Here is a 57,671-nt window from a genome sequence, read left to right on the forward strand (position 1 = left end):
TGGATAGAGTACCTGGCTACGAACCAGGCGGTCGGAGGTTCGAATCCTCCAGGACGCGCCACTCTTTAGGGTTTGATTTGATACAAATCGAAATCCTGATATTGACCCTGTTGATCAACAGGTTTGATAACGAAAACTGCGCGTCCTTAGCTCAGCTGGATAGAGTACCTGGCTACGAACCAGGCGGTCGGAGGTTCGAATCCTCCAGGATGCGCCACTTCCAACAAAAGCCTCGCTTATGCGGGGCTTTTTTGTATCTCGAGATTTCGAGTTTTTCACACCATTCATCTTCTCTCTTATAAGTTTATGTTTTAAGACTGCTCAAGTTATTAAAGCCAACATATTGCGAAATAAAGAAATCTAGCCTAATCGTATATAACTACCATTAAGAAAGGATGCTTTGATGTTAGGGAAAACTTTGATGGGCGTAACCCTTGGGACATTATTTTTCGCGCATAGTGTGTGGGCGGCTGAAGGTGATGACATCCCACAGCGCGCTCAAACGGTAGGCGACGTCATAGACCGCCCAGGCGTGCTCACACCCAAAGGAAGTTGGTCATTCGACTCCTCACTTAACTACAGCCAAAACTCTTCAAATAAGGTATCTGTCGTTGGTTATACCGTGCTACCCACATTGATTGTTGGTCGAATCGAAGTCAGTGATGCGGACAGAACAACGATGACTTTAGGTTTAACGACACGCTACGGCTTGACGAATGCTACCGAATTGGAAATTCGCCTGCCTTATGTTTACAGAAATGATCAAGTGTCGGTGCGTCCGATCCAAGATGGGTCTCCATCAGTCATCAATACAACCATCGATGGTGGTGGTTTAGGAGATGTGGAGTTTGCAGTACGTCACCAGTTTAACTTTGAGAGCGCACCATATTGGATTGGTGGTTTGAGAGTAAAGTCTGATACAGGTCGCTCTCCCTACGAGGTCTCTATTGATGAAGGAAGTAATTCATTCAGTGATGTGCCTACAGGATCGGGGTTCTGGAGTTTTGAGCCAAGTGTCACGATGATTTATCCGACTGATCCTGCCGTGTTATTCGCTAACTTAAGTTACATCTACAACTTAGAGAAATCCGTAACGGTGGGGGATAATAATGCTGATGTTGACTTAGGTGATACCATTGCTTTGTCGGGGGGAATGGGTTTTGCTGTTAATCCAAACTTGTCATTTTCACTTGGTTTGAGTCACAAGACGATTTTGAAAAGTAAGGTCGATGGGCGTTCTGCTGACGATGCGAAATTGCTCCAGTTGGACTCTCTGACTTTTGGTATCAATTATGCGTTTAGCAGGCGGACTTCAATTAATGTTAGTGCTCAAGCAGGCTTAACCGAAGATACACCAGATTTCCAATTAACCATTCGTGTGCCATTTAATCTCTGATAGTGTCTATCTCACCAGCCACATGAAATGTGTAGCTGCAGCTATTGAAGGTGATTTAATAATGCGTCTTCTAATTGCTGATTGGCTCGGATTTGCTGCATGACGCCGCTAACTTGCGCGTCAATATCGACGAGAGTGTTGAGACCTATTACGCTGTTGTCTGTGGTATTCTGAATGATGTTGATAATACTGGAATTGATAAGCTCAGAACTCACGACGTTCGGTCTTTGAGTTGGTGCCATATTAGGAGAGTTTAGAGTGTTGTCATCGACAATATTGCCTTCACCAAATTGAACGATATTGACAATCCCTTGGTCAAATTGAGCATGCTCCGGATTATTGGCATCATTAATTGCGTTGATGTTGGTCAAATTGCCATTCTCTATTACTAAATTGGCGATCGTAGTGTTGAGGAGGTTCTCACCGTTAATTGTCGTAGTGATACTGAGGCCGATGTTGATGATGTAGTCGTCAGTGACTTGAAAGCCACCCCGGTATTGTGACAAAGATTCGTGAGTAAGTGGTTTTACTCCTTCAATGCTAATAACGTCTGCTCGAGCAAATAGCGACAAGGTACAAATGCAAACAACGAGAAAAAGCCGGCTAAAAAACATGATAGTTACCTTAGTTTAATTCTCACCATCGACAGGGAGGGTAATGCTAAATACCCCTAGTGAATCTCTAGGTACACCGCTTTCTAGTGGTGACGCTTGATAAATGGCAAACTGATCATCGGTAATAAAGCTTGTACGCCCCATTTCAGCTTCGTTACGGACCAATAAGATAATGCCCTGATAATACTTTTGAAACTCTTCGTATTTCATGATCATCGTGCCTCGTGAGGGATCACCTAAGATCACCGAGTCTTTGTTCATCCCCCGAATAACAACAAAGTGCATATAGCCATCAAAATTGACCAAGGTAATACCTGGTACGCCGACTTTGCGAATTTTCTCTAGTCCGATTTTGAAGCCGTCAGAGTTAAGGCCAATGGAAGCGAGGTGCATTTTCATATCAAGGAGAGAGAAGCCTTTCTCTTTAATTTTTTCCTTATCACCATTGCGATACATGTTCTCAAAAATGTCTTGTTCTGATGATGGCGTTTCATAATGATAAGTAAGTAATGATGCCAACGCGGCTGAACCACAGCTAAAATCATATTGTTGACGAAAGACATCGCCAAAGACTATCTCCTTATAGCTTTTTACTGGCACTGAGTAGTGAGCTCGATGTGGAAGAAATTCTAAAGAGTTGGCTGATGCTGACATTGCCAGCATCAGCCAAGTTATGTTTCGAACAATTCTCATATTATTTACTTGAGTGTCAGGTTAACGACGGTTGAGTTCTGAATAAGAACGTTATTACCAGTATTCTGAATCACGCTCGATATCCCTGAACTGTCTGCGAACGCACCTGGTGATAAAATGTTATTTCCGCTAACGGTGTTATTGGCTACGTTATCTGACGATACCCCATAAACATCTGATTCTGCATAGACAAGGTCAAGATCGATATCGATATGTTGACCACCTCTCGCTTCACTCATGGTTTCGAGGCTAGCACTTTCGTCAGACAACGTTATCTCATCAGCATTGACGGAAACGGCAATTATCATACCCAAGGTACACAGTGCCAAACGCATCGCTTTCTCCTAATAATGCTCATTAGTCGCCGGTAAAGACACTCGCGTTGGTCGCTACAGATTGTTGAATCAGTGCGTTACCGCCAGCGCTTTGTGCCACTGTGGTAATACCCGAGGCACCATCCATACCACCAAGGTTATTTACGTTATCAACTCGAACAGTAGAGTCTTTTTCCATTGTTGAGTAATTTACTGATGTAGCGCTAACGGAACCCATGACTTCAGATGTCGCTACAACCGTATCCGAATCCATCTGTAAGGTGTTGTAGCTATCAGCTGTATTAATACTGCTGTCGCTGTTGTCGTTATAGCTATTGTTAGTACTCGAATTACTCTGGTCACGATTGTCAGAGTTGTTGTCTGCATAGCTTCGGCTGTCACTGTTGTCGTTGTAACTGTCATTGGTGCTAGAGTTACTGTTGTCATTGTTGCTACGAGTCGTCGTTGTACTCGAATCACTTTGGTTGCGACTGTCACTGTTGTCGTTGTAGCTGTCGTTGGTACTTGAGTTGCTGTTGTCATTTGCATAACTTCTGCTGTCACTCATATCACGACTGTCTGACTGATCTCGTGAGTCTGCTTGGTTACGATTGTCACTGTTATTGTTGTAACTTGAGTTTGTACTCGCATTCGAGTTATCACTGTTGTTACTGTTGTCATTTGCATAACTTCTGCTGTCACTCATATCACGACTGTCTGACTGATCTCGTGAGTCTGCTTGGTTACGATTGTCACTGTTATTGTTGTAACTTGAGTTTGTACTCGCATTCGAGTTATCACTGCTGTTACTGTTGTCATTAGCCGCAGTAGCGCTATTGTCGTTGTAACTGCTTGCAGTGTTCATACTCGAATCAGAGTTGTCGTTAGCATTACTTGTGCTGTTATCATTCGCATTGCTAGTACTGTTGTCGTTGTAACTCGAGTTAGTACTCGCATTAGAGTTGTCGCTGCTATTGCTGTTGTCATTAGCATTGCTAGTACTGTTGTTGCTATTGTCATTATTGCTATCAGTAAGACCCAACGACTGTGTGTTGCTGTTGTCGCTGTTGTCGCTGCTATTACTGTTGTCACTATTGTTACTGTTGTCATTCATACTATCAGCGGTAGAAAGTGTGTTGGCACTGTCGTCCCACTGATTATTACTTTTGCCATCATCGATGCCATTATTAGCTAATGCGTTACCACTCAATAAAATCGCAGACATTGCGATAGCAAGCCCTGTCTTGTTAAGCGTCATAATTGATCACTCCATTACCTTTGTTCCTGTTAAAAAAATGACTGCACGTTAACTTCTTGCTGCCTCTTTTGGCTTGGAAGCGCTGGAAGTATAGGTAAGAGATCACGAGTAAGATTCTCAAGGGTGAGAAAATTGGTCTTAGTAATAAGCGAAGTCTTAGAAGGGGCGTTTTAAGTGAAATGAAAGCGTTTTATAACCATCAAGTTAGGTGATGTTGTATGCGAGAGAGTGTTTCAAGTATGAGATTTTAGGGTAAAAAAGATTGAAAAAGTATGCAGAAAGTTACTTGGAATATTGGCATTTCAGAAAGAAACATCGTTGTTCATGAGAGTTTTAAATAAGAACTTTACTTAAGAACAACCAGTTAAAATAGTAGGGTATGAAGTCACTCTGCTTCTCGCTGAAATTTGACTAATCTTTTGGTGTATGTGGGGCAACAGCTTGTTAGGCATAAAGTCCGACTGAACTGCTATATTCTTGCTATCGATATTTCAATTACTCGTAGTTCCACGTACATGGAATCAGCACAGGTAGGGAGTGGTAAAGGTGTCGTAAAATGGAGGATAAATGAGAATAAAACATCTTCTCTTGCTTGCAGAGAGCAATCTTCAAACCAGTTTAATAGAGAGTCAACTTTCAACAATTAGCCACGTGAAAGTCATGATCTGTTCGCCGCAAGAAGCAGTATTTCGCAGTCATACTGTTAATATTGATCTTGTGTTTATTGATTACGATTACTTGGTGCAACTTGAGTCTTTAGGGTTATTACCTGACTTTGATTTACTTGGTTGGCCGTTGATGGTTCATAACGTGCCAAACAGCCAAGTTGATAATGAGTTGCTACGTTGGAAGTTTCTGAAAGGCATTTTACTGCGTAGTGCAGCCGTGACCCACATTAGTAAAAGTGTCGATTATATCTTTAAAGGTGGACTCTGGTTGCCAAGAGGATACTTGGAAAAGCTTATCAGTAACTACCGTCATTCTAACGTTGTGATGGAGTGTGAGTATGATGAGTTGACCAGTCGTGAACGACAAGTCCTAGAGTTGCTTGCTTATGGCAATTCAAACCAACAGATTGCATCTCAGTTGTTTTTATCCGAAAGCACAGTAAAGAGCCACATCTACCGATTATATAAGAAACTCGATGTGCACTCTCGTCACGATGCCATAAAGATGGTGCGTATGAATGGAGGGTTGGCTGATTAATGATATAAAAGTAAGCGCGCGTGATCTGGAAGGTTCATCAGTGACTAAATAGTCATATCTTGTCATTTCCATGTTTAGTTTGTCTCTCATGTCTCGGAAATCAGACCAATTTAGACCACAGGTGCACTTGATAGCGATAGGATAGAGAAATGTATCTGTTCTGTTGGTGTTAATAATTTGTTTAAAGTTTGTTTTTTTTGGCTAGAAGTCTGTTTTGATTTTACTTTCCTTAACATACACATTCTTTGTTTTTAAATCCCAATCGCAGTTTTTCTGCCTCCTATGATTTATTCTGCTTATATGTTGAACACCTCATTAGTTGATGAGTCGTTTCTATCGTTTTGTGATCGGTTTGGTGAATAAATAGTCATTTATTGAGGTTTTTTAAAACCTATCTTAAACAAAATTGACAAAATTTAACCAATCGAGATAATCGAACGGTCGGGATTTGACGTGATAAGAGTCCTGCGCATTGTCAGGATGACAAAGAAAGGAAGCAACATGACGAATATAGGAAGCCTGCTAGTCGATGCGGCCACTCTGATGTTAACAGGGATGGCGGTCGTATTTATTTTCCTCACAATTTTAGTTTATCTCGTTCGGCTACTGTCCAAATTGGTACCAGAAGAAGTGCCAGAGCCGATCGCAGCACTAAAAATAAATACCAACGTTCAATCAACCTCTTCAGCTGTTAGTCCACAAGTCGTGGTGGCGATCTCAGCTGCGATTCATCAACATCGCACCTCTATCGCGAAGTAGCCGAAATATAGGATTAAAAAGGAGTTTAAGAGCATGTCGAAACCACTAGCTATCACGGATGTGGTCCTTCGTGACGCCCATCAATCATTGTTTGCTACACGCATGCGTATCGAAGATATGCTGCCTATTGCAGCAGAGTTAGATAAGGTAGGGTATTGGTCGCTAGAGACCTGGGGGGGCGCGACGTTTGACTCGTGCATTCGTTTCCTTGGGGAGGACCCATGGGAACGCTTGCGTGAGCTGAAAAAAGCGATGCCGAACACGCCAATGCAAATGCTACTTCGTGGTCAAAACCTTCTGGGATACCGCCATTACGCTGATGACGTTGTAGAGAAGTTTGTTGAGCGTGCGCACGCAAATGGTATGGATGTGTTCCGTATCTTTGATGCGATGAATGACGTACGTAATTTTCAAACTGCAGTGAAAGCCGCAGTTGATGTTGGCGCTCATGCGCAAGGTACGTTGTCTTACACTACCAGCCCGGTCCACAACGCAGATACTTGGGTAGATTTAGCAAAACGTTTGGAAGATCTAGGCTGTCACTCTTTATGTATTAAAGACATGTCGGGTCTGCTTAAGCCATATGAGGCGGAAGAACTGATCACTCGAATCAAAGCCTCGTGTGATGTCCCATTGGCGCTTCACTGTCATGCAACCACTGGCCTTTCAACGGCGACAGCGGTGAAAGCAGTAGAGGCAGGTATTGATATTCTTGATACTGCAATCTCTTCGATGAGTTGTACTTATGGCCATACGCCAACAGAAACCGTTGTGGCGATGCTGCAAGGCACTGAGCGCGACACTAACCTTAAGCTTGAACAAATCGAGCCGATTGCTGCTTACTTCCGTGAAGTGCGTAAGAAGTATGCAAAATGGGAAGGTCAGCTGAAAGGCGTCGATTCTCGCATTCTGATTGCACAAGTTCCGGGTGGTATGCTGACCAATATGGAAGGCCAGCTAAAAGAGCAAGGCGCAGCGGATCGTATTGATGAAGTATTAGAAGAGATCCCTCGCGTACGTGAAGATCTAGGTTTTATTCCTCTCGTTACACCGACTTCTCAGATCGTTGGTACTCAAGCAGTGATCAACGTATTAACGGGTGAACGCTACAAGAGCATCACGAAAGAAACCGCTGGTGTCCTAAAAGGTGAGTATGGTGTAGCTCCCGCACCAGTGAATTCCGAACTACAAGCGAAAGTGCTTGATGGCAAAGAGGCGATCACGTGTCGCCCCGCAGATTTGCTTAAAGCTGAAATGAAAGCTCTAACGGTTGATTTGATGGAAAAAGCGCAATCTGAAGGCATTAAGCTAGCGAGTGAGCGTGTCGATGACGTGCTGACTTACGCGCTATTCCCTCAAGTTGGACTTAAGTTCCTGAAAAACCGTGGCAACCCAGATGCATTTGAACCAGCTCCAACGCTAGAAGCAGCGAAACCTGCTGTTGCGCCTACAGCACAGCCTACCGCTGGTGGCGTTGAAACTTACAGTGTTCGTGTTGATGGTCAAGTGTATGAAGTTGAAGTTGGTGCTCAAGGTCAATTAACGTCAGTGACGCCAAATGCAGCGGCAGCACCTGCTCAAACTACAGCACCAAGTGCACCTGCGAATAGTACCGCAGAAGCGGTTCCGGCTCCTCTTGCAGGCAACATCTTCAAAGTGAATGTCCAACTGGGCGCTGAAGTGGCAGAAGGTGACGTTCTTTTGATCCTTGAAGCCATGAAGATGGAAACGGAAGTTCGCGCAGCACGTGGTGGCGTGGTGCAAGAATTGAACGTTAAGGAAGGGGATGCCGTTACGGTTGGTTCGCCACTTCTGAGTCTGGGGTAAGGGAGTATCATGGACGGATTGATGACCCTATGGTCAGAAACAGGGATCGCTAACTTTGAGTTTGGCCAAATCTGCATGATGCTGGTTGGCTGTACCTTGCTGTTTTTAGCGATTCGAAAAGGCTTTGAACCATTACTTTTATTACCCATTGGTTTTGGTGCTATTTTAGCGAATATTCCGAATGCGGGTTTCACCGAGCCGGGTGGTCTGTTGTACTACGTTTACTACATCGGGATCGAGTCGGGCGTGTTCCCGCTATTGATCTTTATGGGCGTAGGTGCAATGACCGACTTTGGTGCTTTGATCGCAAACCCAAAAACACTTTGGTTGGGCGCGGCAGCGCAGTTTGGTATTTTCGCCACGCTATTTGGGGCAATCTTGCTTAACTATGTGCCGGGTATGGAGTTCTCGATGGCCGATGCGTCGTCTATTGCGATCATCGGGGGAGCCGATGGCCCAACGGCGATTTTCTTAGCGAGTAAGCTGTCTCCAGATCTGCTCGGAGCCATTGCGGTTGCCGCATACAGCTACATGGCGTTGGTGCCGATCATCCAACCACCAATCATGAAAGCACTGACAACCAAAGAAGAGCGCCAAATCAAAATGGCTCAGCTTCGCCATGTGGGTAAGTGGGAAAAAGTACTCTTCCCACTTGCTGTGCTACTGATGACGATTCTGTTCTTACCATCAGCCACACCTCTGGTGGGTATGTTCTGTTTGGGTAACTTGATGCGTGAAGCGGGAGTGGTGGATCGTCTATCGAAAACAGCACAAAATGAATTGATCAATATCGTGACTATCTTCTTAGGTCTTGGTGTTGGTTCTAAGCTACAAGCTGAACAGTTCTTAAACATAGAAACACTAGGTATCTTGGGACTGGGGGCGGTGGCATTCAGTATTGGTACAGGGGCCGGTGTGCTGATGGCGAAGTTGCTGAACAAGTTTTCAAAAGAAGACATCAACCCACTTATTGGGGCGGCGGGTGTATCAGCAGTACCAATGGCAGCGCGAGTTGTTAACAAAGTTGGTTTAGAAGCAAACCCGCAAAACTTCTTATTGATGCATGCGATGGGGCCAAACGTTGCAGGCGTATTAGGTTCGGCAGTTGCCGCAGGTATTCTGCTTGCCCTAGTGGGGTAGTCGATGTGCCTAGAGATCTTGGTTGGTGATTTGTGATATAGAATTATCAACCAATTTACACATTGGCGATTAACTTCAGCAAACAAAATAGTTTATAGTCAAAGGGATGCCGAGGCATCCCTTTTGTTTTCTCTCAGGGAATGGGTTATGGAACACAAACAGATAGTGATTACCGAATTTGGCGAGGCAGACGTTCTCGCGGTCCAAAATGCATCAACACCATCACCTCAAACTGGTGAGGTTCTCATTAAAGTTGCCTATGCTGGCGTCAATCCCATTGACGTAAAAACGCGAGCAGGACTTGGCTGGGCAGCGGCACAAAACAAAGACAATCTACCTTGGGTTCCGGGCTACGATATCTCTGGTAAGGTGGTGTCATGCGGTGATAACACCTCACGTTTTAAGGTGGGTGATGAGGTGGCAGGTTTCATTGGCTTTCCAATTCGTGGTGGTGGCTACAGTCAATATGTTTGCGTGCCAGAGTCTGAGCTCTGCCATGTTCCAAGTACCGTGACGCTTGAAGCTGCGGCAGTACTGCCCCTGGCAGGGCAAACTGCAGTTCAAGCGCTCAGTAAAGCGAATGTTACTGAAGGCGATCGTGTATTGATTCTGGCGGGTGCTGGTGGTGTTGGGCATTTAGCGGTGCAGATAGCAGTGGCGACTAAAGCGGAAGTGTTTACCACTTGCAGTGAGCGGAACTTAGACTACCTCGCCACATTAGGGGCGCACGCAGTGAACTATCAATTTGCTCCAGTGTCTGAACGTGTTGAAGATGTGGATGTTTTGATTGATCTTGTCGGTGGCGATGCGGCATTAGATGCGCTCAAGTGTCTTACTGATAATGCAAGAGTCATTACCCTTCCAACCATCACCGCTGAGCTGATTTGTGAGAAAGCAAAGCTACTTGGTTTTGAAGCCAGTGGAATGTTGGTCGAACCTGATCGCGAGCAACTCGACACTTTACTTTATATGGTGGGCGTCGGGTTACTGAAAACTGAAGTTCAACAAGTCTATCCGATGAGTGAGGTTGTGGATGCCCACAGGCAAGTTGAATCCGGACGGACGCGAGGCAAGATATTGCTTGATATGACATGTTAGAGGCATTTAATGCTGCCTTTGAAAACTTAGCGTTATGGTTCTCTGATTCTGCATTATGGGTGTTGTTCATGACGGGATTTCTCAGTGCCACCTTGTTACCGGGTGGCTCAGAAGCAGGATTGATCGCCACTCTTTCATTAAATCAGTATTCCGTATCTTCTATCATTACCGTTGCCACAATTGGTAATACCCTCGGCGGTCTCACCAATTACTGGCTTGGGCTCTGGATCCCCAATAAAACCCAAGATGAAAAACATGGCCACACGGCATTGAAGTGGTTGGCAAAGTACGGTTACTGGGGATTGTTTTTTAGCTGGTTGCCAGTGATTGGCGACCCGCTATGTTTAGCTGCAGGGTGGTTAAGGATGAAATTTCTGCCGTGTATGGTTGTTATATTTTTAGGTAAAGCGGCAAGGTACAGTCTACTAGCCGCTATCTATTTCGGTTTATTTTAAGGAAAGCGCATGAGAATGTTTTGGGTTAGCACGTGTTCACTGCTGGTGATCACGGGCTGTGCATCAAACGCCCCGGTTTCACTGCCTGATGGAGTGACTTTCGTTGAGTCGTCGAAAACAGAAGCTGGCAAGGTCAAAATTCCATACCAGAAATATCAACTTGATAATGGTCTGACGGTGATCCTTGCTCCGGAAGATTCAGACCCACTGGTGCATGTTGATGTGACTTATCACGTTGGCTCAGCACGTGAAGATATCGGTAAATCTGGCTTTGCTCACTTCTTCGAGCACATGATGTTCCAAGGCTCAGAAAACGTGGGTGATCAACAGCACTTTAAAATCATCACCGAAGCGGGTGGTACGTTAAATGGTACAACTAACCGCGATCGCACGAACTATTTTGAAACTGTCCCGGCGAATCAACTCGAGAAAATGTTGTGGTTAGAATCCGATCGTATGGGCTTTTTATTGGATGCGGTGTCACAAGAGAAATTCGAAATTCAGCGTTCAACGGTAAAAAATGAGCGTGCTCAGCGTTATGACAACCGCCCTTATGGTTTGATCTGGGAACGTATGGCGGAAGCGCTATACCCTGAAGGTCACCCATATTCATGGCAAACGATCGGCTATGTGGAAGATTTAGACCGTGTTGATGTTAACGATCTGAAAGCCTTTTTCCTTCGCTGGTATGGCCCGAACAATGCGGTCATTACCATTGGTGGCGATATTGATGTTGAGCAAACCCTAGCGTGGGTTAACAAGTACTTTGGCTCAATTCCTCGTGGTCCAGAAGTCGATAACGCGCCGAAGCAACCTGCGAAGCTTGAAGAGAATAAATTCATTACATTGGAAGATCGTATTCAACAACCAATGGTCATGATCGCCTGGCCAACCACTTACAGTGGTGAAGCCAACCAAGCGTCACTCGATACTTTATCTAGTGTGCTAGGTAGCGGTACCAATAGCCTTCTTTACCAAGACTTGGTGAAGACTCAAAAAGCGGTGGATGCAGGCTCATTCCATGATTGTGCTGAGTTGTCGTGTAACTTCTATGTCTACGCGATGGGCGATTCTGGAGAGAAAGGCGACTTGTCTAAACTTTATGATGAACTGATGCAGTCACTGAATAAGTTCAGTAAAGAGGGCGTAACGAAAGATCGTCTTGACCAATTGAAAGGGCAAGCGGAAGCAGACGCGATCTTTGCCCTGGAAAGCGTGAAAGGCAAAGTGACTCAATTGGCTTCAAATCAAACCTTCTTCGGTCAGCCAGATTTGATTGAAAAACAGCTCGAGCAGATCCGTGCGGTGAGGCCAGAGTCAGTGGAAAAAGCGTACAGTGACTTTATCCAAGGCAAGAATAAAGTGACGTTGAGCGTGGTACCGAAAGGTAAAGTAGATCTTGCAGTGAAACCTGCAACGTTCGTCACGCCAAAACGCACGCTTCCAGAATATCAAAAGATAACTGATGATCAATTAGCTTACCGTCGTGCAACAGATAACTTTGAACGCTCGGTTCAGCCACCTGCGGGGGCTCCGGTTGAAGCAACCATGCCAAAATTGTACGGCATTCATTTCGACAACGGTTCTGAATTGTTAGGGACAGTGAGTACTGAAACGCCAACCGTGATGATGCAATTTAGTCTACCTGCGGGAACACGCTTCGTTGATAAAGGTAAAGAAGGTCTTGCGCAATTGACGGCTGCAATGTTGCAAGAAGGTACCACTAAGCGCAGCGTCGAAGATATTCAAGCTGAACTGGATAAGCTAGGTAGCATGATTTCGGTGGAAGCATCAGGCTACACGACCAACATCAGTGTTTCATCGTTAGCAAAAAATCTAGCGCCAACCTTAAAGATTGTTGAAGAGATGCTTTTATCTCCTGCTTTCAAAGAGGAAGACTTTGAGCGTGTGAAAGTGCAAGCGTTAGAGGGGTTGGTATATGAGCAACAAAACCCGAGCTGGATGGCGTCACAAGCAAGCCGGCAAGTACTTTATGGGGATTCCGTATTTGCCCGTCCGAAAGATGGCACGCAAGCAGGCTTGAATGCCCTAACATTGAACGATGTACGAGATTTCTATACCAAGCATTATACGCCGCAAAGTGCACAGATTGTGGTGGTTGGTGATATCTCCAAGCAAGATATCCAAAAGCAACTGGCGTTTTGGTCAAGCTGGGAAGATGAGGCCGCGCCGCTTTATGCTCCACAGAGCATCTTGCCGTTAGGTGAGCAAAAAATTCATCTCGTGGATAAGCCTGGAGCACCGCAAAGTGTGGTGATGTTGGTTCGTCAAGGCATGCCTTATGATGCGACGGGTGACTTCTATTTAAGCCAACTTGCGAACTTTAACTTATCAGGTAATTTCAATAGCCGCATTAACCAAAACTTACGTGAAGATAAAGGCTACACTTATGGGGCATTCGGTTACTTCTCAGGTAATGTAGAAACGGGCTCGGTTGTATTTACAGCACAAGTGCGTGCAGACTCGACGGTGGCATCTATCGTTGAAATGGAAAATGAGCTGAATGAATACTCTCAAGCCGGCATGACTGATGATGAGATGACATTTATGCGCCAAGCGGTCGGTCAAAAAGATGCACTGAAATATGAAACACCAACACAAAAAGGCAAACTCATCAGTGATATTTTGAAGTACAACTTAGACAAAGATTACTTACAACAACGTAATGCTATTGTTGATACCGTGGACAAACGAACACTCGATGCGTTAGCGCAAAAATGGTTTGATCCGAATGATTATCAAATCGTCGTCGTCGGGGATGCAAAATCCCTTCGTCCTCAACTAGAAAAGTTGGGGAAAGACGTGGAAGAGCTTGAAATCATTCGATAGAGTACACATTTAATAGCGGAGAGGAGACTCTCCGCTATTCGTTTCTAACTAGATAAATGACTTTTTGATGGGTTATTTATCTAGATGGATTATATATCAATAATTTAGCTTTCACTTACTCGTCTTGGTAAGTGACCTGCTCCCAATATAAGCGAACCTCATTTTGACTGATTTTGCTGCGCGACTAAAACAAGTTGCATCAAACCCAGAAGTATTTACGCAGTTTGGACGTGGTGTTGAGCGAGAAACTTTGCGTTATCGTCAGGATGGACGCCTTGCAACCACTCCTCACCCAGAGGGCTTGGGCTCAGCATTCACAAACAAGTGGATCACCACAGACTTTTCTGAATCTCTGTTGGAGTTTATTACTCCAGTTTCCCATGAGGTTTCTGAATTGATGGGGCAGTTGAAAGACATTCACCACTTTACACAAACCAAAATGGGTGAAGAGAAAATGTGGCCACTTTCAATGCCATGTTACGTAGGCAGTGAAGATGACATTCAATTGGCTCAGTATGGTTCATCCAATGCAGCAAAAATGAAAACGCTTTACCGTGAAGGCCTGAAGCGCCGTTACGGCAGTTTAATGCAGATTATTTCTGGCGTGCATTTTAATTTTTCATTCCCGGAATCATTCTGGGATGCGCTGTATGGCGAACAAGATGAGCAGGCGCGTCAAAACACCAAATCCGCGGCTTACTTTGCTCTGATCCGTAACTACTATCGCTTTGGTTGGATGATCCCTTATTTCTTTGGTGCTTCTCCTGCCTTATGTGGCTCTTTTATCCAAGGTCGTGAAACCGATCTGCCATTTGAGAAAATTGGTGGCACGTTATTCTTGCCAAAAGCGACATCGCTACGCCTAAGTGATCTCGGTTACACCAACAGCGCGCAAAGTGTACTTAAGATTGGCTTTAACAGCATTGAACAGTATCTTGATGGTTTGAGTGATGCGATTCGTCATCCATCAGAAGAGTTTGCTCAGATTGGCGTGAAGGTCGATGGCGAATATCGTCAGCTGAACTCGAATATTCTGCAGATTGAAAATGAACTTTATGCCCCAATTCGTCCTAAACGAGTGACGAAGAGCGGTGAGAAACCATCAGAAGCACTTAATCGTGCCGGTGTAGAGTACATTGAAGTTCGTTCGCTGGATGTAAACCCATTTAGCGCGGTAGGGGTAAGTGAAGAGCAAGTTCGCTTCCTCGACCTATTCCTCACTTGGGCGGCGCTTTCTGATTCTGAACCGATGGACAATTGCGAGCTTGCATGCTGGCGTGACAACTGGAACAAGGTGATTGTTTCTGGTCGTGAAAAAGGGCTGATGTTACAAATTGGCTGCCAAGGTGAGCGTTTATCTCTACAAGACTGGGCTCATCGTGTATTCGCTGAACTTCGTCAAATCGCGTTTGAAATGGACACGGTTGTGGGTGGCAATGCTTATCAAGCGGTATGTGATAAGTTAGAAGAATGGATTGATGATCCAGAGTTGACGATTTCAGGTCAGCTGCTTGAACTGACCAAAGAGCACGGTGGATTAGGCAAAGTGGGCTGTGCATTAGGCATGAAGTTCCGTGAAGAAAATCTTGCTCATCGTTACGAGCAGTACTCAGAAACTATTATGGAAACGGAAGTGACCACTTCAGTTGGGAAACAACAACAAGCAGAGCAAAGCGACACCTTGTCGTTTGATGACTTTTTAGAAGACTACTTTGCTTATCTAAAACAATAATACCAATGCTTATCTAAATAAGCATAAAGTAGTAAGGGCAGGGATTGAACATTAAGCCATTAGTGGTCTCGGTGTTCGGGAGTGTATTGTTAGCCGGTTGTGCGACTGCGCCCCCAAAGCAGCAAGATAACCTATGTGAAATTTTCCGAGAAAAATCTGGTTGGTATGAAGATGCCAAGGACATGGAAGAGGAATGGGGGACGCCAATCAATGTCGCGATGGCTATTATTAAGCAAGAAAGTAGTTTTCGTCATGATGCAAAGCCTCCGAAAAATTATATTCTAGGCTTTATTCCATGGGGACGAGTGAGCAGTGCTTACGGTTATGCTCAAGCCCAGGACCCTGCCTGGAAAGATTTTCAGAAAGCAACGGGACAAGGTGGGTCACGTACTAGCTTTGATGACTCAATGATGTTTGTTGGTTGGTACACTCATGAGACTCGTCGACAATTAGGCACCTCATTATGGGATCCATATAACCAATATCTTGCTTACCATGAGGGGCGTGGTGGTTATAAGCGAGGTACTTATAAGAGTAAGCCGAACTTGATTAAGGTCGCAAGACGCGTCGAGCAAACAGCTAAAACGTATGGCTGGCAGCTGAAGCAATGTCGTCAGGAACTGGAAGACAACAGCGGCTGGTTCTTTTAGTCCCCGAATGATTGTCTTTTTGGGGGAATAAATAGAAATCAATACCAATACCTTCGGTGTTGGTGGTTACAATCAGGAGAGATGTAATGCCTTTATTAGATAGCTTTACCGTTGATCACACTCGCATGCATGCGCCAGCGGTGCGCGTGGCAAAAACTATGCAGACCCCGAAAGGGGATACCATCACGGTATTCGACTTACGTTTTACTGCACCCAACAAAGATATTCTTTCTGAGCGAGGCATTCATACGCTTGAGCATCTATATGCGGGCTTTATGCGTAACCATCTCAATGGTGACAGTGTTGAAATCATCGATATCTCACCAATGGGTTGCCGCACTGGCTTCTACATGAGCTTGATTGGTACGCCTTCAGAGCAGCAAGTAGCAGACGCTTGGATTGCTTCTATGGAAGACGTATTGAAGGTGGAAAGCCAAAATAAGATCCCAGAGCTGAACGAATACCAATGTGGCACGGCAGCAATGCACTCACTAGGAGAAGCGCAGCAAATTGCGAAAAATATTCTCGATGCTGGTGTGTCTGTAAATAAGAATGATGAGTTGGCACTGCCAGAGTCCATGCTAAAAGAACTACGCATCGACTAACCATAAGCATTCTAATGAACAAGAGCCTGATGATATCAGGCTCTTTTTTTGTTCACAGGAATAGGAACATCAGCTGCTCTTTTTTAGCTTCGGGTACACTTTCACAAGTTTGATGCGATTCTCTTCAATGTTGACGATTTCCATCGGGTGCCCAGCAACTTGAACGCTGAGGTGACTTTCTGGGATGTCTTCTAAATGTTCAAGAATAAGGCCATTTAGCGTCCTTGGGCCATCGGTCGGTAATTTCCACTTCAAACCTTTATTGATATCTCGAATGTTGGTGCTGCCTTCAATTAGAAAACTGCCGTCACCTTGGGGGGTGATTTCATCCGATAAGCTAGGTGAAATAGAGGTCGTAAACTCGCCAATAATTTCTTCCAAGATATCTTCTAGCGTCACTAGACCGTTAATGTCGCCGTATTCATCGACAATTAAGCCAATACGTTGCTTGTTGCGTTGAAACTTCAACATTTGCACATTGAGCGGCGTGCCTTCTGGAATGTAGTACACCTCATCGGCTGCGCGTAGCAGGGTCTCTTTGTTGAATTCGTTCTTCTCCAGCATCAAGCGGTATGCTTCACGCAAACGCAGCATGCCAACGACTTCATCGATTTGATCGCGGTAGAGCACAATTCGGCCATGGGGCGAGTGAGTGAGTTGGCGAACAATGGACTTCCAGTCGTCATTGATGTCGATACCGGTAATTTCGTTACGCGGCACCATGATGTCATTAACCGTGACGTGTTCAAGATCGAGGATGGAGACCAGCATGTCTTGGTGACGGCGAGGGATTAGCCCTCCTGCTTCATTCACTACCGTGCGCAGCTCTTCTGAGCTGAGGTGATCTTCTGTCGAGTGGTCCGCTTTGACGCCAAGCAGGCGAATAAAGCCATTGGTAATAAAGTTGACTAACAATACCAACGGAGATAGAAGCTTCATTAAAATCGTCAGGAGAATACTGCTCGCGTACGATACGCGCTCTGGATACAGTGAGGCGATGGTTTTTGGTGTCACCTCTGCGAAGACGAGAATCACCATGGTGAGTGCACCAGTGGCAATCGCGACACCCAAATCACCATACATGCGCATACCAAGAATGGTGGCAATGGCAGACGCAAGAATATTGACGAGGTTATTGCCGATCAGAATAAGACCAATCAAGCGATCAGGGCGATCGAGCAGCCTTTCGACTCGCTTCGCTCCCTTATGCCCATTATTGGCTAAGTGTTTTAAGCGGTAACGGTTCAAAGACATCATCCCTGTTTCTGAACCGGAGAAGTAACCTGATATGACGATCAGACACGCGAGTAGCGCAAATAATATACCCGTAGATATGTCGTCCAAAACGTTGCTGTTCCTTGTCGATGTTTGGTGTATTTATGGCCAAGCATGGCCTTGAAATCAATCTACTAAGGGGTACTCTATTTTATTTATCTCGATAGATAAAGAATAAGGAACCATTGGTTCCTTATTTCATTGAATTAATTAAGAATGATCTCTTGAACAAATCGGCTGCCAAAGTAGGCCAGAGTCAAAAGAGTCGCACCTGCAACGGCAAACCAAGTGACTTTTTGGCCGCGCCAGCCTTTATGGTAGTGACCCCACAGTAGGACGGAGTAAATCACCCAAGCAATGAAAGAAAGAATGCCCTTATGCGCTTTTCCTTGTGCAAACATGTCATGCACAAAAGCAAAGCCAGTGATGAGCGTACCCGTTAACAATAAGTTACCAATTAAGATGATTTTGAACAGTTGACGTTCCACCATCATTAATGGTGGCAAATTGGGGTTAATCACTAATGCTTTCTTTGTTTTAAGCTTATGATCAAGCCAGGCGAGTTGCAGGGCGTACAAGGCGCCAATGGTCAATGTCGCATAAGAAAACAGTGCGAAAGAAATATGAATGAGTAGTTTAGGGTCGTTTTCTAAATGCTTGATGAAGGTGCTAGGCAAGAATGTGGCAGCAGATAAGTTGATCGCAGCAAAGCTGTACACGACGGGCAGTAAAAACCACAAACGATTCTTCAACATCGCCACACTCATGACTAAAGAGATAATAAAGCTAATAAGTGAGGCGACATTTAAAATGCTGAGGTTTTGCCCTGAGGCGTTGAAAATCAGATCGCTCAGTATCCAAGCATGGAAAACAAGTGCACAGGCTGCGCTGGCAAATACGGTTTTTGCTTTGATTCCTGACTGCTGAGAGAGTCCGGGTATGATAGTCGCAATCGCCAAAACATAAAGAATGGCTGCCGCGATGGCAATTAAGCTATCCATGAATTCTATAGGTTGTTGTGCAATTTGGTGAAAATTATACCTTGCATTGCGCTTTGGGGCTACGGTAGATACCTCAACAATCATGTGAGATGAGATGTTGAAATTCACAACGTTGTCCACGATATAGGAATAGAGAGGCAGTACGGGTATGACTGTGACGTTGGCTAAGGTATACTCACCCTAATTAATCGCCATTTTAGCGAAGAGACAAAAATGTTTGAGAATTTAACGGATCGATTATCCAAAACGCTGAAGAATATCAGTGGCAAAGGTCGTCTGACTGAAGACAACATTAAAGAAACCCTACGTGAAGTACGCATGGCGCTACTGGAAGCGGACGTTGCGCTTCCTGTAGTCCGTGAGTTTGTTAACCGTGTAAAAGAAAAAGCAGTCGGTGTAGAAGTTTCTAAATCACTGACCCCGGGTCAGGAGTTCATCAAGATCGTTCAAACTGAACTTGAATCGGTCATGGGTGAGTCTAACGAAGCTTTGAACCTAGCGGCACAACCGCCTGCTGTGCTTTTGATGGCGGGTCTACAAGGTGCGGGTAAAACCACGTCGGTAGGTAAACTGTCTAAGCTTTTAAAAGAGCGTGACAAGAAGAAAGTCTTGGTTGTTTCTGCCGACGTTTACCGCCCTGCGGCGATCAAACAGCTAGAAACGTTAGCATCAGACATTGGTGTCGACTTCTTCCCATCTTCAGCGGATCAAAAACCGATTGATATCGCGAACGCAGCGATTGACCATGCGAAGAAGAAATTCTACGACGTTCTGATTGTCGATACTGCAGGTCGTTTGGCGATTGATGAAGAGATGATGGGTGAGATCAAAGATCTCCACTCGGCTATCAACCCAGTTGAAACGTTATTCGTGGTTGATGCAATGACGGGTCAAGATGCGGCGAACACAGCGAAAGCTTTTGGTGATGCACTACCGCTAACAGGTGTTATCCTAACCAAGGTTGACGGTGATGCGCGTGGTGGTGCAGCATTATCGGTTCGTCACATCACAGGTAAACCAATTAAATTCTTGGGTGTCGGTGAGAAAACTGACGCGCTAGAGCCATTCCATCCAGATCGTGTAGCATCACGTATTCTTGGTATGGGTGACGTACTGTCGCTGATTGAAGACCTACAACGCAACGTTGACCAAGAAAAAGCAGAAAAGCTAGCCAAGAAGTTCAAAGAGAAAAAAGGCTTCGACTTAGAAGACTTCCGTGAACAGTTAGGTCAAATGACCAACATGGGCGGCATGATGGGCATACTAGATAAGCTTCCAGGCATGTCTCAATTGCCGTCAGATGTGAAAGATAAAGTTGATGATAAGATGTTCAAACAGATGGAAGCTATCATCAGCTCAATGACGATGAAAGAGCGTCAGCGTCCAGAAATCATTAAAGGTTCGCGTAAGAAGCGTATCGCTGCGGGGTCAGGTGTCCAGGTTCAAGACGTTAACCGTCTATTGAAGCAGTTCACCCAGATGCAGAAGATGATGAAGAAAATGCAAAAGGGCGGCATGAAAGGCATGATGCGCAACATGCAAGGCATGATGGGCGGCGGTATGGGTGGAGGCGGCGGCTTCAACCCATTTGGTCGTTAATCGATTGCCTACACTTTAGTTTCAGGGTGTTAGCTGCATCACAAACTTAAATTTTAATTTATGTTGGTGAAAAAGTAGCTAAACCCCTTGCATTGAACCGGGATAAGAGTAAAATTCCGGAGCTTTATTTTGGCACGAGACCCCAGGCTATTTAATTTATAAATGGTTTTTGGGGTTAATTTTATTTTTGAGAAAGCAAAGAGGACGACATGGTAACCATTCGTTTGGCACGTCACGGCGCTAAAAAGCGTCCATTTTATCAAATCGTAGTTGCGGATAGCCGTAACGCTGCAACTGGCCGTTTCATCGAGAAAGTTGGTTTCTTTAACCCAACTGCACAAGGTCAAGAAGAAGGTCTACGTCTAGACCTAGACCGCGTTAACCATTGGGTTGGTCAAGGCGCGTCTCTATCTGACCGCGTTGCTAAGCTAGTTAAAGACGCTCAAAAAGCGGCTTAATTCTTTTTAAGAAGTAGAAATTAGCTTATGTCGATGAAAGGTAAAGAAACGATGAGCGACAATAGAATTGTTGTAGGCAAGTTTGGTGCTACTTACGGCATTCGTGGTTGGCTCAAGGTTTTTTCCTACACAGACAATGCTGAAAGCATTTTTGATTACAGCCCTTGGTTTGTTAACCAAAAGGGTTCGTGGGTTGAGTACAAAGTAGAAAGCTGGAAGCGCCATGGTCAAGGCTATGTATGCAAGCTAGCAGGATTAGATGTTCGTGAAGACGCGCAACTGATGACGAACTTTGAAATTGCGATAGACCCTGCGGTACTGCCTGAATTGTCAGAAGATGAGTTCTACTGGCGTGAATTGTTTGGGATGCAAGTGGTAACCACGAAAGGTTACGATCTGGGTGTCGTTACTGACATTCTAGAAACTGGCTCAAACGATGTTCTAGTGGTTAAAGCAAATCTAAAAGATGCTTTTGGGCAGAAGGAACGATTAATTCCGTTCCTTGAAGAGCAAGTGATCATTAAAGTGGATCGCGAAGCTCAACGGATCGAAGTTGACTGGGATCCTGGATTCTAATCTCCAAAATTACAGAGCGAGAGAACACATGTGGGTTGGCATAATTAGCCTTTTTCCTGAAATGTTCCGTTCTGTTACTGATTTTGGGGTAACAGGTCAAGCGGTTAAAAAAGGTCTTTTGTCTATTGAGACTTGGAATCCTCGTGATTTCACTCATGACAAACATCGCACTGTCGATGACCGACCTTACGGTGGTGGTCCTGGTATGTTGATGATGGTACAGCCTTTGCGCGATGCCATTCATACCGCGAAAGCAGCCTCACCGGGTAAGACGAAAGTTATTTACCTTTCTCCTCAAGGTCGAAAACTCGACCAGAAAGGGGTTGAAGAACTGGCAACAAATGAGAATTTGCTTCTTATTTGTGGCCGTTACGAAGGGGTAGATGAGCGTATCATTCAATCTGAAGTTGACGAAGAATGGTCAATTGGGGATTTTGTGATGACGGGTGGTGAAATTCCAGCCATGACGTTAATTGATTCTGTCTCTCGGTTTATTCCGGGGGTGTTAGGGGATTTTGCGTCAGCAGAAGAAGATTCTTTTGCGAATGGTTTGTTAGATTGCCCTCACTATACGCGCCCTGAAATGTTGGATGACAAAGCAGTGCCTTCGGTACTGATGTCAGGCAACCATAAGGACATTCGTCGTTGGCGACTAAAACAGTCGCTTGGCCGTACCTGGATAAGAAGACCAGAGCTCCTGGAAAACCTAGCTCTGACTGACGAACAGGAACAATTACTTGCTGAGTTCATCACTGAACATAACGCAAAGTAACCTAATTTATTTAGTATCAGTTTATTCTAGGAATTTAGAAAATGAGTAACATCATCAAAGCTCTTGAAGAAGAGCAAATGAAGCAAGGCCTACCTAAATTTGCACCAGGTGACACTGTTGTTGTACAAGTTAAGGTAAAAGAAGGTGAACGTGAGCGTCTACAGGCTTTTGAAGGCGTTGTAATTGCAATCCGTAACCGTGGTCTTCACTCTGCTTTCACTGTACGTAAGATCTCTAACGGTGAAGGTGTTGAGCGTGTATTCCAAACTCACTCTCCAGTTGTTGATAGCATCGAAGTTAAACGCCGTGGTGCAGTACGTCGTGCCAAGCTGTACTACCTACGCGACCGTTCTGGTAAGTCTGCTCGTATCAAAGAGAAACTTGCTAAGAAATAATGCTATAACTAGCGTTCTCATAGTAAACGGAGTCCTTTTGGGCTCCGTTTTTTTATGTTTGCTTATAACTGGCTATTTCCCTTTCTACCGTTGTCATCGGTGCTCATTTACTGGCGTAAACTCCGCGCTTCTTTCTGGGTAGAATGAAAAATATCTGCGTTCTTAGCTAAATATATTGCTGATGTATGTGAAACATACAATTTACTTAACGATATGAAATAAAACCTAATTTTAAATGGGAATGCGCTCAAGCAGAGAGTGCTAGAAAAGCGAAAGAGAACGGTTTTCTGACGGGCAATAAAAAAGTTGACGCTTTCACGTCAACTTTCAAATTTTAGAACTGAGAACTGAGAACTGAGAACTGAGAACTGAGAACTTAGTATGGGTCTTCCGACCAACCATCACTGTCAGACATATCCGGCGCACCAGGGATAGTATTCTCTTCATCTGCCCATTCACCAAAGTCGATCATTTGGCACTTTTTGCTACAGAAAGGGCGGAAAGGACTCTGTTCGCCCCATTCAACATCGGTACCACATTGCGGGCATTGAACGATAGTAATTTTAGACATGGTTAAATAGTCCCACGGAGTTGAGGTTAAAAGAAGTATAAAAATAGTAGTGTGAGTTTGGTTTAGCTACAAACAGCGAGCTCAAACTCGACGTCTTGAGTGCATGCCTGTCCGCTTTCAAAGGCGATAAACTTAATGGCAAAACGGTTTTTATGCCCTGAAATCATAGGATATACACCGTATTCCATAGGAATGTGTAAGCGGAGAATATTCGCTTCTTCGGCATCACTTTGATAAAAGCCTGTACGTGCAATCTGATCCTTGAAGTGACCCGTTTCTCGAGTCAGTTTGAGCCAAAGGTTCAGGGCATCAGACAATGGCTTGAGGCTAGCTTGCCATTTGCCCGCGTCATGTTGCTTACGATCAATAGGCAAATGTAACCAGTAATGTAGTGCGGGTAAGTCAAAGCAACATGAGCCACCAGGAAGGTTAAAGCGTTGTCGAATAGAGCTTAAAAAACGGTCTTCCTTCAGTGATTGGCCAAAGCGCTCCGCCGCCATCAATTGGCTATGAATTACATCGATCTCTTTTAAGAGTTCGCTCAGCGCTTGTTGATCAACACCGTCGACATTGAACCAATTGCGATAAGCAAGGCGCTGTTTCTCAAGATCTTTCGCTAGCTCACTTTTTAGTTGGATCTGCTCGAAGATTTCAACCATATCGAACAGTGCTCGAAAGAAAAGCTGGTATTGGTGGTTGTCAGCAAAACCTGAGGCTAAGTGAGCCTGACGCAGCAACGATTCGACTCTCAAATAGATGCGAGTTTTTTCATTTAATGGATGTTCAAATTTGTGCGTGGTCATTAACATCAGCCTTGGTATGTATTAGGTCTATTTTCGCAGATTTTTCTTACACATGGCTAGGTACTTTTGGTGCAAATCTGTGATTTGAAGCAAAAGATCAGGGTCGTGAGGGTTATTTTTAACCACATCATCCGCCAAGGCGAGCCGCTGCTGCCTTGATGCTTGGGACGCCAAGATAGCCTTTGCTTGCTCTTCGCTAACGTTGTCGCGTTTCACTGTTCTGGAGATTTGTGTTTGAGGATCGACATCCACAACAAGAACACGATTACACAAGCTATCAAGTTTGTTTTCTATCAGCAAGGGGACAACCAAAAGGGCGTAATCGGAGGTGACTTGTTGTAAGTCTTCAATCATCTTTTCACGAATCATTGGATGCAATAATGCGTTAAGCCATGTTTTTTCTTCGGGGTAAGAGAAAATCTTTTCTCTTAATTTCGCTCTATCCAAGGTGTTATCTTCATGGACAATATCAGGACCAAAATGTGCAATGATGGCATTCAGTCCGGGCGTTCCCGGATCAACCACTTCACGGGCGACGATGTCAGCATCCACAATGTCAATTTGAAATTGCTGTTTGAATAGGTTTGCCACGGTGGTTTTGCCACTTGCAATACCACCAGTTAGGCCAATCACGAAAGCCATTTACACTCCTAGAATCGATGTGAAGTACCAGTTGAGAATTTGGTTGCCCCAAATAAGGCTCACCCAGCCCGCAATGGCTAAGTAAGGCCCAAACGGGAACGCTTTCTCGATGCCTTGTTTTTGTAAACGTAATTGAATAAGACCGAAAATAACACCAACGACGGATGATAGTAAAATAATCATCGGCAGCGATTGCCAACCGAGCCAAGCACCAAGTGCCGCGAGCAGTTTGAAGTCACCATAGCCCATGCCTTCTTTGCCAGTTAGGAGCTTAAACCCCCAGTAAACACTCCAAAGACATAAGTAACCAGCCATCGCCCCAATGACTGCATCTTGTAAACTCACGGGGCTGATGCCAGTAAGCGCAAGAGCAACACCTGCCCACATCAAGGGTAATGTGAGCTGATCAGGCAGAAGCATGGTATCGAGGTCGATGAATGTGGCGGCAATGAGTACAAAGGTAAAGAAAATCAGCGCCACAGTGAAGTCGCTAAAACCGAAGTGAACGGCGATAAAACCCGAACAAAAGGCGGTGAGTAACTCAATCAGTGGGTATCGAACGCTGATCGATGACTGACAATTGTGACATTTGCCTTTTAGCAGCAGCCAACTAAGCACAGGAATGTTATCTCGAATCCGAATAGGGGTACCACATTGCTGACAAGAAGAGCGCGGTACGCTCAGTGTTAGCACTTCTTTTGGCGGCTCAATATTGTACTCAGGGAAAGACTCTGCGCACTCACGCCGCCATTCTAGCTCCATGATCTTCGGTAATCGATAAATAACAACGTTGAGGAAACTACCGATGATTAAACCAAAAATCGTGGCAAACACGACGAATAGCCAAGGGTAGTACTGGAATACTTCCATATCTGTCTCTTGAGCGTAAATCAAATTAGCAAGGCGCTGTTTTGATGGGATTAATTTGCTTGGATTACATTCTATCCCAATACGCTCATTAAATTAAAGATCGGTAGGTACATTGCGGTGACCAAGCCACCCACGACCACGCCGAGAAAGACGATGATCAATGGCTCTAAAATTTTACTTAAATTGTCGACGGTGTTGTCGACCTCGAACTCATAAATTGTCGCGATTTTATTGAGCATCTCGTCTAGACGTCCGGATTCTTCACCAATCATCACCATTTGCAATACAAGTTCAGGAAAGACGTTGCAGTTTCGCAAAGCAATGTATATGGGCATGCCCGCAGCAGTATCACGGTATACCTCTTCAATAGCGAGTTGGTAATGCATGTTACCGGATGTCTTTGAAGTGGTTTTTAAACTGGTGAGAATTGGAATCCCCGAACTAAAGCTGGTGGCAAGTGTCCGACTGAACTTGGCGATGGCGGCCTTAGAAAGCACAGGGCCAAGAATGGGAAAGCACAAGCTGGCTCTGGCCATTATTAGGCGGAAGCGGTCAGAGCGTTTGGCCATAATACGCGATGAAATCAGTAAGAGTAGGGCCGTTAATCCAATGAAGAGGCCCCAATTTTGTGTCCATGCAGATAAGCTTAATACCATTTGGGTAAAGGCAGGTAAGTCGGTACCAAAGCCGGAAAACATTTTTTCAAATTCCGGAATTACCTTGGTGAGCATAAGGTAGGATACGCCTAACGCGACGAGCACGACCATTGCAGGGTAAATAAGTGCTTTGATCACTTTTGCTCGTAACTGCTCGCTTTTTTCGCGATAAGTCGCGAGGCGCTCAAACACCTGAGCCAAATTACCGGATTGCTCCCCTGTCGCAATCAAGTCGGTATACAGTGGATCAAAATGCACGCTGGCACTGCGTAGCGCTTTTGATAGCGGCGTCCCCGCTTCTACCGCACGAGTGACGTTCATTAAGATTGATTTCATTTCTGCTTTTCGATGGTTTTCTGATACCAACTTGAGCGCTTGGACGATGGGCACTCCAGTGACGAGCATGGTGGCAATTTGGCGCGTAAATACGGTAATGTCTTTGCCTTTAACACGGTGACTTAGCTTTGTTAGTAATGAGATGCTGCTTTTTTTGAGCTTCTTGATTTTGATGTGCTGCGCATCGAGACGCTCTCTGACTTCGAACTCTGTCATCGCAAGCACTTGTCCAGAGGCTTTTTTGCCAGAACTATTGATACCTTTCCAGCGGAAGTTTTTAAGTTGAGGTGCGGTGGTTTTCATAAAATCGATGACAGCCTAATAAAACAAAAAGAACTAAAAATAGAGCACGCGTTGAAGCTCACTAAAACTGGTGATGCCTTGTTTGAGCTTTTCGATGCCAGATGCTTTTAGGGTTTGCATACCATTTGCTATGGCGAGCTGTTCAAGCTCATGTACGGATGCGCCTTTGAGCAGAGCTTGAGACAGGGAGTCATCAAAACGCATCACTTCATAAATACCAGTTCGGCCTGAGTAACCATGGGTGCATTCGTTACAGCCGTCAGGATAGGCCTGAAAGAGATGATCAGTACTGACAATCCCAATGTATTCCAGTTGAGCGTTGGGCTCTTGAGGCTGTTTACAGTGAGGGCACAGCTTTCTCGCTAGACGCTGAGCGATGATCAAGCTAAGCGAAGAGGCGAGATTAAAACGTTCTACCCCCATATTAGAGAGACGAATGACGGTTTCTGCGGCTGAGTTTGTATGCAGAGTGGAAAGCACTAGGTGGCCGGTTTGCGAGGCTTTAATCGCGATCTCTGCGGTATCCAGATCACGTATCTCACCGACCATCACAATATCGGGATCTTGACGCAAGAAAGAGCGCAGCGCCTCTGTAAAACCTAAACCAAACTTGGGTTGCACTTGAACTTGATTGATACCAGGTAAGTTAATCTCAACTGGATCTTCAGCGGTAGAGATGTTGATCTCCGGCTTATTCAGAATGCTCAATCCTGTGTACAGGGAAACGGTCTTGCCGCTCCCCGTTGGGCCTGTCATAAGGATCATGCCTTGTGGACGGCGCAGCGCGTCTAAGTAAAGCTGTTTTTGTTGGTCGTTATAACCTAGCTTGTCGATATCCAGTGAAGCAGAACTGCTGTCAAGCAAACGCAATACAATCTTCTCACCAAACAGAGTCGGTAGTGTGGATACGCGCATATCAATCGCAGTGTCTTGGTTCAGTTTGAGCTTTATTCGCCCATCTTGCGGCAAGCGCCTTTCGGCAATGTCGAGTTTTGATAAAATTTTGATGCGAGCAGAGAGGCGACGGCTTAAATGCGTGGGTGGTTGCTGAATTTCAATTAAAATACCATCGCAGCGCAAGCGCACTCGGTACATGTTTTCGTAAGGCTCAAAGTGGATATCGGAGCCGCCTTTGCGTACTGCATCGAGCAATATTTGGTTGATGTAACGACTGACCGGTGATTCGTCTTGGCTAAGGTCTTCAATGTTATCTATTTCATCGTCACCAATTTCAACTAAGCTCGCCAGTTCATCTTGGTTGATCTCTTTTAAGCCGGATTGCTCTTGTCCAATGGTGCGCCCATACAAGCGCCGGATGGCAGCCGTTAGCTCACGAAAGTCAGCCAGTACCAACTCAACTTGCAATCCGGTCGCGAAACGAAAATCGTCCTCGGCTTGTAAATTGGTTGGGTCTGCGACTGCGAGAATCAATGTGGAAGAGCTACGGTTGAGTGGCAAGGCGTTGTATCGCGTGATCAGATCGCGCAGCCCCAGTTGTTGGCACAGGGAGACGTATTCATATTGATTGAGCGAGGTGCAAGACAAGCCAAAGATGGCACTTAAGTGCTCATTGAGTTCATGAGAATGAAATAACCCAGAACGGAGCAAAGCCTCCGGCATCGAAATGCCAGACGTTTTCACTTGCTCAATTAACGATGCTTCTTGGGCTAAGGTCAGTAACCCAGCTTGACGAAGCACCGTTGAGAGGTTGGTCAGCACTATTTTAGTCACAGATTTTAATGGTTTGTCCTGTAGTGTTATTACAAGACCAGCCTGAGGCACTTCGAGTATATGTGATGTTTGTATTATTGAGTGTTGCGTTAGTGCCAAAGTTAAATGCAACGCTTCCGGCCTCTGAGACGCTTCCATCTTGAGTTAATTCGATTTCACCAAGGGTGTTCATACCAGCTGAGGCTCCAAGATCTGCAAGGTTACCAGTCGCCGGAAATGAGCCATTTTCCTGAATGTACATATCAATATTAGTTAAAAGGGCACGTACTGTGCCCATTCCAGCAGCAGCTTCAGATTTTTTTACATAGTTTTTGTAAGCGGGGATTGCTACCGCTGACAAAACACCAATTACGGCCACCACAATCATCAGTTCAATTAACGTAAAGCCTTGCTGCTTCTTCTGTTTATTCGTTTTCATCATGTTCCCTTAACAATGATTCATACTAATTGAGTTGGAATAAGCGAAGAGTAGGGAGAGTTGAAAACGGAGGAAATGGACTGGGGACTGCCATTCGAGTGAGGTATAAATCTTTAATGTGACGTTGCACATTACATACAAGCTTTTGCGAGTGGGGTTGTTTTAAAAGGATAAAAATAAAGAGCCAAGCGGCTCTTTATTGGGCTTTGATGATATTAACTCTATGAGATTGCAAGAGTTAATTTTGTTGATTACTTGAAACGCATCGACAGGTCCATCGCCTTTAGGTGCTTAGTTAATGCCCCTACCGAGATGTAATCTACACCGGTTTCTGCGTATTCGGCGATGGTGTCTAGGGTGACGTTGCCAGAGTTTTCTAATGCAGCGCGACCAGCGTTCATTTCTACGGCTTCACGCATCATCTCGGTGTTGAAGTTGTCGAGCATGATGATGTCGGCACCCGCTTCGATCGCTTCTTTTAGCTCGTCCAAGCTTTCCGTTTCCACTTCAACCGGTTTACCAGGGTTGAGCTCTTTTGCCGTAGTGATCGCTTGAGTAATGCCACCACAGGCAATGATGTGATTCTCTTTAATCAGGTAGGCATCGAATACGCCGATGCGGTGGTTAAATCCGCCACCACAGGCCACGGCGTACTTTAATGCGCTGCGCAGACCTGGAATCGTTTTACGCGTATCTAATAGGCGACACTCTGTGTGAGCAATTTTTTCTGCGTACTGTGCTGTAATGGTCGCGCAACCCGAAAGGGTCTGGATAAAGTTCATTGCGTTGCGCTCACCCGTTAACAAGTCACGAGCAGGGCCGGTTAACGTACATAGTGTTTGGTTTGGCTCGACGTGATCGCCATCTTTTACATGCCACTCAATCGAGACTTTGCCGCCAAGCTGTTTGAAAACTTCATCCGCCCATGCTTGACCGCAGAACACGCCATGCTCACGAGTAATAATGGTTGCCGTATTGACAGCGTCAGCAGGAATGAGCGATGCGGTGATGTCTTTGTCCGCATCCAACGTGCCACCTAGGTCTTCTTTTAAGGTATCGGCAACGGCTCGAGTGATTTCAAGAGGGAGTTGTTGCTTAAGGTAGGCTAAGCGTTCTTGGCTGTTATGTGTGTTCTTCATCGCAAATCTTGTCTTGAAAGGGAGAGGGCAACGAATGATACTCTCCGGTGTTAATAATTTCAGCAGTTAATTTACAAACTAGTGAGGTTGATATGCATCTACAAATCGAGAATGGCTGGTTGACGAATGCAAAACACGTTCCATCGCCATTTTTTGATGCTCGCACAGATAAAGAAGATATCTCTTTACTGGTGGTGCATAACATTAGTTTACCGCCGGGTCAGTTTGGTGGCCCATATATAGAAGATTTTTTCATGGGGTGTCTTGACCCTAATGCGCATCCTTTTTTTGAAGTGATTCACAAAATGGGCGTTTCGGCACATTGCTTGATTAAGCGTGATGGAGAGATTGTTCAGTTTGTCTCTTTTCTTGATAGAGCGTGGCATGCGGGCCAATCAAGCTTTGCTGGCAGGGAGCGTTGTAATGACTATTCGATTGGTATTGAGTTAGAAGGAACGGAGTTTATCGCCTATACAGAAGAACAATATCAATCACTTACTTGCTTGGCCCACGCGGTGATGCAAACTTACCCTTTAATTACTCCAACAAGGATCACGGGACATCAGTTTATCGCGCCACTGAGAAAAAGTGATCCTGGTCTAAGCTTTGATTGGGTGAAGTTCAGGCATCAAGTCACTAGCAACTTGTAGCGAAAATGTAACTGATGGCCGCGATAATCGATAAGGCATACCGTTGGGTATGCCTTTTTTGGATGTAATAAAAACCATCGTTTGTAAAATAATAACGACACTTATTCTAATTTATGTCGGTTTTGAAGACAGGTTGTGCGGATGGTTTTGTCATTTTTTGTCTTTCTTGATCAAAATAAATAGCACAGATGCATTGTGACTGTTTTGTTTATGTAATTGGTCATACCAATTTTATTGCTGTTTTAATGGGCATTTGTTATCGCTGTGTTTAAAGTCGCCCTGTTCTATGATTTGGGTCAACTTTTGGCTGGACAGTGGCGTTTTAATTATGTTAATTTCTGCACCATCTTAAAATTGGTATGACCAATTACCAGGAAGAGTAGAAGAACAATAAATTATGGCTTATCAAAGGATTCGTCAGCCGAAACTCTCTGATGTTATTGAACAAGAGCTGGAAAGGTTGATAGTGGAAGGAACATTGTCTCCGGGGCAGCAGTTGCCAGCTGAGCGCGAACTGGCGAAACAGTTCGATGTGTCTCGTCCATCCATCCGTGAAGCTATTCAACGCTTAGAAGCAAAGCGTCTGCTGACTCGTCGTCAAGGCGGTGGCACATTCGTTAGCGAAAACATCTGGAAAAGTTTCTCTGATCCTTTGCTTAATTTGTTGTCCTCTCACTCAGAAACTCAGCTTGATTTGCTAGAGTCGCGCCATGCGATGGAAGGCATTTCAGCGTATTTCGCTGCATTGCGTGGTACCGAGGAAGATTTTGCACGAATTCAGGCTTGCCTGAAACAAATCAGTGAAGAGCAGAAGCGAGACAATGTTGAGGCTGAAGCGGCTGCAGTGATGCAGTTTCTTATCGCCTTGACTGAAGCGGCACACAACGTGGTGTTACTTCACATTGTGCGTAGTCTTGCTCCTTTGCTTGAGCAAAATGTTTTACAGAATCTAAAGCTCTTACATCGCCGCATTGAAGTGGTCGATAAAGTAAGTAAACACAGAGCTAATATCGTGGATGCGATTGTTTCTGGACAGCCAGAAAAGGCGCGTGAAATGTCCCATTCGCACTTAGCTTATATTGAAGAAATATTGTTGGATTTGACTCGAGAAGAGTCTCGACGAGAGCGTTCTCTGCGTCGAATTCAGCAAGGTAACGATTCTTAATAAAGAATCGCTTACTTAAATAATCAGATCCAACCAACAGAAGGATAGATCGCCATGTCTGACATGAAGCATGACGTAGACGTATTGGAAACTCAAGATTGGCTACAGGCCCTTGAATCCGTTGTTCGTGAAGAGGGTGTAGAGCGTGCACAGTTTTTACTAGAAACTGTTCTAGAAAAAGCACGCTTAGACGGCGTTGATATGCCAACGGGCATCAACACAAACTACATCAACACTATTCCAGCAGCACAAGAGCCAGCTTACCCTGGTGATGTGACGCTTGAGCGTCGTATTCGTTCGATTATTCGTTGGAACGCAATCATGATCGTATTGCGTGCTTCTAAGAAGGACCTAGACCTAGGTGGTCACATGGCTTCTTACCAGTCAGCCGCTGCGTTCTACGAAGTGTGTTTCAACCACTTCTTCCGCGCTCCAAACGAGACGGACGGTGGCGATTTGGTTTACTACCAAGGTCACATCTCTCCGGGTATTTACTCTCGTGCATTCGTTGAAGGCCGTCTAACAGAAGAGCAGCTAGACAATTTCCGTCAAGAAGTGGACGGTAAAGGTATCCCATCATACCCGCACCCTAAACTCATGCCTGAGTTCTGGCAGTTCCCGACCGTATCTATGGGTCTTGGCCCGATCTCTGCTATCTATCAAGCGCGTTTCCTTAAGTACCTAGAAGGTCGTGGCCTGAAAGATACTTCAGCTCAACGTGTGTACGCGTTCCTAGGCGACGGTGAGATGGATGAGCCAGAATCACGTGGTGCTATCTCTTTCGCTGCGCGTGAAAAGCTGGATAACCTATGTTTCCTAATCAACTGTAACCTACAGCGCCTAGACGGTCCTGTTATGGGTAACGGTAGCATCATTCAAGAACTAGAAGGCCTGTTTAAAGGTGCTGGTTGGAACGTTGTTAAGGTTATCTGGGGTAACAACTGGGATGCACTTCTAGCGAAAGATACGTCTGGTAAACTTCTTCAGCTTATGAATGAAACGATCGATGGTGACTACCAGACATTCAAATCTAAAGATGGCGCATACGTACGTGAGCACTTCTTTGGTAAGTATCCAGAAACTGCGGCACTTGTCGCCGATATGACGGATGATGAAATCTTTGCACTTAAGCGTGGTGGTCACGACTCATCTAAACTATTCGCTGCATTCAACAATGCGAAAGAGACAGGTGGCAAGCCAACCGTAATCCTAGCTAAGACGGTTAAAGGTTACGGCATGGGTGACGCAGCAGAAGGAAAGAACATTGCACACGGTGTGAAGAAAATGGACATGACTCATGTTCAGCACCTGCGTGATCGTCTGGGTCTACAAGACATTCTTTCAGATGAGAAGATTAAAGAACTTCCATACTTGAAACTGGAAGAAGGTACACCTGAGTACGAATACCTACATGCTCGTCGTAAAGCACTACATGGTTACACGCCAGCTCGCTTGCCTAAATTCACTCAAGAATTCAAAGTGCCTGAGCTAGATGCATTTGCACCACTACTCGGTGAGCAGAAGCGTGATATCTCAACGACAATGGCTTACGTACGTACGCTAAATATCCTACTGAAAGACAAGAACATCGGTAAGAACATTGTTCCTATCATCTGTGATGAAGCTCGTACATTCGGTATGGAAGGTCTATTCCGTCAGGTTGGTATCTACAACCCACACGGTCAAGAATACACACCTGAAGATAAAGGCATCGTTTCTTACTACAAAGAAGCGACATCTGGTCAGGTTCTTCAGGAAGGTATCAACGAACTCGGTTCAATGGCGTCTTGGGTTGCGGCTGCGACTTCTTACAGCACTAACGATCTTCCAATGATCCCGTTCTACATCTACTACTCAATGTTCGGTTTCCAACGTATTGGTGACATGGCATGGCTTGCAGGTGACCAACAAGCTCGTGGCTTCCTACTAGGTGCTACAGCAGGTCGTACAACACTGAACGGTGAAGGTCTACAGCACGAAGATGGTCACTCTCACATCCAAGCGAACACCATCCCTAACTGTATCTCTTACGATCCAACGTTTGCTTACGAGCTCGCGGTTATCATGCAAGACGGTATCCGTCGCATGTACGGCCCAGAGCAAGAGAACGTGTTCTACTACCTAACGGTAATGAACGAAAACTACGCAATGCCAGCCATGCCAGAAGGCGCTGAGGAAGGCATTCGTAAGGGTATCTACAAGCTTGAGTCTCACGCGGGTAGTAAGGGCAAAGTTCAGCTAATGAGCTCTGGTACTATCATGAATGAAGTGCGCAAAGCAGCGACGATCCTAAGTGAAGAGTACGGCGTAGCCTCTGATGTGTTCTCTGTGACGTCTTTCAATGAGCTAACTCGTGACGGCCAAGACGCTGAGCGTTACAACATGCTTCACCCTGAAGCGGAAGCGAAAGTACCTTACATCACAACGGTTCTTGGTAGTGAGCCTGCAATCGCAGCAACGGACTACATGAAGAACTATGCTGAGCAAGTGCGTGCATTTATGCCGACTGAGTCTTACAAAGTTCTTGGTACGGATGGTTTCGGTCGTTCTGACAGCCGTGAAAACCTACGTCGCCACTTCGAAGTTAACGCTGGCTATGTAGTCGTTGCTGCGCTAACTGAATTGGCTAAACGTGGTGATGTTGAGAAGTCTGTTGTGGCTGAAGCTATTGCTAAGTTCAACATCGACACTGAAAAAACTAACCCGCTATACGCATAAGACAACGCTTAATTAAAAGGTAGATAAGCAATGGCAATCGAAATTATTGTACCGGATATTGGTGCTGATGAGGTTGAAGTAACTGAGATTCTTGTAAGCGTTGGCGACAAGGTTGAAGAAGAGCAGTCACTGATCACGGTTGAAGGCGATAAAGCGTCTATGGAAGTACCTGCGTCTCAAGCGGGTATCGTAAAAGAGATCAAAGTAGCGGAAGGTGATTCTGTTTCTACAGGTTCTCTAATCATGATTTTTGAAGCGGAAGGTGCAGTCGAAGCACCAGCTGCTCCAGCAGTTGAAGCGGCGCCAGTAGCGGCTCCTACTGCGGCTGAGCTTAAAGAAGTTCACGTTCCAGATATCGGTGGCGACGAAGTAGAAGTGACTGAAATCATGGTTGCAGTTGGCGATGCAGTAGAAGAAGAGCAATCTCTAATCACTGTTGAAGGCGACAAAGCTTCTATGGAAGTACCAGCACCATTCGCTGGTATCGTTAAAGAAATCAAAATCGCTACTGGTGACTCAGTTTCTACTGGCTCTCTAGTAATGGTATTTGAAGTCACAGGTTCAGGCGCAGCAGCGACTCCTGCAGCAGTAGAAGCACCTGCGGCAGCTCCAGCGGCATCAGCAGCGGCATCAGCAGCGAAAGAAGTCAACGTTCCAGATATCGGCGGTGACGAAGTTGAAGTTACTGAAGTAATGGTAGCGGTTGGCGACACAGTAGAAGAAGAGCAATCTCTAATCACTGTTGAAGGCGACAAAGCGTCTATGGAAGTACCAGCGCCATTCGCTGGTACTGTTAAAGAAATCAAGATTGCCGCTGGCGATAAAGTAACAACTGGCTCTCTGATTATGGTATTCGAAGTTGCAGGCGCAGCTCCTGTAGCGGCATCTGAACCTGCAGCGGCTCCAGCTCAAGCGGCGGCAGCAGCTCCGGCCGCATCGGCGGACCGTCCAAAAGCTGAAGCTTCAGCGGCAGCAGCAACTGGCGACTTCCAAGAGAACAATGACTACGCACACGCATCTCCAGTGGTTCGTCGTCTAGCTCGTGAGTTTGGCGTTAACCTATCTAAGGTTAAGGGTTCTGGTCGTAAGAGCCGTATCCTAAAAGAAGACGTTCAAAACTACGTTAAAGATGCGCTTAAGCGTCTTGAGTCTGGTGCAGCAGCATCTGGCAAAGGCGGTGACGGCTCAGCGCTTGGTCTACTACCTTGGCCAAAAGTTGACTTCAGCAAGTTTGGCGAAACTGAAGTTCAGAAGCTTTCTAAAATCAAGAAGATCTCTGGTGCAAACCTGCACCGTAACTGGGTGATGATCCCTCACGTTACACAGTGGGATAACGCAGACATTACTGAGCTAGAAGCATTCCGCAAAGAGCAGAATGCAATCGAAGCGAAGAAAGACACAGGCATGAAGATCACGCCACTTGTGTTCATCATGAAAGCAGTCGCTAAAGCGCTAGAAGCGTTCCCAGCGTTTAACTCTTCACTATCTGAAGATGGCGAAAGCATCATTCTTAAGAAGTACGTAAACGTAGGTATTGCTGTTGATACGCCAAACGGTCTAGTTGTTCCTGTGTTTAAAGATGTGAACAAGAAAGGCATCTACGAGCTATCTGAAGAGCTGATGGTGGTTTCTAAGAAAGCACGTGCTGGTAAGCTAACAGCGGCAGACATGCAGGGTGGCTGTTTCACTATCTCAAGCCTAGGTGGCATCGGTGGTACAGCATTTACGCCAATCGTAAACGCACCAGAAGTGGGTATCCTTGGTGTATCTAAGTCTGAGATGAAGCCAGTATGGAACGGTAAAGAATTTGAACCACGCCTACAGCTTCCACTATCTCTATCATACGACCACCGTGTGATCGATGGTGCTGAAGGTGCGCGCTTCATTACTTACCTAAATGAGTGCCTATCAGACATCCGTCGTCTTGTTCTTTAATTAAGATGAGATGATTGAGAGGCGGCACATTGCCGCCTCTGTTAATTGAATTACCGAACAATTGGAGAATGAAAAGAGGCTTTTCATTGTCGAATTGTTGTCTAGCTCACAGGCTAAATTGATTTACTTTTCACACCATTAACATCTCTGTAAACTGATGCCGGTCTGAAATAACGGTTTATAACGAACTGACTTTAAATATAAAGAATCAATACTCACTCAGCCTGTTAGGGATAATGACTACAAGAGGTCAAAATGAGCAAAGAAATTAAAGCCCAAGTTGTTGTACTTGGTTCTGGTCCTGCTGGTTACTCCGCGGCATTCCGTTGTGCGGATTTAGGTCTTGAAACCGTACTAATTGAGCGTTACAGCACCCTAGGTGGTGTATGTCTTAACGTAGGTTGTATCCCATCAAAAGCGCTTCTTCACGTTTCAAAAGTGATTGAAGAAGCGAAAGCGATGGCTGATCACGGTGTCGTTTTTGGTGAACCACAAACAGACATCAACAAGATCCGTATCTGGAAAGAGAAAGTTGTAAACCAACTGACTGGCGGCCTTAGCGGCATGGCTAAGATGCGTAACGTGACAGTGGTTAACGGCTACGGTAAGTTCACAGGCCCTAACGCTATCCTTGTAGAAGGCGAAGGCGAGTCAACAACAGTTAACTTCGATAACGCTATCATTGCAGCGGGCTCTCGCCCAATCAAACTTCCGTTTATCCCGCATGAAGACCCACGTATTTGGGATTCAACGGATGCGCTAGAACTGAAAGAAGTACCAGAAAAACTGCTTATCATGGGCGGTGGTATCATCGGTCTAGAAATGGGTACGGTTTACCACTCTCTAGGTTCTAAAGTCGACGTAGTAGAGATGTTTGACCAAGTTATCCCTGCCGCGGATAAAGACATCGTTAAAGTTTATACTAAGCGCATCAAAGACAAGTTCAAGCTAATGCTTGAGACGAAAGTAACAGCAGTTGAAGCGAAAGAAGACGGTATCTACGTTTCAATGGAAGGCAAAAAAGCGCCAGCTGAAGCTGAGCGTTACGATGCGGTTCTTGTTGCTATCGGTCGTGTGCCAAACGGTAAGCTATTCGATGGTGAAAAAGCAGGTCTTGAAATTGATGAGCGTGGCTTCATCAATGTTGATAAGCAAATGCGCACTAACGTACCGCACATCTTCGCTATCGGTGACATCGTTGGTCAACCAATGCTTGCTCACAAAGGTGTGCATGAAGGCCATGTAGCGGCGGAAGTTATCTCTGGTAAGAAACACTACTTCGACCCTAAAGTGATTCCTTCAATTGCTTACACTGAGCCAGAAGTGGCATGGGTTGGTAAGACTGAGAAAGAAGCGAAAGCGGAAGGCATCAACTACGAAGTGGCGACATTCCCATGGGCAGCATCAGGTCGTGCAATTGCATCTGACTGTGCAGACGGTATGACTAAGCTTATCTTTGATAAAGAGACTCACCGCGTAATTGGTGGTGCTATCGTTGGTACTAACGGTGGTGAACTATTGGGTGAAATCGGCCTTGCAATTGAAATGGGTTGTGATGCAGAAGACATCGCTCTAACCATCCACGCTCACCCAACGCTACACGAGTCTGTGGGCCTGGCTGCTGAAGTATTTGAAGGTTCAATCACTGATCTTCCAAACAAAAAAGCAGTGAAAAAGAAAAAATAATTTTTCTTGAAGATTAAATGATAAAAACCGCTGATTCGTCAGCGGTTTTTTTATATCAGACATGTCAATAATAGTAGGTATAAAAAGCCCACCAATCGAGGTGGACTTGTCACACTTATTTGGAAGTTGGGGAGCGAAACCTTAGTGCTCACGGTTGTAGATACAAAGCATATCTAGGTATGAGTTTACTAGGTTCGTGAGTCCTACTTCGGTTTTTGAACGATTAGCTTGAACAAATATTGAGTAACAAATGCCGTGGAATAGGTTAGCCAAATCTCCCGGTTCATGCTTATCGCACACTTCACCACGCTCAATGGCTTTGATGAACATGTTTTGCACCAACAGTTGGTTAGTATGGTTGGTGGTCACAAATAATGGCCATACCTCATCACGCGTTGATGCGCTCCATTCGAACCATACCTTTAGCCAGTGGCAATCTTGGCTGACAAGCTCAATCATTGCATTGGTGATATTGGCGATGTTTTCACGAGCGTGAAGATCTAAGTCAATGTTATCTGATAAGAAGTTAGAAAACTGACGTACCACATGATTCAACACTTCGTCAACCAAATCTTCACGAGTTGGGAAATAGTTAAAAACCGTCGCAACCGAAACTTGAGCAATGTCAGCGATATCAGCATGGCCACCACGGCCAATGCCACGACGAGCAAACACTTCTAACGCGATTTCCATTAGTTGTTGTTTACGTTTTATAGGTGAAAGCCTAGTACGAGGCCTCTTTGCAATAGAGTCCATATCCATTTTCCTTGCCATTGAGTTGATAATATTGGGGGTAATCCCCCTAATTGATTTTTTTAATTATTACTTTAAGCATTGATGAGTCTAATGGTGCATATGTGCAAGGTCAATATTTTATGGTTAATTTATAGACAGCAATGTCATTATTGATGCGATATGCTGCTGGAAATGTCTTAAAATTGAGGCGTGCACCAAACGGAGCGTGGATCAAGTATGCGACTTTTCACCCACTGATCGTGGTGATACACTACAGCCGCAAGACAGGGTGATCGTTTGCGTACGACTTACCTCAACCCACAAACAAATTGAGCACAGTATGAAACATACAATAGAAGTCATGATTTCTGAGCAAGACGTTCAGGAGCGAATTCGTGAATTAGGTAAACAAATTACAGAGCGTTACCAGAGCAGTGAAGATCTGGTGCTTGTAGGCTTGCTACGTGGTTCATTTGTATTTATGGCCGACTTGGCGCGTGCTATCGAACTGACTCACCAAGTCGATTTCATGACCGCTTCAAGTTACGGTAATACGATGGAAAGCTCGCGTGATGTTCGTATCCTAAAAGATCTTGACGATGATATTAAAGGCAAAGATGTATTGATCGTAGAAGACATCATCGATACGGGTAATACCCTAAATAAGATCCGCGAAATTCTGTCGCTACGTGAGCCAAAATCTATCGCAATTTGTACATTGCTAGACAAGCCATCACGACGTGAAGTTGACGTGCCAGTGGATTGGTTTGGCTTTGCGATTCCTGACGAATTCGTTGTGGGTGTTGGTATCGATTACGCTCAAAAATACCGCCATTTGCCATACATTGGTAAGGTTGTACCGCAAGAGTAATGATTGCGTAGGAACTTTGAAAATTAAAAAAAAAGCGCCCTTTGATCTCAAAGGGCGCTTTTTTTAAACTCATCGACAAAGCAATTTTTTGTCGTCATTTAAAATAGCGGAAAGGGCTTTTTGATAGGAAGCTTCTACGGTTTCTTGCGAATGAGAACGAACGCCTAAGTATTCTAATCGGCCATCTTCAATACCATAAACCACGCCATGAATTTCGACATCTTGACCGCGTTCCCACGCATTTTGCATGATGGTTGAGTTGCCCAGGTTATAGACTTGTTCAGCAACGTTGATCTCCCCAAGTTTATCAGCGCGATCTTCCTGAGGCATTTGATCGAGGTAGGTACGGTGTTTGAAGTAGATATCTCGGATGTGGAGCAGCCAGTTATTAATGAGGCCAAGTTGAGGGTTGTCGATAGCAGCATTAACGCCTCCGCAACCATAGTGTCCACAAACAATAATGTGCTTTACCTTAAGGACATCGACGGCGTATTGCACCACAGATAGGCAGTTCAGGTCGGTGTGGATGACCTGGTTAGCCACATTGCGGTGAACAAATAACTCGCCAGAGTAAAGTCCAGTTAATCGTTCTGCTGGTACGCGGCTGTCTGAACAGCCAATCCAAAGGAAATCTGGTTTCTGGCCCTGTGCGAGTTTTGCAAAATATTCAGGACGATCCGATTTGATTTCTTCTGACCACTTTGAATTATTTTCGAATAATTGTTTAATTTCCGGCATCTGACAATCTACTTCCCTAAAAATCAAAAAGACCAACCACTCTCCAGTGCTAATAAAGCGATCAGCGCTGTAACTATACACAATGTTACAATTACGATCCCGATAAATATTCATCAAAGATGACTCATCTGACTAGTTCTCGTCGTTAAAATCATAAAATATGCAGCCATCATTCATTAAGCGAATAAGCCTATGTACTTAGAGGTTTTTTTGCTTTTTTTCTTTATCAAAATATTTGGTAGATTGATATCATTTTGTATTTTTAATGCTGGGAGCAAATTCGATGTTCGGTCGTCGCTTTAAGGATATCAACCTGAAAGGGGATCTGTTTGGTGGTGTGACAACCGCCATTATTTCACTTCCTCTCGCCCTCGCCTTTGGTGTGGCTTCTGGAGCAGGTGCAGAAGCGGGCTTGTGGGGCGCAATTATGGTGGGGCTGTTTGCTTCACTATTTGGTGGTTCTAACACGCTTATTTCAGAGCCAACCGGCCCGATGACGGTGATCATGACGGCGGTATTAACCAGCATGATGGCCAAATATCCAGAAACTGGCTTGGCAATGACGTTTACTGTGGTCATGATGGCAGGGGCATTCCAGGTCGTGCTCGGTACGCTGAAGCTTGGTAAATACATCACATTAATGCCGTACAGCGTGATATCCGGTTTTATGTCTGGCATCGGTGTCATTCTTATCATCTTGCAATTATCTCCTCTGCTTGGACATGCCGCCCCTACTGGTGGCGTTATTGGCACATTATCGGCACTGCCAGATACCATCTCTAACCTTAAGTTCAGTGAGTTATTTTTAGGTCTCCTGACTTTAGGTATTTTGTTCTTCTTCCCGACGCAGTATCGTAAATATGTGCCAGCTCAGTTAGTGGCGCTTGTTGCGGTGACGTTGCTGTCGGTGATGTTGTTTGATGCTGAAGATATTCGCCGCATTGGTGAAATTCCAGGGGGATTGCCATCACTGGTTGTTCCGCATATTGACCCTGCGATGTTCACCGAAATGGTCATCGATGCATTGGTACTTGGAACATTGGGCTGTATTGATACCTTGCTAACGGCGGTGATTGGTGATTCCCTGACGCGTAAAGAGCATGACTCAGATAAAGAGTTGCGTGGTCAAGGCTTGGCGAACATGATCTCTGGCTTGTTTGGTGCGCTGCCCGGTGCGGGGGCAACCATGGGTACGGTAACCAACATTCAGGTGGGAGCGTGCTCGCCACTGTCCGGTGTGATTCGTGCGTTGATTCTGGCATTGGTGGTCTTGGTGGCAAGTGGCTTAACTGAGCCGATCCCAATGGCGGTGCTTGCAGGTATTGCGGTATATGTAGGTTTCAACATTCTCGACTGGAGTTTTATACAACGAGCGCATAAAGTCAGTTTTCCGGGTATGGTGATCATGTATGGCGTCATGCTATTGACCGTATTTGTGGATTTAATTGTTGCGGTAGGCCTTGGCGTATTTATTTCCAATATTATCATTATTGAGCGACTGAGCCGTGAGCAAGCCCGCCAAGTAAAAGCGATCAGTGATGCAGATGAAGACGATGTGCCACTAACGGACAGTGAACGTGGACTACTAGATAGTGCTAATGGCAAAGTCCTGTTCTTTTATCTGTCAGGCCCGATGATATTCAGTGTCTCTAAAGCGATTTCTCGTCAGCATACCAGCATTGCCGATTATGAAGTGATGATCCTCGATTTGACCGATGTGCCTATGATTGATGTGACCGTGGGACTCGCACTGGAGAATGCGATTAAGGACGCCCTAGATGCAAACTGTGAAGTGTATTTGTTGTGTCCCAACCTGCGCACGCGTGAGCAGTTAGAGAAGTTCCACGTGATTGACTTAGTGCCTGATGCGAATACCTACAAGTTCCGCTATGAGGCGCTAAATGCGGCAGTGAAGCATGTGGAACCCGACGAACACCGGATGCCAACCATGTAACTGAAGTCATTTATCTTTAAAGCGTTGTCAGAGCAATCTCGCGGCGCTTTTTTGTTAGAGCACTCATTATTTCCAATATTGCGGAAAGGTTTAATTGTAATCATCGTCATTCGACGATAGACTAATTCAACTTAAGTGCAATACCGTTGGTCGACGATTGCGTCAGCATGCGTTATTCCAATCGGCGTTGGCAATCACAATTCATGAACAGATGGCAATGAATACGCTATGTACGCATTAGAAATAGAACAGCTTCGCAAAACGTATGCGGGTGGCTTTGAGGCGTTGAAGGGAATTAGCCTTAAAGTAGAGAAAGGCGACTTTTACGCGCTTTTAGGGCCGAATGGGGCCGGTAAGTCGACTACGATCGGTATTATCGCTTCTTTAGTCAATAAAACCTCTGGCACCACAAAAGTGTTCGGATACGACATGGATACGCACCTTGAGCTTGCTAAACAGAATCTTGGGTTAGTGCCACAAGAATTCAACTTCAATCAGTTTGAGACGGTTGAGCAGATTGTAATACAGCAGGCAGGCTACTATGGCGTATCGAAAGTGCTGGCGAAAGAGCGGGCTGAAAAATACTTAACTAAGCTGGATTTGTGGGAAAAACGCAAAGAGCGTGCTCGTAACTTATCTGGTGGTATGAAGCGCCGTTTAATGATTGCACGAGCGTTGATGCATGAACCACAATTGTTGATTCTTGATGAGCCCACAGCGGGTGTGGATATCGAACTGCGTCGTTCAATGTGGGATTTCTTAAAAGAGATCAACCAAGAACAGGGCATTACGATCATTTTGACCACGCACTATCTCGAAGAGGCGGAAATGCTGTGCCGTAACATAGGCATCATCAACAAAGGTGAGCTGATCGAGAACACAACCATGAAGGCGCTCTTAGGCAAACTACGAGTAGAAACCTTCATCTTAGATGTGGAGTTCGATGGTGTCATGCCTACTCTGCAAGGTGTGAATAGCCAAACGATGCTTAATGGCTCATTGGAAATTGAGTTAGATAAGAGCCAAGGGCTGAACTCAGTGTTCAGTCAGTTATCTGAACATGGTGTCAAAGTGCTTTCTATGCGTAACAAAGCGAACCGTCTGGAAGAACTGTTTGTTAGCATCGTGCGTGGAGGTAACCAATAATGTACCTGTTATATTGGACCGCTTTTAGTAGTCTGCTAACCAAAGAAATCAATCGTTTCACACGTATTTGGGTGCAAACCTTAGTGCCACCGGCGATTACCATGACGTTGTACTTCATTATCTTCGGTAGCCTAATTGGCTCTCGTATTGGTGAAATGAATGGCTTCAGTTACATGGAATACATCGTGCCGGGTTTGATCATGATGTCAGTTATTACCAACTCTTATTCGAATGTCGCATCGTCGTTCTTCAGTTCTAAATTTCAGCGCAACATTGAAGAGCTGCTAGTGGCGCCAGTGCCAAACTACATTATCATCCTAGGCTTTGTGATGGGGGGGGTGGTCCGTGGTTTGTTAGTGGGCACCATTGTTACCTTCGTATCGCTGTTTTTTGTTGATCTGCAAGTGGATCACTGGGGCATTATTATTGCGACTGTCTTTATGACCTCTGTGGTATTTTCGCTGGGTGGACTGATTAATGCCGTATACGCAAAATCGTTTGATGATATTTCGATTATTCCTACGTTTGTATTAACGCCACTGACTTACCTTGGCGGGGTATTCTACTCGATTAGTTTGCTGCCTGATTTTTGGCAAGGGGTATCGAAGCTAAACCCCATCGTCTATATGGTGAATGCCTTCCGTTACGGTTTCCTTGGTGTTTCTGATGTGGGCATTGTGACCTCGTTCAGCGTACTGACTGTGTTCATCGTCGCGTTGTATGCCGTCGCACACTATTTGATCACTAAGGGCATTGGTTTGCGTTCATAGGCTGGGCGCTTCAAATTGATAAAAAAAGGTCGACCTAGCGTCGACCTTTTTTCATTTGAGCGTTCTGTTTACTCAGCGTTTGTTGAATTCGTTTCGTTTGACTCTGCTTCTTCTTTGCTTTCAACTGCTATATCAACGGTTTGGTTGTCAATTAGGCGTGCTTTTCCTAGGAAGGCCGACATTAAAATGACGGCTTGAGTCGTTTCTGCAGTGATCGATCGCAGTGTACGAGCGTCGCGAATGAAGATTTCATCTGGCAGCAGGCCGGCTGCACGTAGTTGGTCATTTGCATCTTCAACAATCGATGCATAGTCATCACGACCGCCACGCATTGCACTGCTGATCCAACGCATGGTGCGAGCCAATACCGGTGCGCGTTGTCGCTCATCGATCGTTAGCAGACCATTACGCGAGCTCATCGCAAGGCCGTCCATTTCACGTACAGTTGGTACGCCAATGATGTTGATATCCATCGCCAGATCTTCGACCATTTTGCGAATCACAGCAAGTTGTTGGAAGTCTTTCTCACCAAAACATGCAACGTCTGGTTGAACGATATTGAATAGCTTGTTGACAATGGTCGTTACGCCGCGGAAGTGGCCTGGACGAGACGCGCCTTCAAGAATGGTAGACAGCCCAGGGACATCGACAAAAGTTTGTTTATCAAGCCCTTCAGGGTAGATAATTTCTGGTGTTGGAGTGAATACCACCTCTACCCCTTCGCCGCTCAGCTTGTTGAGGTCTTCTTCAAGCGTACGAGGGTAGTTATTTAAATCGTCTGCACGTTCAAACTGCATCGGGTTAACAAAGATGCTTACGACAACGACATCAGCGTATTCGCGCGCTTTACGAACCAGTGTTAAGTGGCCTTCATGAAGGTTACCCATGGTTGGGACAAATGCCACTTTACGACCTTCACGTTTAAAGGTTTTAATTTGTTCACGAACGGCTGAAATTTCCGCAAAAGTTTGCATGCATTTATCCTCTAGGCAATAGTATGAGCGTCGTCAGGGAATTCACCGCTTTCGACGTCAGCAATGTATTTTGCCACAGCAGTGCGCATATCTCCGGCTTCAGCAAGGAAGTTTTTCGAGAACTTAGGCATGTAGTTCGCTGAAATACCGAACATATCATGCATCACCAAAATTTGACCGTCAGTCACGTTGCCTGCACCGATACCGATCACTGGCACATCAAGTACTTGTGTAATGCGAGCTGCCAGTTCGGCAGGTACACACTCGAGTAAAACGATTTGAGCGCCGGCTTCTTGTAGTGCAAGTGCATCTTTAACCATGCGATCGGCTTTTTCTTGATCACGGCCTTGGATTTTATAACCACCAAAAATATTAACAGATTGAGGGGTCAGTCCAAGGTGCGCGCACACTGGTACGGCGCGTTCAGTCAGCATTTTTACTGTATCGACTAACCAATCGCCGCCTTCGACTTTTACCATATTAGCACCAGCACGCATTAACGTTGCCGCGTTTTCACACGCTTGCTCTGGTGTTGCGTAGCTCATGAATGGCATATCTGCCATCAATAGACAGTTTGGGCTGCCTGCGCGTACACAGCGCGTATGGTAAGCGATGTCTTCAACCGTTACTGGTAATGTGTCATTTTTACCTTGCAGAACCATACCTAGAGAGTCTCCGACTAATAGGACTGGCATTTCTTGGCTTTCAAATAACTGGGCAAAGCTGGCATCGTATGCGGTTGAGCTAGCGAACTTACGACCTTCTTGTTTGCATTTAATCAGATCGTTAATGGTTATTTTTTTCATTGTTTTATCCTTACTAGGAGTTGGCTATGACTGCCAAATACGGAGGCCATTTCGGTCTACTCGTTCAAGTAGCGACGAGACCTCGGTCCCATCAGGGAGTTGTAAACTTGGTGCAATTTCCGCAAGAGGGTAGAGTACGAACTCGCGCTCTCTCATTCCATAGTGTGGAACTGTCAGTCTCTCGGAATTAATCACCTCATTGCCGTATAGAATAATGTCGAGGTCTAACGTTCTTGGCCCCCAACGTTCGTCTTTACGGACACGCCCTTGCTCTTGCTCAATTGCTTGGGTGCAATTAAGTAACTCAAGGGGCATCAAATTGGTATTGATTGCTACTACGGCATTGATGTAATCCGGCTGATTTTGCGGACCCATCGGTGTGCTGCTGTATAGCGAAGAAGCCTGAATAAACTCTGAATTGGGTAGAGTTTTGAGTGCCTCGATCGCGACGTTTGCTTGGCTGACGGGATCAGCCAAGTTACTGCCTACCGCAATGTATGCTGTGATCATGATTTAGGCTTACTTTTTTTCTTGCGATAGGTTTTACGGCGACGAGGGCCAGACTTTGGTGATTGGCCATCAAGGTCTGCTGCCATCGCTTGACGCATTTCACGCCCAGCATTTTGGAAAGTTTCCCACCATTTGGCAAGCTTCTGAGTGTCTCCACCTTCAATTTCACCGCGCATTTCAAGGAAATCAAAGCCAGCTCTAAATTTATTGAGCTCCATCAGACGAGATGCGCGCTTACCATTGCGTCGTGGAAGACGTAATTGTAGCTGCCAAATTTCTCGAATGGTGGCGGTATGACGACGTGGAATGGCAATCGTGCGAACTTGATCATCAAGGATGATGTTACTTGCTTCCATTATCGCATCGTAGTGGCATAGGTTATGTTGCTCCATTAGCTTGTCAGCGAGGGCACATAGCGGGTACCACAGCATCGCAGCAAACATAAATGCTGGATTGATGCGTTTACCTTCTTCGATACGAATGTCTGTTGAGTCCAATACCAAATCCAGCATTTGCTCTGTATGAGATTCGTAATCTTCAGTGAAGTGTTCAGAAATCGCAGGGAACAGCTGTTGGAATAAGTTGTATTCACGTAGCAGGTGGTAAGTCTCTAGGCCGTGACCTGCTTGAAGCAGCTTTAGTGACTCTTCGAATAGACGTGCTGACGGGATGTCACGCAGTAGTGGCGCCATCTCTTCGATTGGTGCTGCCGTGTCTTCTTCGATGTCGAAGTCGAGTTTTACGGCAAAGCGGACCGCACGCAACATGCGCACTGGATCTTCGCGGTAACGAGTTTCAGGATCACCGATCAGGCGAATAAGACGATCTTCTAAATCTTCAATCCCACGAGCGTAATCGTGAATTGAGTAATCTGCGATGTTGTAGTACATCGAGTTTATCGTGAAGTCGCGACGTTCGGCATCTTCATCAACGGTGCCGTAGACGTTATCTCTTAACAACATCCCTTCTTTTGATTGCTGAGAGATGTTTTTATTTTTTTGCTCTTGGTGGTGACCACGGAAGGTGGCGACTTCGATGATGTCTCGGCCAAACATAATGTGGGCAAGACGAAAACGTCGGCCAATCAAGCGGCAGTTTCTAAACAATTGCTTGATTTGCTCAGGTGTTGCGTTAGTCGCAATATCAAAGTCTTTGGGCTTTTGTCCTAGCAGTAAGTCTCGAACCCCGCCACCCACAAGAAAAGCATCGAAACCAGCACCATTTAGGCGATATAGTACCTTCAGTGCATTATCACTGATGTGCTTACGCGAAATGTTGTGCTCTTCACGAGTTATTACATTGAGAGCGAGCTCTGGGATAGTGGCAGGTTCGCTTGTTGTACAGTCGTTTGTATTCATGTGCATCTGGCAATTACTGGGTTTAATCCAATTTTGCTTTGGTTAGTTATCTAAGCCTCAAGGGCTGATTTTGCGGCTAATAATAGCCTACACGGTGCCATTTGAGAATCACGGCGTGATTTCTATCTCTAATGGAAGCTGTTCTAAGCGCCAATTTTCGCATCCCCAACGTAGAATGTCGTTGAGATTCGCGGACTTAATATGGCCTGGTAGATTAAAACCTAAAAACCTCATGGCATGCAGCAAAGTTGGTTTTGGGTCATTGATATCAATGGCTGTCGCATGATTCTGCTTTGACAGCTTATTACCGTTACTGTCCATCGCCAACGGCAAATGTAAGTAACGTACCTCAGGTTGTTCCAGAATTCGGTACAAGCTGATTTGGCGGCCGGTGGGCTCAATTAAGTCAGCGCCGCGAACGACCTCGGTGACGCCTTGATCAATGTCGTCTAATACTACCGCAAGATTATAAGCAAATAACCCATCGCGACGTTTAATAATGAAATCTTCATTCACTAAGGCTGCAGGAATCGCTATTCTACCGTGTTTCTGATCTAAGAAACTAGCGATGGGCTGGGTCATTTTTAGGCGGATTGCGCCTTCTTGCAAGCCTTTGTCGCGGCAAGTGCCTGGATAATAGCCACCATGTTCTTTAATTTGCTTACGCGTGCACTGGCAGTAATAGGCATCGCCGTTGGCTAGCCAAGCGTCAATTTGTGCTTGATAAAGGTCGTGTCGTTCACTTTGATACACGACGTCCCCATCCCAAAGCAAGTGGTAAGCTCGTAGTGCTTGTAAGATGGCTTCAGAAGCACCGGGCATTTCTCTAGGCGGGTCGAGATCTTCAATTCGGACTAACCAATCACCATGGTTTGCTTTCGCCTGGAAGTAACTACCCAGAGCAGCAACCAGTGAACCAAAATGTAATGGGCCTGAAGGGGATGGGGCGAATCGACCTACGTAGCGTGTCATGCGTGTGTATCTCAAGGTTATACCAAGCGTAGTATGTAGTGGTTTATTCTAGCTGATGAAAATGCTCGATAATGGCGTTAAAAATTTCGATATTAGAATAACTCGTTATCGAAAATTTTCGCCTTGTTCTCAAACATTTCCTCTACGCTATTGTTGAGCACTTGCTTACTGTGGTTGGTATTATTTGGGTATATAAATTAAACCAAAACAAAAAGGGAGCCTGAGCTCCCTTTTAGTAATCATAATGCTTGGTCGATTAACCTTGCATTTGCTTCTCTTTGATTTCTGCAAGTGTTTTACAGTCAATACAAAGATCTGCTGTTGGGCGCGCTTCAAGACGACGGACGCCAATCTCAACGCCACAAGACTCACAGAAGCCGAAATCGTCTTCGTTAATTTTGTCTAGCGTTTTCTCGATCTTCTTGATCAAGCGACGTTCACGGTCACGGTTACGCAGTTCTAAGCTGAACTCTTCCTCTTGAGAGGCACGGTCAACTGGATCTGGGAAGTTTGCGGCTTCGTCCTGCATATGGTGTACAGTGCGACCGACTTCTTCCCTGAGCTGATTACGCCAAGCTGTTAAGATTTTAGTAAAGTGTTCCACTTGCTCTGGTGACATATACTCTTCACCAGGCTTTTCCTGATATGGCTCCACACCAGCAATGGCTAGGATGCCTATCGTTTTTTTCTTTGATTCTGGCATACAGCATCTCCTACTTACACCTAGTCAACTGCTATGCAGTCAATTTAAGGCGGGTATCTATAGCAAAAAGAGACGAAGCAGGCAATCACTGAATTATAAACTTATCGTCATTGTGAAGATAACATCATTTTTTTCAATTAATTGATAAAATCAACAGCAGAAATTAGTTTGATTTCAGTATCGCTTAGTTCTGCTTTATAGCAGAGCACTTCTACTCCAGCGTTTTGTGCTTGTTTTAGTAACATTGAATATTTCGCGTCTATATGGTGTGCCGCGGATACTTTTTCAATGCCTGAATGTAAAACAGTGAATAAAAGTATGGCTCTACTTCCATTTTGTGCCATATCTGTGAGTTCTCTCAGGTGCTTTTGACCTCGTGTGGTGACGGCATCTGGGAAATAGCCTTGTCCTGATGGGGTTTCTTCATCAAGCAGAGTGACGCTTTTCACCTCTATATAGCACTTTGGTTTGTCGCTTGCGCTGAGCAAGATATCAATTCGGCTATTTTCATTGCCGTATTTCACCTCAGTTTGAAGTTGGTCATATCCAATGAGTTCTGAAATAACATCATTTTCAATGGCTTCGACGGCTAATTGGTTAGCGCGAGCGGTATTGACACAGATTCTGTGCCCTTGTGCGGTCTCACTAAGCTCCCAACTGTTTGGGTATTTTCGCTTAGGGTTATCCGAGGTGGAGTACCAAACTTTGTTGCCAGGTGTTGCACAACCTGTCATTGCACCAGTGTTAGCACAATGGATGGTACGAACTTCACCGTTATCTAATTCGATATCGGCAAGAAAGCGTTTGTAGCGTTTGAGCAGAGTTGCTGACTCTAGAGTAGGTTCGAAATGCATTTTGCTTATTTAGACGGGAAAGTTTTATGTACAATGTTGCCACCATTACAACACAGGGTATTTCCTTTGTCACAATTGCCGATTGAAGCCGTGATGCCGCAATTACTTACGGCGGTCAAAAATCAACATCAAGTGATCCTCAAAGCCGATCCAGGGGCTGGTAAGTCAACCTATTTCCCATTGCAACTTGTGAAAAATCAAATTGTGTCAGGCAAGATCGTGATGCTCGAACCTCGACGTTTGGCGGCGCGCAATATTGCTCGTTACCTAGCGCAGCAACTGGGTGAGCAAGTTGGGGAGCGAGTGGGCTATCGAGTTCGCGGTGAGACAAAGGTAAGCCAGCATACTCAGCTCGAAATTGTCACGGAAGGGATCATGACACGAATGATCCAAAATGACCCTGAGTTAGATGGCATCGATCTACTGATCTTTGATGAATTTCATGAGCGCAGTATTCATGCAGATACCGCTTTAGCGTTCAGCCTTGAAGTGCAAGAAGCACTACGTGATGATCTTAAGCTGGTGGTGATGTCGGCAACGCTCGATCAAGACGCATTGCAAACCTTGTTACCCGATGCGGCTTATATCGAATCCCAAGGCCGTAGCTTTGAGGTGGAAACGCGCTATTTTCCTTTAGGGACAAACGATCACTTGCCAACCTCAATGGCAAAAACGATCGAGAGTTTGATGCACAAAGAGCCTGGCTCTCTGCTTGCTTTCCTTCCTGGTGCCGCGGCGATTAAACAGGTGGAAGAACGTTTATCACACCTACCTGATAACATAGAAGTGTGCCCGCTTTATGGGCAACTCAGTTTCGCTGAGCAGCAAAAGGCCATCTCTCCAACGATTTCAGGCAAGCGTAAAGTTGTGCTAGCGACGAACATTGCCGAAACGTCGCTGACCATTGAAGGTATTCGCCTGGTAGTGGATTCAGGACTAGAACGCGTCGCGCGCTTTGACTTGAAAAATGGATTAACCCGCCTTGAGCAAGTTCGAATTGCACAGTCATCGGCGATACAGCGTGCAGGTCGCGCAGGACGTGTTGAAGAGGGTATCTGTGTTCGACTTTATTCTGAGGCCCAGTTTAAGCAGCAACCCCAAGTACCACAGCCAGAAATTCTCCACACCGATCTCGCTAGTTTGGTGATGGAATTAGCGTTTTGGGGGGCCGGCGATATCTCCGCACTCAAATGGTTGAATATCCCATCAGCAGCCTCTCTTGCACAGTCTAAGCAATTGTTAGCTTCTTTGCGATTGCTAACGGAGTCAGGGCAATTATCGTCGGATGGTAAAATCGCTCATGAGTTGGGCGTTGAGCCTCGCTCTGCGGCTATGCTCATACAAGCGCAACATCATAGTGAAAAGATGCTAAATACCGCGCTGGCAGCGGTCGCCCTTATTGAAGAGCCAGAGCGCAATGTGGCGAATATTGCTCATAGTTTGCATCGCTGGGTGAGCGGTATCCACCCGAAAAAGTCGATGATGCTAAAGCGAGCGCAAACCCTTGCTCATAAACTGGGTTCTACATTCAATTTGTCTGCGATAGATGAAGCGTTATTACCTTTAGTGTTGAGTTTGGCATTTCCTGATCGTATCGCGCAACAAAGAGCCAACCAGTACGGTCGTTTTACTTTAGCTAACGGACATGGTGCGGAGTGTCGACCAGAAGAAATGTTGGGTGGCTGCGAGTACTTAGTCGCGATAGATTTGATGCGCTCTCACTCTAATTCGAGCCAAATTCACTTGGCTTGCGAGCTAGATATCAATACCTTACAAGACGCTTTCGCTACGCTTTTTTCTTCAACCGAAATGGTTGATTGGGATAACGATAAAGGGCGATTGATTGCGGAGCAACAGCTCAAGCTCGGGCAGTTGGTCATTAAGCGCGAAACGTTGCCAAGCCCGGGTAAAGAAAAAATGACACAAGCTTTACTCACTTATGTCCGTCGTCACGGCTTACAGAGTTTAAACTGGACATCGGCCGCCGATAATTTATTAGAGCGTATTCGCTGTGCAGTGGAGTGGTTACCTGAGCAGGCTTGGCCGAGTTTTGATGAGACAAGTCTACTGGAGAGCTTAGAGGAATGGCTAGAGCCTTATATGGGTGCGGTATCATCGGTGAAAGATCTTGAGAAAGTGAACTTGAGTGAAGCGCTGAATGCGCGACTCGGTTGGCCTTTGAATCAAAACATCGATGAATGGTTACCACAAGATTACCGTTTACCAACTGGCTCAAAAAAGCGCATTCGTTACCAATTTGGCAGTGAGCCCGTATTGTCGGTGCGCATGCAAGAGGTGTTTGGCGAAAGCGCTTCACCGACCGTGGCATTGGGGCGCAAGCGATTGGTGCTTGAATTGCTTTCTCCAGCGCAGCGTCCACTTCAGGTGACGAAAGACTTAGCCGCATTTTGGGCGGGAAGTTATAAAGAAGTACAAAAAGAGATGAAAGGGCGTTACCCCAAACACGTATGGCCAGATGACCCTGCCACCCATGTAGCGACAACGAAAACAAAAAGACAATTAAATAATGACTGATACAAAAAAGCCGCACGAAAAAAAGGCGCCAGCGAAGAAAACCACCGCGACGAGAAGTCACGCATCAAGCAAAGGCACTGCTAAGCGTACTCGTCGTGCACCATCGAAAAAGCCAAATCGTAATAAACGCTCTTGGCTGAAGATGTTATGGTCATTTTGTTGGAAAGCGGGGATCGCATTAGCTGCGGTATTGGTGTTTGTTGGCATTTATTTAGATAGCGTGGTGAAAGATCGCTTTGATGGTCAGTTATTTGAGTTGCCTACGGTGGTCTATGCTCGCATTCTTAATTTAAGTCCGGGCGATAATCTGACCATTCAAGAGATGCGTAACGAACTGGATGTGTTGAATTACCGTAAAGTGAGCCAGCCTCGCTATCCGGGGGAGTATTCATCTTCATCGACGCGTATTGAATTAATCCGTCGCCCATTCGAGTTTGCCGATGGTCCTGAGCCAGATCGCCATGTCATGTTGCATTTTTCTAGCAGTGGTTTACAGCGTATTCAATCGTTGGAATCAAAAGGGGAGCTGGGTTATCTACGCATTGAACCTAAGATGCTGGGTATGTTGGAAAAAGATCAAAATGAACAGCGTTTGTTCTTACGTCGTGATCAATTCCCTGAGATTCTTGTTGATGCACTTCTTGCAACTGAAGACCGTGACTTCTACCAACACGATGGAGTATCTCCACTTGCGATCGGTCGCGCTTTGGTCGCCAACATCAAAGCAGGACGCACGGTACAAGGTGGCAGTACACTGACTCAACAGTTGGCAAAAAACTTATTTTTAACTCGTGATAAAACCTTATGGCGTAAGGTGCGTGAAGCGTACATTGCGCTGATTCTGGATTACCGCTACAGCAAGGACCGTATTCTTGAAGCGTACCTCAACGAGGTGTATTTGGGGCAAAGCGGTGGTGATGCGATCCATGGCTTTGGCTTGGCTTCACGCTACTATTTTGGTCAACCGATCCAAGAGTTGCGTATTGATCAGTTAGCGATGCTAGTCGGAATGGTGAAAGGGCCATCTTATTACAACCCGATTCGATACCCAGAGCGCACGAAAGAACGCCGTGATTTGGTATTGCGCCTGCTTATGCAGCAAAACATGCTGACCTCAGAGCAATACGAGCAAGCGGTAAATCGTCCGCTCGATACACAAAGCAAGCCGCGTATTGCGAGTCGCCAACCTGCGTATTTCCAACAGCTGAATATCGAACTGAAAGAGAAAGTTGGCGATCAATTTAAGGCTGAGACGGGCTTGCGTTTGTTTACATCACTTGATCCAGTCTCGCAAAGTAAGATGGAAAAAGCGATCGCCAAGAAAATTCCTGAACTTGAAAAGCGCGCAGGTAAAGAGTTAGAAGCGGCAGCGGTGGCGGTGGATCGTCACAGTGGCGAAATTCGTGCCATGGTGGGGGGGAAGCGAGTCGGTTATGAAGGTTTTAACCGCGCGTTGAATGCGAGCCGCCCGATAGGTTCGCTAGTGAAACCAGCTATTTATTTAACAGCATTGGAACAACCAGAGAAATACAACTTGGCAACCACATTACATGACACACCGCTCAGCCTGAAAGGCAGTAAAGGGTCAGTATGGTCGCCACGTAATTTTGATCGTAAGTTCCGTGGTGATGTGCCGCTGTATATGGCTCTTGCTAAGTCTCTCAACGTTCCAACGGTACGCCTTGGTATGCAACTTGGTATTCCAGAAGTGTCAGCAACTTTAGAACGTTTGGGTGTCAACAAAGATGAGATCCGCCCAGTGCCATCGATGTTTTTAGGTTCATTTTCGTTAACGCCTTTACAGGTCGCACAGATGTACCAGACAGTGACGAATTCAGGTAAACGCGCGAAGTTGAGCGCACTACGTTCAGTGATCGATATGAACGGCAATGTGTTGTATCAATCGTTGCCTCGTTCTGCGCCAGCGGTGGATGAGCAAGCCGCATGGTTGACAACTTATGCGATGAAGCAAGGTGTTACGCAAGGTACTGGCCGTTTCCTACAAAGTCAGTTTTCATGGGCGGCATTGGCGGGTAAAACAGGTACCAGTAATGATAGCCGTGATAGTTGGTTTGTTGGGGTAGATGGTCGTGAAGTCACCACGATTTGGCTTGGCCGCGATGATAACAAGTCCACCAAACTTACCGGTTCAAGCGGTGCGCTTCGTGTTTATGCGGAATACTTAACACAACGTATCCCTGAAAGGTTGGAGTTGCCGTGGCCAAAAGAGGTGACCACATTGGGCTTTAAGCCAACACCTAATGGTGCGCTAGAGATGAATTGTCGTAGTCAACATAAATTGCCAGTGTGGGATAAAACGGGGCAGATAAAACAGCAATGTGAGAAAAAGTCGAATTGGTTGAATAGTTTATTTGATTGGTAAGACCATCAAAAACACCATCTATGACTTGTTTCGCTGTTCAAATCTTAGTAAAAGTAAGGTGATTAATACTCAGTAAAGGAAGATGTGAATGTTCAAAAAGCTGCCCTCAAATTCATTGGCGCATCGTTTTGCGTTTTGGGTCTGCTTCTTGATTGCAGCCCCTTCTTTTGCTCAACCTCTCGAAGAAGATGCCGCTCGTCCGAAGGTTGCGGTGGTGCTTGCTGGTGGTGGAGCAAAAGGTGCCGCCCATATCGGTGTACTCAAAGCACTTGAAGATATGCACATTCCTGTCGATATCATTACAGGCACGAGCATGGGGGCGTATGTCGGGGGTCTGTATGCCTCTGGCATGAGTGCCGATGAAATTGAAAGCTTTATTTATAGTGTTGACTGGAATAGTGGTTACCGAGACCGCGTAGACCGTAGCCAACGCCGTGTTCGTGATAAAGAGTATGAAGACCGATACCAAATTAACACCGATTTAGGTGTGCGACTTGGTGAGATTAGAGCACCAACTGGGGTAGTACAAGGGCAAAATATGTTGCGTATTTTGCGAGAGACCACGGGTAACCTTGGTCGTTTTGACTCTTTCGATGATCTCGTTATTCCATATCGTTCCGTGGCGACAGACATCTTGGAACTAGAAGAGGTGGTTCTGGCTGATGGTTATTTAGTTGATGCCATGATGGCAAGTATGTCGGTGCCAGGTGCTCTCCCTCCTTATGAACTCAATGGCCATATGTTGGTCGATGGTGGTGTTGTCAATAACATGCCCGTCGACGTTGCACGTTCGATGGGGGCTGATATTGTGATTGCAGTCGATATCAGTACTGATTACAACACCAAAGAAGATTTTACTGGCCTGTTTGCGGTTGCTGATCAGCTATCCAACTATTTAGTACGCCGCAGTACTCAAGATCAAGCCGCAACGCTTAACGATGATGATGTTTACCTTCGTCCAGATGTTGGCCAAATGGAGACGGTTGAGTTTGATAAGATGCCAAGCGCATTTCAAGCTGGTTACCAAATCACGAAGAAGCAAAAATCAAAAATGAGTGCGTTAAGCCTTTCCAGCGCGGAATACCAAAAGTATATCGATCAGAAACAAGATATACGCCGAGATCTGGTGTATGGCGATGGACGTATCGTTGATCAAATCGTTATCGTAAATAACACCCATTATAGTGATGTGTTGTTGACCAATCGTTTGGAATTAGAAACAGGGCGCCCTATCGAGACGGCTGAAATTGAAGAGGCTGTGGACAGTCTGTATGCGTTGGATCGTTTCGAATTGATCACGTATCACTTTGAAGAGATTAACGGGGTAAACTTGCTGGTATTTGATGTCAATGAAAAATCTTGGGGACCCAACTACCTTAACTTTCGTTTTTTCCTTGAAGATGATTTCAAGACTGACAGTCAATACGGCATTGGAATGTCGGCAAACTTCACAGACTTAAACTCTCATGGTGCCGAGTTGGCATTTAACATTGATATGGGCACCGATAAGCTTATCGAGACGGAACTGTATTCCCCAGTACTTTCTAGCCAGGAGCTGTTTGTCTCCGGTAAGCTCAGTTATCGCTCTGAAAATCGCAATATCCCACTGAATGATTTTGAAAATCCAGATCTCGGTTCGGTCTATGACTTTTTCCCTGTCTCGTATACCGAATTTATGGGCGAGTTATCCGCGGGGGGGCAGCCAACATTGTGGCAAGAGTTTCGAGTGGGTGGGCGTTATTCGACAGGAACAATTGAATTATCGACGTTCGCTTCTGCAGGGGATATTGATTATGAGCGTTTAGGTGTTTTCGCCAACTACCGCTTAGATACACTGGATGATTTTGCTTTTCCCACTCGAGGAATATTGCTGGACTTAGACTACTTGGTTTCTCATGACAAGAGTCCTGAAGGGTTTAGCCAAATTAATACAAATGACAGCGTAGAAGACACCGTATATGAAATCGCTGCTCGATTTAAAGGCGCGGTAAGTCTTCAGCGTCATACTTTAGTCGGGCAAGCGGAATACAGCGTTGTTGAAAGCAAAAACTCGGCGATTCCACTCG

The 57,671-nt window shown here is 45.4% G+C and carries 51 protein-coding genes and 1 tRNA gene (1 of these 52 running past the window's edge); 29 read left to right on the forward strand and 23 right to left on the reverse strand.

Annotated features, from left to right (window positions below; genetic code table 11):
- The first annotated feature begins 140 nt into the window (after positions 1–140).
- A tRNA-Arg gene (locus AK965_RS11825) sits at positions 141–217 on the forward strand.
- A gap of 186 nt (positions 218–403) precedes the next feature.
- Positions 404–1,396: a transporter gene (locus tag AK965_RS11830; protein WP_099079811.1), complete on the forward strand. Its 993-nt coding sequence runs from the start codon at positions 404–406 to the stop codon at positions 1,394–1,396.
- A 41-nt stretch (positions 1,397–1,437) separates the two neighbouring features.
- Here the strand turns inward: AK965_RS11830 and AK965_RS11835 are convergent, their stop codons facing one another.
- From AK965_RS11835 to AK965_RS11850, 4 genes are read right to left on the reverse strand one after another with little or no spacing between them, the layout of a single operon-like run.
- Complete coding sequence (locus AK965_RS11835) at positions 1,438–2,010, reverse strand: hypothetical protein (protein ID WP_099079812.1); 573 nt, start codon at positions 2,008–2,010, stop codon at positions 1,438–1,440.
- 15 nt (positions 2,011–2,025) lie between these two features.
- A complete protein-coding gene (locus AK965_RS11840; RefSeq protein ID WP_099079813.1) occupies positions 2,026–2,703 on the reverse strand; it encodes a C39 family peptidase in 678 nt (225 codons plus the stop codon).
- A 5-nt stretch (positions 2,704–2,708) separates the two neighbouring features.
- The gene (locus tag AK965_RS11845) at positions 2,709–3,038 is read right to left on the reverse strand and encodes a carbon storage regulator (RefSeq protein ID WP_099079814.1); all 330 of its coding nucleotides are present in this window, start codon (positions 3,036–3,038) and stop codon (positions 2,709–2,711) included.
- A 22-nt stretch (positions 3,039–3,060) separates the two neighbouring features.
- On the reverse strand, positions 3,061–4,275 hold the full coding sequence (locus tag AK965_RS11850) for a dentin sialophosphoprotein (RefSeq protein WP_099079815.1): 1,215 nt from the start codon (positions 4,273–4,275) through the stop codon (positions 3,061–3,063).
- A 567-nt stretch (positions 4,276–4,842) separates the two neighbouring features.
- On the opposite strand from AK965_RS11850, the gene AK965_RS11855 reads away from it, so the two are divergent.
- From AK965_RS11855 to luxS, 10 genes are all read left to right on the forward strand, one after another.
- On the forward strand, positions 4,843–5,481 hold the full coding sequence (locus tag AK965_RS11855) for a helix-turn-helix transcriptional regulator (protein ID WP_099079816.1): 639 nt from the start codon (positions 4,843–4,845) through the stop codon (positions 5,479–5,481).
- 501 nt (positions 5,482–5,982) lie between these two features.
- Positions 5,983–6,240, forward strand: a complete 258-nt coding sequence (locus AK965_RS11860) for an oxaloacetate decarboxylase subunit gamma (protein WP_099079817.1) — start codon at positions 5,983–5,985, stop codon at positions 6,238–6,240.
- 33 nt (positions 6,241–6,273) lie between these two features.
- Positions 6,274–8,067: a sodium-extruding oxaloacetate decarboxylase subunit alpha gene (gene oadA / locus AK965_RS11865; protein WP_099079818.1), complete on the forward strand. Its 1,794-nt coding sequence runs from the start codon at positions 6,274–6,276 to the stop codon at positions 8,065–8,067.
- Positions 8,068–8,076: 9 nt separating this feature from the next.
- On the forward strand, positions 8,077–9,207 hold the full coding sequence (locus AK965_RS11870) for a sodium ion-translocating decarboxylase subunit beta (RefSeq protein WP_099079819.1): 1,131 nt from the start codon (positions 8,077–8,079) through the stop codon (positions 9,205–9,207).
- Between the two features lie 147 nt (positions 9,208–9,354).
- Complete coding sequence (locus tag AK965_RS11875) at positions 9,355–10,305, forward strand: NADP-dependent oxidoreductase (protein WP_099079820.1); 951 nt, start codon at positions 9,355–9,357, stop codon at positions 10,303–10,305.
- Positions 10,299–10,760 (forward strand): YqaA family protein, encoded by a 462-nt coding sequence (locus AK965_RS11880; protein ID WP_099079821.1) that lies wholly within the window; start codon positions 10,299–10,301, stop codon positions 10,758–10,760. Before AK965_RS11875 ends, AK965_RS11880 begins: the two co-directional genes overlap by 7 nt.
- Positions 10,761–10,769: 9 nt before the next feature.
- The gene (locus tag AK965_RS11885) at positions 10,770–13,610 is read left to right on the forward strand and encodes a pitrilysin family protein (RefSeq protein WP_099079822.1); all 2,841 of its coding nucleotides are present in this window, start codon (positions 10,770–10,772) and stop codon (positions 13,608–13,610) included.
- Between the two features lie 163 nt (positions 13,611–13,773).
- Positions 13,774–15,342, forward strand: coding sequence for a glutamate--cysteine ligase (gene gshA, locus AK965_RS11890; protein ID WP_099079823.1), 1,569 nt, complete (start codon positions 13,774–13,776; stop codon positions 15,340–15,342).
- A 44-nt stretch (positions 15,343–15,386) separates the two neighbouring features.
- Positions 15,387–15,992 carry a hypothetical protein gene (locus AK965_RS11895; RefSeq protein WP_099079824.1) on the forward strand — a complete coding sequence of 202 codons (606 nt, stop codon included), beginning with the start codon at positions 15,387–15,389 and terminating at the stop codon, positions 15,990–15,992.
- Positions 15,993–16,078: 86 nt separating this feature from the next.
- Entirely contained in the window at positions 16,079–16,597 is a 519-nt protein-coding gene (gene luxS / locus AK965_RS11900) for an S-ribosylhomocysteine lyase (protein WP_099079825.1), read from the forward strand.
- A 69-nt stretch (positions 16,598–16,666) separates the two neighbouring features.
- Here the strand turns inward: luxS and AK965_RS11905 are convergent, their stop codons facing one another.
- Both AK965_RS11905 and AK965_RS11910 read right to left on the reverse strand, forming a co-directional pair.
- On the reverse strand, positions 16,667–17,941 hold the full coding sequence (locus AK965_RS11905; protein ID WP_099079826.1) for an HlyC/CorC family transporter: 1,275 nt from the start codon (positions 17,939–17,941) through the stop codon (positions 16,667–16,669).
- A gap of 137 nt (positions 17,942–18,078) precedes the next feature.
- Complete coding sequence (locus tag AK965_RS11910; RefSeq protein WP_099079901.1) at positions 18,079–18,873, reverse strand: inner membrane protein YpjD; 795 nt, start codon at positions 18,871–18,873, stop codon at positions 18,079–18,081.
- A 213-nt stretch (positions 18,874–19,086) separates the two neighbouring features.
- Between AK965_RS11910 and ffh the strand changes: the two genes are divergently transcribed.
- From ffh to rplS, 5 genes are all read left to right on the forward strand, one after another.
- Positions 19,087–20,472 carry a signal recognition particle protein gene (gene ffh / locus AK965_RS11915; RefSeq protein ID WP_099079827.1) on the forward strand — a complete coding sequence of 462 codons (1,386 nt, stop codon included), beginning with the start codon at positions 19,087–19,089 and terminating at the stop codon, positions 20,470–20,472.
- Positions 20,473–20,681: 209 nt separating this feature from the next.
- Complete coding sequence (gene rpsP, locus AK965_RS11920) at positions 20,682–20,930, forward strand: 30S ribosomal protein S16 (protein WP_004410028.1); 249 nt, start codon at positions 20,682–20,684, stop codon at positions 20,928–20,930.
- A 27-nt stretch (positions 20,931–20,957) separates the two neighbouring features.
- A complete protein-coding gene (rimM, locus tag AK965_RS11925; RefSeq protein WP_099079828.1) occupies positions 20,958–21,506 on the forward strand; it encodes a ribosome maturation factor RimM in 549 nt (182 codons plus the stop codon).
- Between the two features lie 28 nt (positions 21,507–21,534).
- Entirely contained in the window at positions 21,535–22,278 is a 744-nt protein-coding gene (trmD, locus tag AK965_RS11930) for a tRNA (guanosine(37)-N1)-methyltransferase TrmD (RefSeq protein WP_099079829.1), read from the forward strand.
- A gap of 41 nt (positions 22,279–22,319) precedes the next feature.
- Positions 22,320–22,673 (forward strand): 50S ribosomal protein L19, encoded by a 354-nt coding sequence (gene rplS, locus AK965_RS11935; protein ID WP_099079830.1) that lies wholly within the window; start codon positions 22,320–22,322, stop codon positions 22,671–22,673.
- A 376-nt stretch (positions 22,674–23,049) separates the two neighbouring features.
- On the opposite strand, the gene yacG is transcribed toward rplS, so the two are convergent.
- The 8 genes from yacG to nadC form a co-directional block, all read right to left on the reverse strand.
- Positions 23,050–23,244, reverse strand: coding sequence for a DNA gyrase inhibitor YacG (gene yacG / locus AK965_RS11940; RefSeq protein WP_099079831.1), 195 nt, complete (start codon positions 23,242–23,244; stop codon positions 23,050–23,052).
- Positions 23,245–23,306: 62 nt separating this feature from the next.
- Positions 23,307–24,047, reverse strand: coding sequence for a cell division protein ZapD (gene zapD / locus AK965_RS11945; protein WP_099079832.1), 741 nt, complete (start codon positions 24,045–24,047; stop codon positions 23,307–23,309).
- A gap of 27 nt (positions 24,048–24,074) precedes the next feature.
- Positions 24,075–24,689, reverse strand: coding sequence for a dephospho-CoA kinase (coaE, locus tag AK965_RS11950; protein WP_099079833.1), 615 nt, complete (start codon positions 24,687–24,689; stop codon positions 24,075–24,077).
- Positions 24,690–25,559, reverse strand: a complete 870-nt coding sequence (locus AK965_RS11955; protein ID WP_099079834.1) for an A24 family peptidase — start codon at positions 25,557–25,559, stop codon at positions 24,690–24,692.
- Between the two features lie 71 nt (positions 25,560–25,630).
- Positions 25,631–26,854, reverse strand: a complete 1,224-nt coding sequence (locus tag AK965_RS11960; protein WP_099079835.1) for a type II secretion system F family protein — start codon at positions 26,852–26,854, stop codon at positions 25,631–25,633.
- A gap of 33 nt (positions 26,855–26,887) precedes the next feature.
- A complete protein-coding gene (pilB, locus tag AK965_RS11965) occupies positions 26,888–28,573 on the reverse strand; it encodes a type IV-A pilus assembly ATPase PilB (RefSeq protein ID WP_099079836.1) in 1,686 nt (561 codons plus the stop codon).
- A 4-nt stretch (positions 28,574–28,577) separates the two neighbouring features.
- A complete protein-coding gene (locus AK965_RS11970) occupies positions 28,578–29,003 on the reverse strand; it encodes a pilin (protein ID WP_099079837.1) in 426 nt (141 codons plus the stop codon).
- Positions 29,004–29,254: 251 nt separating this feature from the next.
- Complete coding sequence (gene nadC / locus AK965_RS11975; protein WP_099079838.1) at positions 29,255–30,142, reverse strand: carboxylating nicotinate-nucleotide diphosphorylase; 888 nt, start codon at positions 30,140–30,142, stop codon at positions 29,255–29,257.
- 92 nt (positions 30,143–30,234) lie between these two features.
- Here nadC and ampD point away from each other — a divergent pair, with 92 nt between their 5' ends.
- The 5 genes from ampD (at position 30,235) to lpdA (ending at position 38,296) form a co-directional block, all read left to right on the forward strand.
- Entirely contained in the window at positions 30,235–30,792 is a 558-nt protein-coding gene (gene ampD / locus AK965_RS11980; protein WP_099079839.1) for a 1,6-anhydro-N-acetylmuramyl-L-alanine amidase AmpD, read from the forward strand.
- A gap of 397 nt (positions 30,793–31,189) precedes the next feature.
- Entirely contained in the window at positions 31,190–31,957 is a 768-nt protein-coding gene (gene pdhR, locus AK965_RS11985) for a pyruvate dehydrogenase complex transcriptional repressor PdhR (RefSeq protein WP_099079840.1), read from the forward strand.
- A 54-nt stretch (positions 31,958–32,011) separates the two neighbouring features.
- The gene (gene aceE, locus AK965_RS11990) at positions 32,012–34,675 is read left to right on the forward strand and encodes a pyruvate dehydrogenase (acetyl-transferring), homodimeric type (protein WP_099079841.1); all 2,664 of its coding nucleotides are present in this window, start codon (positions 32,012–32,014) and stop codon (positions 34,673–34,675) included.
- 30 nt (positions 34,676–34,705) lie between these two features.
- Positions 34,706–36,610: a pyruvate dehydrogenase complex dihydrolipoyllysine-residue acetyltransferase gene (gene aceF, locus AK965_RS11995; RefSeq protein ID WP_099079842.1), complete on the forward strand. Its 1,905-nt coding sequence runs from the start codon at positions 34,706–34,708 to the stop codon at positions 36,608–36,610.
- Between the two features lie 255 nt (positions 36,611–36,865).
- Positions 36,866–38,296 (forward strand): dihydrolipoyl dehydrogenase, encoded by a 1,431-nt coding sequence (gene lpdA, locus AK965_RS12000; protein WP_099079843.1) that lies wholly within the window; start codon positions 36,866–36,868, stop codon positions 38,294–38,296.
- 141 nt (positions 38,297–38,437) lie between these two features.
- Here lpdA and AK965_RS12005 read toward each other — a convergent pair whose 3' ends face one another.
- Positions 38,438–39,052, reverse strand: a complete 615-nt coding sequence (locus AK965_RS12005; protein WP_099079844.1) for a LuxR/HapR/OpaR family quorum-sensing transcriptional regulator — start codon at positions 39,050–39,052, stop codon at positions 38,438–38,440.
- Between the two features lie 319 nt (positions 39,053–39,371).
- Between AK965_RS12005 and hpt the strand changes: the two genes are divergently transcribed.
- Entirely contained in the window at positions 39,372–39,902 is a 531-nt protein-coding gene (hpt, locus tag AK965_RS12010; RefSeq protein WP_099079845.1) for a hypoxanthine phosphoribosyltransferase, read from the forward strand.
- Between the two features lie 69 nt (positions 39,903–39,971).
- Here the strand turns inward: hpt and can are convergent, their stop codons facing one another.
- On the reverse strand, positions 39,972–40,640 hold the full coding sequence (gene can, locus AK965_RS12015; protein ID WP_099079846.1) for a carbonate dehydratase: 669 nt from the start codon (positions 40,638–40,640) through the stop codon (positions 39,972–39,974).
- A 283-nt stretch (positions 40,641–40,923) separates the two neighbouring features.
- Between can and AK965_RS12020 the strand changes: the two genes are divergently transcribed.
- From AK965_RS12020 to AK965_RS12030, 3 genes are all read left to right on the forward strand, one after another.
- Positions 40,924–42,594 (forward strand): SulP family inorganic anion transporter, encoded by a 1,671-nt coding sequence (locus AK965_RS12020; RefSeq protein ID WP_099079847.1) that lies wholly within the window; start codon positions 40,924–40,926, stop codon positions 42,592–42,594.
- A gap of 228 nt (positions 42,595–42,822) precedes the next feature.
- Positions 42,823–43,740, forward strand: coding sequence for an ABC transporter ATP-binding protein (locus AK965_RS12025; RefSeq protein WP_099079848.1), 918 nt, complete (start codon positions 42,823–42,825; stop codon positions 43,738–43,740).
- On the forward strand, positions 43,740–44,510 hold the full coding sequence (locus AK965_RS12030) for an ABC transporter permease (protein ID WP_099079849.1): 771 nt from the start codon (positions 43,740–43,742) through the stop codon (positions 44,508–44,510). Before AK965_RS12025 ends, AK965_RS12030 begins: the two co-directional genes overlap by 1 nt.
- Before the next feature lie 68 nt (positions 44,511–44,578).
- Here the strand turns inward: AK965_RS12030 and panC are convergent, their stop codons facing one another.
- From panC to sfsA, 7 genes are all read right to left on the reverse strand, one after another.
- Complete coding sequence (gene panC / locus AK965_RS12035; protein WP_099079850.1) at positions 44,579–45,484, reverse strand: pantoate--beta-alanine ligase; 906 nt, start codon at positions 45,482–45,484, stop codon at positions 44,579–44,581.
- 11 nt (positions 45,485–45,495) lie between these two features.
- Entirely contained in the window at positions 45,496–46,290 is a 795-nt protein-coding gene (gene panB, locus AK965_RS12040) for a 3-methyl-2-oxobutanoate hydroxymethyltransferase (protein WP_099079851.1), read from the reverse strand.
- Positions 46,291–46,314: 24 nt separating this feature from the next.
- Complete coding sequence (gene folK, locus AK965_RS12045; protein ID WP_099079852.1) at positions 46,315–46,800, reverse strand: 2-amino-4-hydroxy-6-hydroxymethyldihydropteridine diphosphokinase; 486 nt, start codon at positions 46,798–46,800, stop codon at positions 46,315–46,317.
- A complete protein-coding gene (gene pcnB, locus AK965_RS12050; RefSeq protein ID WP_172438137.1) occupies positions 46,797–48,164 on the reverse strand; it encodes a polynucleotide adenylyltransferase PcnB in 1,368 nt (455 codons plus the stop codon). The genes folK and pcnB overlap by 4 nt, the downstream gene beginning before the upstream one ends.
- Positions 48,165–48,266: 102 nt before the next feature.
- On the reverse strand, positions 48,267–49,130 hold the full coding sequence (gluQRS, locus tag AK965_RS12055) for a tRNA glutamyl-Q(34) synthetase GluQRS (protein ID WP_099079853.1): 864 nt from the start codon (positions 49,128–49,130) through the stop codon (positions 48,267–48,269).
- 256 nt (positions 49,131–49,386) lie between these two features.
- Positions 49,387–49,833 carry an RNA polymerase-binding protein DksA gene (gene dksA, locus AK965_RS12060; protein ID WP_099079854.1) on the reverse strand — a complete coding sequence of 149 codons (447 nt, stop codon included), beginning with the start codon at positions 49,831–49,833 and terminating at the stop codon, positions 49,387–49,389.
- Between the two features lie 137 nt (positions 49,834–49,970).
- Entirely contained in the window at positions 49,971–50,687 is a 717-nt protein-coding gene (gene sfsA / locus AK965_RS12065) for a DNA/RNA nuclease SfsA (protein ID WP_099079855.1), read from the reverse strand.
- Between the two features lie 66 nt (positions 50,688–50,753).
- Between sfsA and hrpB the strand changes: the two genes are divergently transcribed.
- The 3 genes from hrpB to AK965_RS12080 all read left to right on the forward strand — a co-directional run.
- On the forward strand, positions 50,754–53,222 hold the full coding sequence (gene hrpB / locus AK965_RS12070; RefSeq protein ID WP_099079903.1) for an ATP-dependent helicase HrpB: 2,469 nt from the start codon (positions 50,754–50,756) through the stop codon (positions 53,220–53,222).
- Complete coding sequence (gene mrcB / locus AK965_RS12075; protein ID WP_099079856.1) at positions 53,215–55,605, forward strand: penicillin-binding protein 1B; 2,391 nt, start codon at positions 53,215–53,217, stop codon at positions 55,603–55,605. The genes hrpB and mrcB overlap by 8 nt, the downstream gene beginning before the upstream one ends.
- 88 nt (positions 55,606–55,693) lie before the next feature.
- A protein-coding gene (locus AK965_RS12080; protein WP_099079857.1) for a patatin-like phospholipase family protein crosses the window boundary here: on the forward strand, positions 55,694–57,671 show its 5' portion. Its footprint extends 335 nt past the window's final position; 1,978 of the gene's 2,313 nt are visible here — the first part of the coding sequence; the start codon lies at positions 55,694–55,696; its stop codon lies beyond the right edge, outside the window.

Source organism: Vibrio sp. PID17_43, from assembly GCF_002608565.1.
GTDB lineage: Bacteria > Pseudomonadota > Gammaproteobacteria > Enterobacterales > Vibrionaceae > Vibrio.

What these genes read in the sequence shown, in the direction of transcription:
- AK965_RS11845 (WP_099079814.1), bottom strand. Translation starts at nt 3,038, where the DNA reads ATGCGTTTGGCACTGTGTACCTTGGGTATGATAATTGCCGTTTCCGTC.
- AK965_RS11880 (WP_099079821.1), top strand. Translation starts at nt 10,299, where the DNA reads ATGTTAGAGGCATTTAATGCTGCCTTTGAAAACTTAGCGTTATGGTTC.
- AK965_RS11840 (WP_099079813.1), bottom strand. Translation starts at nt 2,703, where the DNA reads ATGAGAATTGTTCGAAACATAACTTGGCTGATGCTGGCAATGTCAGCA.
- luxS (WP_099079825.1), top strand. Translation starts at nt 16,079, where the DNA reads ATGCCTTTATTAGATAGCTTTACCGTTGATCACACTCGCATGCATGCG.
- AK965_RS12025 (WP_099079848.1), top strand. Translation starts at nt 42,823, where the DNA reads ATGTACGCATTAGAAATAGAACAGCTTCGCAAAACGTATGCGGGTGGC.
- rplS (WP_099079830.1), top strand. Translation starts at nt 22,320, where the DNA reads ATGAGTAACATCATCAAAGCTCTTGAAGAAGAGCAAATGAAGCAAGGC.
- coaE (WP_099079833.1), bottom strand. Translation starts at nt 24,689, where the DNA reads ATGGCTTTCGTGATTGGCCTAACTGGTGGTATTGCAAGTGGCAAAACC.
- panC (WP_099079850.1), bottom strand. Translation starts at nt 45,484, where the DNA reads ATGCAAACTTTTGCGGAAATTTCAGCCGTTCGTGAACAAATTAAAACC.
- AK965_RS11830 (WP_099079811.1), top strand. Translation starts at nt 404, where the DNA reads ATGTTAGGGAAAACTTTGATGGGCGTAACCCTTGGGACATTATTTTTC.
- ampD (WP_099079839.1), top strand. Translation starts at nt 30,235, where the DNA reads ATGCATCTACAAATCGAGAATGGCTGGTTGACGAATGCAAAACACGTT.
- hpt (WP_099079845.1), top strand. Translation starts at nt 39,372, where the DNA reads ATGAAACATACAATAGAAGTCATGATTTCTGAGCAAGACGTTCAGGAG.
- AK965_RS11835 (WP_099079812.1), bottom strand. Translation starts at nt 2,010, where the DNA reads ATGTTTTTTAGCCGGCTTTTTCTCGTTGTTTGCATTTGTACCTTGTCG.
- AK965_RS11970 (WP_099079837.1), bottom strand. Translation starts at nt 29,003, where the DNA reads ATGAAAACGAATAAACAGAAGAAGCAGCAAGGCTTTACGTTAATTGAA.
- aceE (WP_099079841.1), top strand. Translation starts at nt 32,012, where the DNA reads ATGTCTGACATGAAGCATGACGTAGACGTATTGGAAACTCAAGATTGG.
- AK965_RS11910 (WP_099079901.1), bottom strand. Translation starts at nt 18,873, where the DNA reads ATGGATAGCTTAATTGCCATCGCGGCAGCCATTCTTTATGTTTTGGCG.
- AK965_RS11885 (WP_099079822.1), top strand. Translation starts at nt 10,770, where the DNA reads ATGAGAATGTTTTGGGTTAGCACGTGTTCACTGCTGGTGATCACGGGC.
- mrcB (WP_099079856.1), top strand. Translation starts at nt 53,215, where the DNA reads ATGACTGATACAAAAAAGCCGCACGAAAAAAAGGCGCCAGCGAAGAAA.
- AK965_RS12030 (WP_099079849.1), top strand. Translation starts at nt 43,740, where the DNA reads ATGTACCTGTTATATTGGACCGCTTTTAGTAGTCTGCTAACCAAAGAA.
- gluQRS (WP_099079853.1), bottom strand. Translation starts at nt 49,130, where the DNA reads ATGACACGCTACGTAGGTCGATTCGCCCCATCCCCTTCAGGCCCATTA.
- aceF (WP_099079842.1), top strand. Translation starts at nt 34,706, where the DNA reads ATGGCAATCGAAATTATTGTACCGGATATTGGTGCTGATGAGGTTGAA.
- dksA (WP_099079854.1), bottom strand. Translation starts at nt 49,833, where the DNA reads ATGCCAGAATCAAAGAAAAAAACGATAGGCATCCTAGCCATTGCTGGT.
- yacG (WP_099079831.1), bottom strand. Translation starts at nt 23,244, where the DNA reads ATGTCTAAAATTACTATCGTTCAATGCCCGCAATGTGGTACCGATGTT.
- pdhR (WP_099079840.1), top strand. Translation starts at nt 31,190, where the DNA reads ATGGCTTATCAAAGGATTCGTCAGCCGAAACTCTCTGATGTTATTGAA.
- AK965_RS11955 (WP_099079834.1), bottom strand. Translation starts at nt 25,559, where the DNA reads ATGGAAGTATTCCAGTACTACCCTTGGCTATTCGTCGTGTTTGCCACG.
- AK965_RS11875 (WP_099079820.1), top strand. Translation starts at nt 9,355, where the DNA reads ATGGAACACAAACAGATAGTGATTACCGAATTTGGCGAGGCAGACGTT.
- AK965_RS11850 (WP_099079815.1), bottom strand. Translation starts at nt 4,275, where the DNA reads ATGACGCTTAACAAGACAGGGCTTGCTATCGCAATGTCTGCGATTTTA.
- AK965_RS12005 (WP_099079844.1), bottom strand. Translation starts at nt 39,052, where the DNA reads ATGGACTCTATTGCAAAGAGGCCTCGTACTAGGCTTTCACCTATAAAA.
- rimM (WP_099079828.1), top strand. Translation starts at nt 20,958, where the DNA reads ATGTCGATGAAAGGTAAAGAAACGATGAGCGACAATAGAATTGTTGTA.
- can (WP_099079846.1), bottom strand. Translation starts at nt 40,640, where the DNA reads ATGCCGGAAATTAAACAATTATTCGAAAATAATTCAAAGTGGTCAGAA.
- AK965_RS11960 (WP_099079835.1), bottom strand. Translation starts at nt 26,854, where the DNA reads ATGAAAACCACCGCACCTCAACTTAAAAACTTCCGCTGGAAAGGTATC.
- panB (WP_099079851.1), bottom strand. Translation starts at nt 46,290, where the DNA reads ATGAAAAAAATAACCATTAACGATCTGATTAAATGCAAACAAGAAGGT.
- oadA (WP_099079818.1), top strand. Translation starts at nt 6,274, where the DNA reads ATGTCGAAACCACTAGCTATCACGGATGTGGTCCTTCGTGACGCCCAT.
- nadC (WP_099079838.1), bottom strand. Translation starts at nt 30,142, where the DNA reads ATGAAGAACACACATAACAGCCAAGAACGCTTAGCCTACCTTAAGCAA.
- AK965_RS11855 (WP_099079816.1), top strand. Translation starts at nt 4,843, where the DNA reads ATGAGAATAAAACATCTTCTCTTGCTTGCAGAGAGCAATCTTCAAACC.
- lpdA (WP_099079843.1), top strand. Translation starts at nt 36,866, where the DNA reads ATGAGCAAAGAAATTAAAGCCCAAGTTGTTGTACTTGGTTCTGGTCCT.
- folK (WP_099079852.1), bottom strand. Translation starts at nt 46,800, where the DNA reads ATGATCACAGCATACATTGCGGTAGGCAGTAACTTGGCTGATCCCGTC.
- rpsP (WP_004410028.1), top strand. Translation starts at nt 20,682, where the DNA reads ATGGTAACCATTCGTTTGGCACGTCACGGCGCTAAAAAGCGTCCATTT.
- sfsA (WP_099079855.1), bottom strand. Translation starts at nt 50,687, where the DNA reads ATGCATTTCGAACCTACTCTAGAGTCAGCAACTCTGCTCAAACGCTAC.
- AK965_RS11860 (WP_099079817.1), top strand. Translation starts at nt 5,983, where the DNA reads ATGACGAATATAGGAAGCCTGCTAGTCGATGCGGCCACTCTGATGTTA.
- pcnB (WP_172438137.1), bottom strand. Translation starts at nt 48,164, where the DNA reads ATGCACATGAATACAAACGACTGTACAACAAGCGAACCTGCCACTATC.
- trmD (WP_099079829.1), top strand. Translation starts at nt 21,535, where the DNA reads ATGTGGGTTGGCATAATTAGCCTTTTTCCTGAAATGTTCCGTTCTGTT.
- ffh (WP_099079827.1), top strand. Translation starts at nt 19,087, where the DNA reads ATGTTTGAGAATTTAACGGATCGATTATCCAAAACGCTGAAGAATATC.
- zapD (WP_099079832.1), bottom strand. Translation starts at nt 24,047, where the DNA reads ATGACCACGCACAAATTTGAACATCCATTAAATGAAAAAACTCGCATC.
- AK965_RS12020 (WP_099079847.1), top strand. Translation starts at nt 40,924, where the DNA reads ATGTTCGGTCGTCGCTTTAAGGATATCAACCTGAAAGGGGATCTGTTT.
- AK965_RS11870 (WP_099079819.1), top strand. Translation starts at nt 8,077, where the DNA reads ATGGACGGATTGATGACCCTATGGTCAGAAACAGGGATCGCTAACTTT.